Source organism: Streptosporangium canum (assembly GCF_900113865.1).
In the GTDB taxonomy this organism is placed as follows: Bacteria; Actinomycetota; Actinomycetes; order Streptosporangiales; family Streptosporangiaceae; genus Streptosporangium; species Streptosporangium canum.
Genome location: NZ_FOQY01000034.1, coordinates 55,640 through 98,119 on the forward strand (window position 1 = coordinate 55,640; position 42,480 = coordinate 98,119).

Genomic DNA, 42,480 nt, shown 5'->3' on the forward strand with positions numbered 1-42,480 from the left:
GGCTCGACGAGCGGGGGATAGGGCTGGAGGTCTCCGAAGACGCGCGCAGGTACATCGCCGAGCGGGGATACGACCCGGTGTACGGCGCGCGCCCGCTGCGCCGGTTCATCGCCAGGGAGGTCGAGACCCGCATCGGCCGTGCGCTGCTCACCGGTGACGTGCACGACGGAGCCGTGGTCCGGGTCGGACTGGCCGAGGGCGAGCTCGTCGTCACCTACGAGTGAGGAGAAGCCGGCATGTCATCAAATATCGTGCAATGTAAGAACTGCGGGCAGAAGAACAGGGTCCCCGCGGCCGCGTCGAGCGCTCCGCGCTGCGGCAGGTGCCACCGGCCGCTGCCGTGGCTCGCCGAGGCCGGCGACGACGACTTCGCCGAGGTGGCCGAGGGCTCGCCGGTCCCGGTGATCGTGGACTTCTGGGCGGCGTGGTGCGGGCCCTGCCGGATGGTCAGCCCGGCGCTCGACCGGGTCGCCGAGGACCTCGCGGGCACGGTGAAACTCGTCAAGGTCGACGTGGACCGCTCGCCCAAGCTCTCCGAGCGCTTCGCCGTCCGCAACATCCCCTACCTGATGGTGATGAGCGGCGGACGGGTCGTGGCCGAGCGGGCGGGCGCCGCTCCGGCCGCCGAGCTGCGCACCTGGGCGGACGGGGCGATCGCGACGGCGGGGCGGGAGGGCGGCTGAGATGGACGCCTTCGCCGAGACGCCCGACCACCACGGCGCCTTCCCCCGGCTGAGCGACGAGCAGATCGCGAGGCTGGCGCCCCACGGGGTCCGCCGGCCCACCCGGCCGGGCGACGTCCTGTTCCGGGAGGGCGAGGACTGCCCCGACCTCTTCGTCGTCCTGGCGGGCAAGGCGGCCGTCATCCAGGACGAACGGGTGGTGCGGGTCCACGGGCCGGGCCGCTTCCTCGGCGAGCTCGGGCTGCTCATCGGCCAGAAGGCGTTCACGACGTCGGTCGTCTGCGAGGCGGGTGAGATCCTGGCGGTCCCCACCCGGTGGCTGCTCCAGATCATCGCCCACGATCCGGAGCTGGGGGACCTGATCCTGCGGGCCTTCCTGATCCGCCGCTCGCTGCTCATCGGCAGCGGGGCGGGCCTGAGGATCATCGGCTCCCGCTACTCGCCGGACACCCGGCGGCTGCGGGAGTTCGCCGCCCGCAACCGGCTGCCGCACCGGTGGATCGACCTGGAGGAGGACGAGGAGGCCGAGGCGCTGGTGCGCAACCTCGGCATGGCGCCGGACGAGACGCCCGTGGTGATCCTGGGCGGGAAGCAGGTCCTGCGCAATCCCGGCAACGCCGAACTGGCCCGCGAGATCGGCCTGCCGGTGCCGTCGGTGCCGGAGGACGTCTTCGACCTCGTCGTCGTGGGAGCGGGTCCCGCGGGCCTGGCCGCCGCGGTGTACGGAGCGTCGGAGGGACTGCGCACGGTGGTGCTCGACGCGGTCGCCGCCGGCGGCCAGGCGGGTACCTCCTCGTGCATCGAGAACTATCTCGGCTTTCCCGCCGGGATCTCCGGCGGCGAACTCGCCGAACGGGCCGTCCTCCAGGCCAAGAAGTTCGGCGCGCACCTCGGCGTGCCCGCCGAGGCCACCTCGCTCGAGCGGCGGGACGGGCACTACACCGTGGGGCTGCGCGACGAGCCGCCGGTCGAGGGCCGCACGATCGTCATCGCCACCGGAGCGCGCTACCGCAAGCTCGGCGTGCCGCGGCTGGAGGACTTCGAGGGCAACGGCGTCCACTACGCCGCGACCCTGGCCGAGGTCGCGTTCTGCCGGGGGGAGCCGGTCGTGGTCGTGGGCGGAGGCAACTCGGCGGGGCAGGCGACGATCTTCCTGGCCGGACACGCCGGCTCGGTCCGCCTGCTCGTCCGCGCCGGCGACCTCGCCCAGGACATGTCGCGTTATCTCATCGACCGGATCGAGAACAATCCCAAGGTGGAGGTGATGCTCCGTACCGAGGTGCGCGAGCTGGCCGGTCCCCACACCCTGGAGGCCGTCGTCGCCGAGAACACCCGTACCGGGGAGCGGCTGCGCATCGACACCCGGGCCATGTTCGTGTTCATCGGGGCCGACCCCTGCACGACCTGGCTCGCCCCCGAGATCACCCTCGACGACAGGGGATTCGTCCTCACCGGCTTCGACGACGGCCTGCCCCTGGAGACCAGCATGCCGGGCGTCTTCGCGGTGGGCGACGTCAGAAGCCAGTCGGTCAAGCGGGTCGCCTCGGCGGTGGGCGAGGGCGCCATGGCGATCCGGCTGGTGCACGAGCACGTCACGCGGCGGCAGGCGTCTCAGTGATCCGGCCGGACGCCCTGCTGCGCGGCGAGCCGGGCCAGCTCGACGCGCGAGTGGATGCCCAGCTTGCGGAAGACCTGGCGCAGGTGGAAGGCCACGGTGTGCTCGCTGATGAACATCTGCTCGGCCGCCTGCCGGTTGGTCAGCCCCTGGGCGACGAGATCGCAGACGGCCCGCTCGGTACCGGTCAGGCTGGCCCACCCCGACACGGGATGATCGGTCCGGACCCAGTGGCGGCGGCGCTCGCCCAGCCCCCGCAGCCTGCCCCGGACCCGTGCCGCGTCGCGGATCGCCTCCACCGATCCGTAGCAGACCAGCGCGCTGTTGAGACTGTCGACGGCCAGGTCGCGGGCGTCGAAGTCCGCGCTGAGCAGCACGCCGAGATCCTCCGCCGCCGAGGCCCTGGCCCATGGATCGGTGTGCTCGGTCATGGCGCGGACCAGCGCCTCCGGGTCGCGGTCACGCACGCCGCGCGCGTGGGCGGCGGCCACGGAGGGGTTGAGCAGGCAGGGATTGCGCCAGGCGATGCCCTCGGCCGCGTCCACCACGGCATCGGCCCGGCGCTCGTCCCGTACCGCCATCGCCACCCGCACCAGCCACGCGGCGGCGGTGGGCTCGCTGGTCAGCGCCCCGGTGTGCCGGGGCAGCGCGTCGTAGATCCGGCTGAGCGAGCTCATCCCGATCGCCGCCCCGCCGCGCGCCTCGTTGATCCGCCCGGCCGCCAGCTCCGAGCGCAGCCGCACGTACGGCGGCGCGCCCCGGGGCCCCCGGGCCAGGTCGTCCTTCAGGTACCTGATCGCCCGGGGAAGGTCGCCCGCCCGCAGTGACGCGGTGCCGAGCACCGACAGGGCCGAGGTGGCGAGGGCCGGGACGCCCAGGGTGTCGGCGGCGTTCAGTCCCGCCTCCGCGTGCTCGATCGCGCTGCCGAGCCGGCCGGCGGTGAGATCGAGGCGGGCGCGGAGAACGGGGATCTCCGCGCTCCACTCCGGCTGCCCCACCGCCTCCTCGGCGGCGCCCGCCAGCGCCGTCTCCGCCTCGTCGAGCAGCCAGAGGTCGGTCAGCATCGTCGTCAGGACGGCGCGCGGCTGCGGATGGCGCCCGCTGCAGGGCAGCTCCGCGGCCTCGCGGGCCAGGTCCAGCCCGCGCGAGAGCCGGCCCTCGTCCCAGGCGAGCAGCGACAGCAGCACGAGTGTCTCGGCGGACGAGCCGTCCGCGCGCTGGTGGCGGGGGGTCTGCCGGGCCGGCGGGTTGCGCTCGATCTGATGATGCAGCGCCTGCCGTACCGGCGCGGGCACCGTCTCGACGATCGACCGCCACACCAGCTCGTGCCGGAACGTCAGCTCGTCGGAGGTCGCGGCGAGCACGCCCGCCGCGATCGCCTCCTCCAGGGCGGGGAGCAGCGCGGCCGGCGTCTCGCCGAGCATCTCGGCCGCGTACGCGGGGGAGAAGGAGCGCCCGAGCACCGCTGTCGCCTCCAGCAGGTGCCGGGTCTTGGTGCTCACCTCGCCGAGGCGCCGCCGGACGGCGCTGTGGACGCGCTGGGGCAGCGCCGTCCCGGTCAGCCGGGCGACGCCCGAGCTCACCCGGACGGCGTCCTCCTCGCGCAGTCCGGTGAGAAGCTCGAGGAGGAGGAACGGGTTGCCGCCCGCCTGGGCGGACAGCGCCGCCAGCTCCTCCCCGGGAGCCGCGTTCAGGGTGTCGGCGACCACCTCGGCCACGGCGCCGTCGTCGAGGGGGAGCATGCGGATCCGCGTGGCGCCCTCCTCCTCCAGGAGGTCGAACAGCCGGCCGGAGTCATCGTGCTCGGAGGTGGCACGCCGGGCCAGCAGCCATGCCAGCGGGCGGTCGGCCAGCCGCGAGGGCAGCGTCCGCAGGGCCATGAGCGTGGCGGGGTCGGCCCAGTGCAGATCGTCCAGGGTCACCAGCAGCGGCCCCGACTCCGTCCGCCTCTCCAGCGTGGTCCGCACCTGCTCGGCCAGCCACATCAGCAGCCCCGGCCCGTCGGGGGAGTCGCCCCTGCTGAGGGCCACGGGGGCTGGCCACTCCGCCAGGGCGGACAGCAACGGCCCCAGCGGCGTCAGCCGTCCCAGCTCGTCCGCCCGGCCGGTCGCGACCGCCGTCCCGCGCGCGGCGGCCACGGTCGCCGCCTCCGCGAGCAGGAGGCTCTTGCCCATCCCCGGCTCGCCCTCCACGAGCACCACGTTCCCGGCCGCGTCCGCGGCGGTCCCCAGCAGTCTGAGGATCGCCGCCCACTCAGGCCCCCGGCCACGCATCATCTTTTCCTGGATCTGCGGTCATACGGCTAGCTTCCTCCCGGTTGTTCCCCTGTCGTGCTCCGGGGGGACAAAACCTCATTTGAAGAAGTACCCAGGTCATAACCCTTTTCATGGGGTCTGACCCAGAAGAGGCCGATCGACGTGATCGCAAGCCGGCGGGCGCGTGACCGAGGGAGGCGCTCAGCGCTCGATGAGCGTGACCTCCAGGGAGTAGTGCGAGGCCCGGTAGACGTGGGAGCCGTGCTCCACGGCCCGGCCCTGGTCGTCGTAGGTGGTGCGGAGCATGGTGAGCAGGGGCGCGCCGCGCCGCTCGCCGAGCAGCCTGGCCTCGGTGGCGGTGGCGGCCCGCGCCCCCATGCGCTGGTTGGCCACGCGCATCCGCACCCCGGCGGAGCGGAGCAGCTCATACAGCCCGCGCTCCTGGAGGCCCTCGGCGGTCAGCGGGGCCAGGCCGACGGGCAGCCAGTTGTGCAGCAGGGCCAGCGGCTCCCCGGCGGCGTAGCGGATCCGCTCCAGGCGCAGCACCTCGGCGCCGGCGGGGACGCCGAGGATGGCGGCGACCCTCTCGTCCGCGGGCCCGGTCTCCAGGACCAGCACCCGGGTGGCCGGTTCCTGGCCCGCCCTGCGCAGGTCGTCGTAGAGGCTGGTGAGCTCGACCGAGCGCTTGACCTGGCCGTGCACGACCTGGGTGCCGACGCCGCGCTTGCGGACCAGCAGGCCCTTGTCCACGAGGTACTGGATCGCCTGGCGGACGGTCGGTCTGGAGAGGCCGAGCCGGTCGGCGAGCAGGATCTCGTTGTCCAGCCGGGATCCGGGAGGCAGGTCGCCCCGCTGGATGGCCTCGGAGATCTGTTCGGCCACCTGGAAGTACAGTGGCACCGGACTGGACCGGTCCAGATCTATGGAGAGTTTCGCCGTCATCTGCCCTCCCGTGGATACGCTCCGTGATCAGGCTAGCGGACATCAGAATGTCATGACAAATATGGCCCAACGTTCCGGAGTCGCCGCTGTTCCAGCGGGCGGGTGGCGGGCGTAGTAACCTGCCCGTGTACCCGGGGAGCCGTCACCGGCGCCATGGACACCAATATTACCTATTGATCCTGTAGGAAATGGGGGTAAAGTGGTGGTCTGGTCACATGAAGGAGCCGCCATGAGCCCGGAACCGGGGGCCGGGAGCCCTCTGCTCACCGCCGTCAGGGCGGCGCGCTGGATCCGCTCCGCGGCCGTGGACGACGGGCGGGGGCGGCACTGGCGGGCCAACCCCGACGCGCGGGGCCGGTCCGCCCTGCCCGGCCGGCCGCTGTCGCTGTACTCCGGGGCGGCCGGCATCGTCCTGTTCTTCCTCGAACTCGCCGCCGCCACCGGAGACGAGAGCTACCTCGACGACGCCGTGGCCGGAGCCCGCTACCTCGCGGCCACCTGGCGGGAGCAGGCCGACCTCTCCCTCCACCACGGCCTGGCGGGAGCGATGTTCGTGCTCGCCGAGGCGGGGTGGGCCACCGGCGAGAGCGCCTTCGAGGTCGAGGCCGGGGCGGTCGCCGACCACATCGTGCGCAGCGCCCGTCCCGTCGACGGGGGCCTCGGCTGGACCGGAGACCCCGCGCAGCGCGGCGACGGCGGCATCATCCTCGGGCTCCTGCACGCCGCGGGCATCCTGGGTGTCCCCGCCTACCAGGAGATCGCCGTCGAGGCGGGCGCGCGCATCGCCGAGCTCGCCGTTCCCGGCCACCGGTTCGGCGACGGGGCCTGCGCCGACCTGCCGCCGGACGCGGTCACGCCCGGCTTCCTGTCCGGTACGGCGGGCACCGCCTTCCTGCTCGCCCGCCTGTACGGCCTGACCGGGCACAGCGGCTTCCTGAGGGCCGCCAGGAGAGGAGCCGACTTCGTCCGCGCGGTCAGCGTCGTGACCGGGCGGTGCGCGATGGTCCCCCACCATCTCCCGCAGGGCCGTGACCTGCACTATCTGGGATTCTGCTCGGGCTCCGCCGGGGTCGCGCGCATGTTCTACGAGCTGTACCGGGTGACGGGCGACGCCGGAGACCTCGACTGGGTGGAGCGGCTGGCGCGGGGGATCGTCCGCAGCGGCACCCCCGGCCGTCAGACGGACGGCCACTGGAACGTGGCGTGCCAGTGCTGCGGCACGGCCGGCCTGGTGGAGCTGTTCGTCGGCCTCTGGGCGGCGACCGGCCGCCAGACCCACCTGGAGTTCGCCCACGAGCTGGGGGTGAACCTGGCCGGCCGGGCCACCCGGCACGACGAGCAGGGCTCCCGGTGGTACCAGGCGTATCGCCGGCTGCGGCCCTGGGAGGTCACCGCCGACACCGGATACATGATCGGCGCGGCGGGGATCGGGGCGGCGCTGCTCCACCTGGACGCCACCACGCGCCCGCGGGAGGTCCGGCGGCTCATGCTGCCGCCCGACAACCCGTTCCCGGCCATCCCGCTGCCCGCGGCGACGCTCCGCCACTCCTGAACGTGACGGTGGCGTCGTGGTGACAGGTCGCCGACGGCGGCCGCCGGTGGCCCCGGCGCGGACGTCCTGAAAACCATACGAGCCATGTGACCGCCAAAAGGCGATCAAACTCGTTACCACGATTGGTGTTTCTCCGTGAGTACCACGCAAATCCCGCCTACTGTCGGTGCCGTGCCGACCATCGAAGACCTGCTTCCCGATCCTGACCGTTCCGTCGTGGCGATCGAGCCCGCGGCGCCGGGCGCGGGCCACTGGGCGGGCGCCCCGAGTGCGGTGGCGAGTGACGGGGCGATCTACCTGGCCTACCGGCTGCGCCGCCCGGTCGGCGAAGGGCGCGGTTACGCGGTCGTCGTCGCCCGGTCGGCGGACGGTGAGCGGTTCGAGACCCTGCTCACGATCGGCAGCCGGGAGATGGACACCGAGTCGCTGGAGCGACCCACCCTGGTGCGCACCCCCGAGGGCCGCTGGCGGCTCTATCTGAGCTGCGCCACTCACGGCAGCAAGCACTGGCGGGTGGAGGTGCTGGAGGCCGGCGACCCGGCCGGGTTCGACGCCCGGCACCGCCGGGTCGTGCTGCCCGGCGACCCCAAGACCGGCGTCAAGGACCCTGTGATCGTACGGCGGGACGGGGTCTGGCACCTGTGGGCCTCCTGCCATCCGCTGGCCGAGGCGGAGGAGGCCGACCAGATGGTGAGCGACTACGCCACCAGCGCGGACGGCCTTGAGTGGACCTGGCAGGGCACGGCGCTCAGCGGCAGGCCCGGCATGTGGGACGCCCGCGGCGCCCGGATCGCCGCGGTCCGTTTCCTGGACGACAGGATCGTCGCCCTCTACGACGGCCGGGCCACCGCGGCGGAGAACTACGAGGAGAAGACCGGCGTGGCCGTCGGCGCCGACCCGGCCGAGCTGACCCCGGTCGGCGCCGTACCCGCCGCGGTCTCGCCGCACGCGGGCGGTGGCCTGCGCTACATGGACATCGTCGACCTGCCGGAGGGCGGGCGGCGGCTCTACTACGAGTACACCCGCCCGGACGGGGCGCACGAGCTCCGCACCGAGCTGCGCTGACACGCCGGGCGGCCCGGACCGGGTGGCGTGGGCCCGGACCGGGCGGATCACCTGGATCGAAGGCGGGGCCGGTGCCGCGTCGCGGTAGCGGCCCCGTGCCTGTCCCGCCGTCGCCTCTACGCCTGCGGGCGCCCGTTGCGGGCCTGGCGCTGGCCGGCGGGGCGGGTACCCACCAGGCCGCCGGACCGCTCGCGGGGACGCAGCCAGTCACTGAAGTCCTCGCCGGTCACCTTCTGCAGCAGCGCCACGTCCTGGGCGAAGTAGCCGATCAGCTGTTCCCGCTGCTCCCAGGTCAGGGGCCGGCGGGAGCGGGCCCGCTGCTGCAGCCGCCGCTCCAGCGGGTCGGTCAGCGCCCCGCTCAGCCGCTCCGGCAGGAACCGGCCGACCGCCGCCCCGGTCCGCAGCGCCCGGGAGAGCAGCCGGTGGCCCCGCGTCGGCTCGGGATGGGCGGTCACGTTCTCGCGGGGGACCTCGGTGACGACGCCGGTCTCGACGCCGAGGAAGCGGCAGATCCGGTCCAGGGCGTCGGCGGGCCGGTCGACCAGGTCGCGGTAGCGGAAGACCAGCACCTGCTCGCGGGGGAACAGGGTGAACAGGTGCGCGAGCTGCTCGCCGTACCGGCCGAGCCCGCGGTAGTGCCAGAACGGCGCCCAGCCCGCCCTGATCCGCTGCTCCTCCTCCCCGCAGGCCCGGACTATGTCGCCGACCGGCTCCAGCCCGGCCGACCACAGGTGGGTCCAGTTGGAGTGGGCCCGCTCCACCGGATCGCGCAGCACCACGATCAGCCTGGCCTCGGGGACCGCGGCACGCAGGCGCCGCTGCGCGGCCCGGTCGTACAGGTAGAACGGGGTGGACTCACCGGTCAGGGCGCCCGGTGGCGCCGCGCCGAACAGGGCCTCGTAGTCCTCTCGCCGCCAGATGTGCTCGCGGTAGGTCTGGGCGTCGCCGGGCCCGCCCCTGGTCGGCGGTGGTCCGTCGGTGAGGAAGAACTTCGGCTCCTTCACCGGTGACAGGAAGAGCCCCGGGTGGCGGGCCAGCGCCGCGTGCAGCGCGGTCGTCCCGGCCTTCGGGGCGCCGATCGTGAGGAAATCCGGAAGGGGCATCGTCATTACCCTTAATTCCTACTATTTTTATAGTAAATATAGCTCCCGCTGTGGTGAAAGCAAGCGCCCGGCGAGGTGATCGCCGGGCGTCGAGGGGAACCGGGACGGGGCTGATCGTGGGAGTCCGGTGGTCTTGTCCCGGTCCACGAGTGCGACGCCGGCCGCTCCGTCCCGTGCGGCGGATGTGCCGGCCTCACCGCGGGCCGTCGGTCCTGCCTCTGGGATTTTCCCGCGGTCCCCCCTTTGGGATTTTCCCGACAAAAGGCGCATCGAACCCATCCGGGCCGGCCGGGCGCCCTCGGAGACGGCCGGGTGGCGAGGTCCGGTGATGTCCCGGTGACCTCACCGGACGCCAAGCGGGCGGCCCCCCGGCGGTGTCCCGCGGCTCAGGACACCTGGGACGGCGTGGCGGTCCAGGTGTCGCAGGCGGCGGGGGAGACCGCGCGGTAGCCGCGGTCGAACCAGCGGAGCCGGCTGACGCCGGTGCCGTGGGTGCGGTGGTCGCCGTCGTCGCCGCTGGCGCGGAGCGCGTCGGACAGCGCCTGCCAGTCCTGCTCGGTGCGCGCCAGGGAGCCTCGCACGCTGCCCAGGAACACCCCTGACAGGCAGTCCGCCTGGAGTTCGTAGCGGCGGCCGAGCTCGGCCTGACGGGCGTGGGAGCGGCCGGAGCGGACGCGGGCCTCGTAGTCGTCCCTGACGCCGGTGAGGCTCTGCAGGTGGTGGCCGTATTCGTGGGCCGCCACCTTGAGGGGGTACAGGTCGGTCCGGCCCTCGATCCAGCCGCCGGTGAGCGGGAACACCAGCGTGGCCCGTTCCGTGCAGTAGAAGGCCGCCGCGTTGGCGGGCCAGCGCACCCCGCATACGCGCTGCGCGGGTTCTTCGTAGAAGCGGACCGCGGGCTTGCGGAACCCTAGCCCGGCGCGGGTGAAGCGGGCGGACCACAGCCGGTCCAGGCACCTCATGGCCGCCGTCAGGTATTCGCGCGTCCGGGGCATGCCGCCGTCGATGAGCGGCGGTTCCGGGCACGACGCGGCCGCGAGCCTGCCGACCTTCAGCAGCGGGCTCGGGGGCGGAGCGGCCTGTGCGACTCCGGACGGCAGGACGGCAAGGCACACGGTCACCAGGAGTGCCCGTCGGGTGAAGGCGGCCGGGCGGCGGAGAGGCCGCCGGGGACCGGCGCCGGGCGGGAGGAAGCGCATGATCGGACAGCTTAGGACCCCCGGCGCGTCGAGTGGGGGCGCCGGCGGGCCCGGAACGCGTGACGGCGGCCGGCCGTACGCGAGTTCCTACGTCCTAATGTCACGACAAATCATTGACAGCCTGGTGATGCGGTGGTTACAAACCAGGGGCGGGGGGTTCAGGCGAGACGCACGGAGGTTACCGATGAAGTGGACAGCAGGGCTGGTCATCGTGGCCGCGCTGGGGTTCTCCGCCCTGACCGGCTGTTCGGGCGGCCCGGCCGGACAGGGCGGCGGGGAGTCGGCGCCCGCCCCGCCCCCCGCGGCCAAGGCGGCCACCTTCGCCGTCATCACCCACGCGGGTTCGGGAGACGCCTTCTGGGATGTGGTCAAGAACGGCGCCGAGGCCGCGGCCAAGCGGTACGGCGTCACGGTGAACTACCAGGGCGACGGCGACCCGGCGCGGCAGTCGCAGCTCATCGACCAGGCCGTGAGCCAGAAGGTCGACGGCGTCGTGGTCTCCATGGCCAACCCGGACGCGCTGAAGGAGGCTGTCGGCAAGGCCGTGGCCGCCGGGATCCCGGTGATCACCATCAACTCCGGCGGGGACAGGTCCCGGGAGTTCGGCGCGATCACCCACATCGGCCAGTCCGAGGACGTGGCCGGGCGGGGCGCGGGGGAGAAACTCAAGGCGGAGGGCGTCACCAAGCTGCTCTGCGTGATCCACGAGGCCGGGAACGTAGGCCTCGACCAGCGCTGCAAGGGCGCCACCGACGGCCTGGGCGGCACGGTCGAGCGGCTCCAGGTGGACGTGGGCAACCTCGCCGACGCCACCTCCAAGATCAAGGCCAGGCTCCAGTCGGACACCTCCGTCAACGGCGTGCTCACCCTGAACCCCGCCGTGGCCGTCGCCGCCCGTGACGCGATCGCCGACGGCGGCTCCAAGGCCCGGCTCGCCACCTTCGACCTGTCGGCCGACGTGGTCGCCGCCGTCAGGGACGGCGAGATCCTGTTCGCGGTCGACCAGCAGCAGTACCTCCAGGGCTGGCTGCCGATCACCTTCCTGACCCTCTACCGCGACAATCTCAACACCGTCGGCGGCGGCCTGCCGGTCAACACCGGCCCCGGGTTCGTCACCAAGGACAACGCCGCGCAGGTGGCCGAACTCGCCCAGAGCGGCACCCGGTGACGGTGGCGGACGAGCGGCTCGCGCGGACGGGGGCGGCCCGGCGGCTCCTGGTCCGGCCGGAGCTCGGCGCGGTGGTCGGCGCGGTCGCGGTCTTCGCGTTCTTCGCGAGCCAGTCGGCCACGTTCCGCTCGATCGAGGGAGTGGCCAACTGGCTCGACCCGGCCTCCACCCTCGGCATCATGGCGGTGGCGATCGCGCTGCTGATGATCGGCGGTGAGTTCGACCTGTCGGCCGGGGTGCTCACCGGCACCACCGGCCTGATCATGGTCATCCTCGCGACCAGGTACGGCCTCTCGGTCTGGACGGCGATGCTCGTCTCCCTCGCGGCGGCCCTGCTGGTCGGCTTCCTGAACGGGCTGATCGTGGTCCGCACCGGGCTGCCGAGCTTCATCGTCACGCTCGGCACGTTCCTGATGCTGCAGGGCGTCAACCTGGGCGTCACCAAGGCCCTGACCGGGACCGTCCAGGTCGGCGGGCTGCGCGGGGCCGAGGGGTACGAGGGCGCGCGGGCCCTGCTGGCCGGGACCGTCCAGGTCGGTGGGACCGACTTCCGGGTGGCCGTTCTCTGGTGGCTGGGCGTCACCGCGCTGGCGACCTGGGTGCTCATGCGGACCAGGGCCGGAAACCGGATCTTCGCGGTGGGCGGCGACGCCCGGGCCGCCCGCGCCGCCGGAGTGCCCGCCGAACGGACGAAGATCGCACTGTTCATGACGGCGGCGGTGGCCGCCTGGCTGGTCGGCTCCATCCTGGCGCTCCGCTTCACCTCGGTGCAGGCCAACTCGGGCATCGGGCAGGAGTTCGTCTACATCATCGCGGCGGTGATCGGCGGCTGCCTGCTGACCGGCGGGTACGGCTCCGCGATCGGCGCCGCGATCGGCGCCGTGATCTTCGGCATGGCGGACAAGGGCATCGTGTTCGCCGGCTGGGACGCCGACTGGTTCACGTTCTTCCTCGGCGCCATGCTGCTGCTGGCGACCCTCGCCAACCGGCTGGTCCGCCGCTACGCGGAGGAGGTGAGGCGTTGACCGGAACCGACGGCGTCCCCGCGGACGCCGCCCGGGGAGGGCCCCCGCCCGGCGGGCCGGGCCCGGAGATCGTGGCGGCGGACCCCGGCACGGGACGGGCGGCGCAGGCCGCTCCCCCGCTGCTGGAGGTCCGTGCCGTGGGCAAGACGTTCGGGGGTGTGATCGCCCTGCGGGACGTCTCCACGCGGGTGTGCCAGGGGGAGGTGACCTGCGTCCTCGGCGACAACGGCGCCGGCAAGTCCACGCTGATCAAGATCCTGTCGGGCATGCACGCGCCCGACTCGGGGGAGTATCTGCTCGACGGCGCGCCGGCCGCCTTCACCAGCCCCCGCGACGCCATGGACCAGGGCATCGCGACGGTCTACCAGGATCTGGCGATGATCCCGCTGATGTCGGTCTGGCGGAACTTCTTCCTCGGTTCCGAGCCCGTGCTCGGCCGGGGGCCGTTGCGCCGCTTCGACGTGGCAGGGGCCAGACGCGTGGTCCGCGAGGAGCTGCGCTCCATGGGCATCGACATCCGTGACGTCGACCAGCCGATGGGCACCCTGTCCGGCGGCGAGCGCCAGTCGGTGGCCATCGCCCGTGCCGTCCACTTCGGCGCCCGCGTGCTCATCCTGGACGAGCCGACCTCCGCCCTGGGCGTCAAACAGGCCGGGGTGGTGCTCCGCTACATCGCCCAGGCCCGCGACCGGGGGCTGGGGGTCGTCTTCATCACCCACAACCCCCATCACGCCTACCCGATCGGCGACCGGTTCCTGCTGCTCAACCGGGGCACCAGCCTCGGAGAGTACGGCAAGGCCGGCATCACCCGCGAGGAGCTGACCTCCCTGATGGCGGGCGGGACCGAGCTGGAGCGGCTCGCCCACGAGCTGGACCGGGGTGAGCCGCCCGGTCCGGCATACCCATAACGTGAGCGGACAACGATTCTGCGAGGGAGACGCGAAAAGTGGCACGCGAAGCCGTCTGGGCGGTCATCACCGCGATGTACGACGCATACCGGCGTGGTGACCGGGCCGGGATCGACCGGCTGCTGCACCCCGAGGCGACGATCTGGGACTCGGTGGACCCCGTGCTGATCACCAGTACGGCGCAGCTGGACAAGGTCCGCGACGCCCGGCCCGCCGACGGCCCGCGGGAGACCGGGGTGGCCGCCCGCGACGAGGTCGTCGACGTCTGGGGAGAGACGGCCCTCGCCCGCTACCTGCTCCGGGTGGACTTCGCCGAAGGAGAGCCGGAGATCGTCCGGACCACCGCGGTGCTGCGGCTGGTCGAAGGGGAGTGGCTCATCGTGCACATCCATGAGAACACGATCTGACCTGCGGACATCCTGAGAGGACAGGGTCGGTGCGGAGGCGGGAACGGGCTCGGCCGGTTCCCGCCGCGCCGGCAGGTCCGAAAACTTTATCTGTCTTGACAAGAAAACTCGCCACTGAGATGGTGAGGCACGTCGGACGTGGCGGTGATCGAGGCCTCATCAGGTCCGGTCCGGTCCGGTGCGGTCGCCGCGCCGGCGGCCAGGCGTCACGACGGGACGGCCGGAGGCGGGCGCGACCACCGCGTGACCGTCGCGGTCCGTCCCGCCGCCGCGATCGAGACGGGCACGAGTACGGCGAAGGAGTTCTGCAGGTGCCGCGCGAATTCGAGATACACCGGGTGGCCGAGCTCGACACGACCCCGGAGCAGGTGTGGGAGGCGATCGCCACCGGTCCGGGGATCGACTCCTGGTTCGTGGGGCGCAGCCATGTCGAGCCCGCCGAGGGCGGCGCGGTCCGCACGGACATGGGGAACGGCTATGTCCAGGACTCCGTCGTGACCGCGTGGAACCCGCTGAAACAGTTCGCCTACCGCAGCGCCGGCGAGAAGGGGAGATTCGTCGCGTTCGACTACCTCATCGAGGGACGCGGCGGGGGCAGCACCGTGCTGCGGACCGTGGCCAGCGGTTTCCTGCCCGGCGACGACTGGGAGGCGGAGTACGACGCCATGACCAAGGGCGGGGAGATGTACTTCCGTACGCTGGTCGAGCGCCTCACCCACTTCCCCGGCCGGGCCGCGTCGTCCTTCACCGTGTTCGGACCGCCGGTGGCCGGCTGGGAGCGGACGCGGGCGGTGCTCGTCGGCGCGCTCGGGCTGAGCGACCCGGTCACCGAAGGCGACCGGGTGCGCTTCACCCCGGACGGGCTCGCGCCGGTCGAGGGCGTCGTGTACGCCGTCAACCCCGACACCCTGGGCGTGCGCACGGGCGACGCGATCTACCGGTTCCTGCGTGCCTTCCAGGGTGGGCTGATGATCGGCCACCACGTCTTCTCCGACGGGACGGGCCTGGCGGAGACCGAGCGGGCCTGGCGGGCCTGGCTCACCCGGCTGCCCGTCTGACGGCGGACGCTCGCCGGTAGCCTGTCCGGATGGCTGCGCCGTACCTCACGCTGGAAGACGTCATCGAGCACGAGATCGAGATCAAGCGGTCACGGTTCGTCTGCGCGATCGCCCCGGCGATCTCGGAGGAGGCGGCCAGGCGGTTCGTGGCCGAGCGCAGGCGGCTGTACGGCGACGCCACGCACAACTGCTCCGCCTACGTGATCGGCGGCGACCGGCTGGTCCAGAAGGCCGACGACGACGGGGAGCCCGGCGGCACCGCCGGCACCCCGATGCTGGAGACGCTGCTGCGCCGCGGGCTCGGCGACGTGGTGGCGGTGGTCACGCGCTACTTCGGCGGGGTGAAGCTGGGCGCGGGCGGTCTCGTCCGGGCCTACGGCTCGTCGGTCGGCAAGACGCTGGACCTCGCCTCCCTGATCGAGATGGTGCCCGCCAGAATCATGTCGGTGACCGTGGACCACGTCCTGGCGGGGCGGCTGGAGAACGACCTGCGCATCTCGCCGTACGAGGTCAGGGAGGTCGTCTATGGCGCCGAGGTCGGCTTCCGGATCGCGGTGCGGGAGGCCGACCTGGCCGCCTTCCCCGGCTGGGTCGCCACGTTGACGGCCGGCCGGGCGGAGGTCGGGACCGGGGAGACGGTCTACCTCAGGAGTGCCTGACCGGTATGCGCCGGCGCCTTCGCGCCCGGCGGTGAAAACTGTGGGATGGATCACAGGCGGTTGCGGAACTTCGCCGCTGACCAGCGGCCGGGGCCCGTCCGTCCCGCCCCGGGAGCCGATCCCCGCACCTACCCCGCCGCCCGCACCTCGGCGGCCGATGGGGGCCTGACGTGCGGAAATCCCCGGATTAGCCGATCACCCGCGCGGTCGGCCCGGCCGTCGCGGGCGCGCGAGGGGGACCTGAGGTTTTCCCCACCCCGCGCACTGGGGTGCGTGTGAGGCGAGCTCGATGGTCTCCCTCATTTCTGGCATATTCAAATTTCTCTAGCCTTGTTGCCATGAGTGCAACCAACGTTGACGGAATCGCCGGGTGGGCGATCAATCTTATGGAGACCCTGGGCGCGCCCGGGGCCGGGGTGGCCATCGCGCTCGAGAATCTGTTCCCGCCGCTGCCGAGCGAGGTGATCCTGCCGCTGGCCGGGTTCACCGCGAGCAAGGGGAACATGACCCTGTTCGACGCCATCCTCTGGACCACCCTCGGCTCCGTGATCGGCGCGCTGGCACTCTACGGGATCGGGGCGCTGCTGGGCCGTGAGCGGGTGGTCGCCATCGCGGCGAAGCTGCCGCTGATCAGCGTCTCCGACATCGAGAAGACCGAGGCATGGTTCGCCAGGCACGGTAAGAAGACGGTCTTCTTCGGCCGGATGATCCCCATCTTCCGCAGTCTCATCTCGATCCCGGCCGGGGTCGAGCGCATGCCGATCTCGATCTTCACCCTTCTCACCACGCTGGGCAGCCTCATCTGGAACACGGCCTTCGTGATGGCCGGTTACCTGCTCGGCGAGAACTGGTCGCTGGTCGAGGACTACGCCGGGATCCTGTCCAAGGCCGTGCTGGGCATCGTGGTCCTCGCCGTGGTGATCTTCATCGTGGTCCGGCTGACGGACCGGCGCAAGGGCAGGCACCACGCGTAGCGATGACCACGCTGACAAGGCCCCTGCGGTCGCTGGCCGGACTCGCGCTGGGCGTCCCCACGGCCCTCGCCGAGCTGGCCTTCCTCCTGGCCACGGCCCCGCTCCTGGCCTTCCCCAGGGCGCGGCGGCACGTGCTCGCCGCGGCCACGACGCTGGCCGACGTCGAGGTCCGGCGGCTGGGCCTGCTCGGCGGGGCCGAGGTCTCCGGCTACGACGGGCGGCGGGCGCTGCGCTACGTGGCCTGGCGCTGGCCGGTGGGGGTGCTGGGCGCCCTGGTGCTCGCGCTGCTGGTCGCCGGGATCGGCGCCGGGGTGCGGATCGCCTGGGACTGGGGGCGGGGCGAGCCGTTCGACGGCATGAAGCCGACCATGCTGCTCGTGCTCTACTTCGCGGTCCTCGGACTGGTCCTGCTCTTCCTGGAGATCATGGGGCTCGTCGGGCTGGTCGCCCTTGAGCGCCGGGTGGCCCGGTGGGCGCTCGGGCCGAGCGCCACCGAGCTGCTCGAACGCCGCATCACCGAGCTGGCCGAGTCCCGCTCGGGCATCGTGGCGGCCGTCGACCAGGAGCGCAGGCGCATCGAGCGCGACCTCCACGACGGCGTGCAGCAGCGCCTGGTCGCGCTGGCCATGCTGATCGGCCGGGCCCGCCGGGGCCGCGCGCCGGAACTGCTCGACGAGCTGCTCCACCAGGCCCACGAGGAGGCCCAGGGAGCACTGGGCGACCTGCGGGAGGTGGCCTGGCGGGTCTACCCGACCGGCCTGGACTCCCTCGGCCTCAGAGACGCCCTCGCCACCGTCGCCGAGCGTGCCGGGCTGCCGGTCACGGTCCACTACGATCTTGCCGAGCGCCCCGTCGGGCAGGTGGAGACGGCGGCGTACTTCGTGGTCTGCGAGGCCGTCACCAACGCGGCCAAGCACGCGGCGGCCGGTGCGGTCACCGTCGAGATCTTCAAGAAAGGGACGGTGGTCGTCGTGCGGGCACAGGACGACGGGCGCGGCGGCGCCGACCCCTCCGGCGGAGGGCTCTCCGGCCTCGCCCGCCGGGTGGCCGCCCTGGACGGGCGCTTCCACGTCGACAGTCCGTACGGCGGGCCCACCACGATCACCGCGGAGCTCCCATGCGGGTGATCCTGGCCGAGGACTCCACGCTGCTGCGCGAAGGGCTGGTCCGGCTGCTGGTGGAGGAGGGGCACGAGGTCCTGGCCGCGGTCGGCGACGGTACGGCGCTCATCGAGGCGGTGGACGAGCACGGGCCCGACATCGTGGTGGCCGACGTGCGGATGCCGCCGACCCACACCGACGAGGGACTGCGGGCGGTGCTGGAGATCCGCCGCCGCCGGCCCGGCACGCGTGTGCTGGTCCTGTCGCAGTATGTCGAGAAGCGCTACGCCACCGAGCTGATGAGCGGCGACGTGGACGGGGTGGGCTACCTGCTCAAGGACCGGGTCGCCCAGATCGGCGACTTCCTCGACGCGCTCGACCGGGTCGGCGCCGGGGGAGCCGCCTTCGATCCCGAGGTGGTGCGGCAGCTCCTCGCCCGCACCACCCACGTCGACCCGCTGAGCCGACTGACGCCCCGCGAACGCGACGTGCTGGACCACATGGCGCAGGGCTGCACCAACGCCTCCATCGCCGAGCGGCTCGTCGTCTCCCAGAGCGCGGTGGAGAAGCACGTCAACGCCATCTTCGACAAGCTCGGGCTCCTGCACGTCACCGGCTACAGCCGCCGGGTGCTGGCCGTGCTGCGTTATCTGGGGTCGTAGGGTCGACGCTCAGCCCTCCAGGGCGTACTGCATCACGCGGAGCTTGGCCTGGGCCTCGGCGAGCTCGGCGGCCGGCGCGGAGTCGCCCATGATGCCGCAGCCGGCGAACAGACGGGCGCCGCGTCCCTCGATCTGGGCGCAGCGCAGCGCGATGCCCCACTCGCCGTCGCCCCGGGCGTCGATCCAGCCGACCGGCCCGGCGTAACCGGCGCGGTCCATGCCCTCCAGCTCGCGGATGACGTCGAGCGCCGTCTCGGTGGGCGTCCCGCCGACGGCGGCCGTCGGGTGCATGGCGGCGACGACGTCCAGGACCGAGGCCCCGGCGGACAGGCGCCCGGTCACCGGGCTGGCCAGGTGCTGGACGTTGGACAGGACCAGGAGCTCGGGCTCCTCGGGCACCTTCAGCTCCGAGCAGAGCGGGGCCAGCGCCTCCCGGACCGACTCCACCGCGCAGGTGTGCTCGTAGCGGTCCTTCTCCGAGGCGAACAGGGCGGCGCCGCGCGCCATGTCGTCGGCCTCGTCCGTGCCCCTGGAGACCGTGCCGGCCAGGACCAGGGACTCGATCGTCTCGCCGGTGTGCCGGACCAGCAGCTCCGGGGTGGCGCCGACCAGGCCGTCGCAGGAGAAGGTGTAGCACCCGGGGTAGCGGCGGGCCAGACGCGACAGCAGCAGGCGGACGTCGATCTCCCGCTCCGCCGTGGCGGTCAGGTCGCGGGCGAGCACGGCCTTCTCCAGGCGCCCCGACCTGATCTGCCGGACGGCCCGCGCCACGGCGTGCTCCCATTCGGGGGCGGTCAGGCTGCCGTCGCCGTACCGGATCCGGCCGGGGTCGCGGAGCGGGGTGACCAGGTCGAGCCGCTCCTCGCCGAGGGTGGTCAGCCAGGCGCGGCCGTCGCGGCGGGCCAGGACGACCCGAGGGACGACGAGGACCGAGCCCTGGGCGTCGGGGTCGAAGGTGAAGGAACCGAAGGCGACCGGGCCGGAGCCGGGGGCGCCCACGTCGTCGTCGACGTGGGCCTCGCCGAAGGTGTCCGACAGCCAGTCACGAGCCCACTCGAAACGCCTGGGGCCGGGTGGCACAGCCACACGTGCGGCCTCTCCCCAGGCCACCAGACCCTCGCCGTGCCTGATCCAGGCATAGGGGGCGGCCTCGGGAAGTCGCGCGAGCAGGTCGCCGGGGTCGCCGACGAGCGTGGTTCTGACCACGAGGGGACGGTTCAATCCGAGCGCGACACTCACCCGGAACACTCTATGCGGGAAACTGAACGTGTTCGGCGGGCATCCCCCAGTCTGCACAGCCGCCACGGTCTGTCAAGAAAACCAAGGCACTCGGTCAACGGAGAGCGCCACGCTGTCCTGCGGTGATACATCCGAGGCAGACGTGATCTCTCAGCCGGAGGTGCCATGGCCTGCAAGACTGTGACCGCATTCACAGGGATCGTGACGCTCGCGGCCACCTGGGCGGTCCCCGCGGCGGCGTCGGCCGACGAGCCGTGGCGGCCGGTGGTGATGGCCGCGGTCGGAGACTCGATCAGTGCCGGGTTCAACGCCTGCGGCTGGTACGTCCCCTGCGCCTCGCGCTCCTGGTCCTCGGGTGACAGCCGGACCGTCCAGAGCCACTACATGAGGTTGCGCGACCTGGACGACGGCATCGCCGGGCACAACATCACCCTCGCCGTCCCCGGCGCGACCAGCGCCGACCTCGCCGGGCAGATGGCCGGGGCCGTCGCCCGGCGCGCCGACTACGTGACGGTCCTGGTCGGCGCCCAGGACGCCTGCATGTCCGAGGAGCGGCGGATGACCCCGGTGGCGCTCTACCAGAGCCGGGTGACCGAGGCGTTGAGGCTGTTGCGGGCCGGGCGTCCCGGCGCCAGGGTGTTCGTGGCGAGCGTCCCCGACCTCAAGCGGCTGTGGCGGGTCGGCAAGGACAACGTGGTGGCGCGCGGGTTCTGGGCGATCGGCCGGATCTGCCCGACCATGCTGGCCAAGCCCACCTCGACCGCCGCGGCCGACCGGGCCCGCCGCGACCGGGTGCGCGGCAGGGTCGTCGCCTACAACGCCGTCCTGGCCAGGGTCTGCGCCGCGTACGGTCCGGCCTGCAGGTTCGACGGCAACGCCCTGTTCAACACCCCCTTCACACTGAGCCATGTCAGCAAATGGGACTTCTTCCACCCCAACGCCGCGGGCCAGCAGCTGATCGCCCAGAAGACCTTCCAGGCGATCCGCGACTGGGCCGACGAGCCCGTCTGGGAGCTGCAGACCCAGTCCTGACCGCCGGGCGACCGGATCGATCACCACGCGGCCCGTCATACCGGCACCGGCGGGCGGAGCCGGCGTACGGCGCCGCCTGCTCGGGCGGGCCGTAGCCCGGCGGGCCCGTTGTAGCCCGAGCCCACGAAGTCGACGAGGTGGCCGGTGTCGGCCAGCGACCTCCACAGGGCGCCGCGGTACCCGCCGGGGAGTGCGAAGGACGGACGGCCGCCCGCGCCGTTCCCCTCCTGACAGGGAACGCGGCGGACGGCCGTCCTGGGTCTGGAACCGGGGGCGGAGCGCCGCTCACCCACGTCCGGGCGGAAGCGCTCGCGCCGCCCCCGGACGGGTCAGCACGCGCCGATCTGGTCCACGGCGTCGATCCTCTTGCCGAAGTTGGTGTCGTAGGCCTTGGCGTAGTCGCCGGGAGTCGCCCTGCGCCGCTCCCTGGGGTCCCAGTCGATGAAGCAGGCCGAGGCGTTGGCGTAGAAGGAGTAGACGTGGTCGTGCAGGTTCGAAGGCATGTCGCGGTAGCCGCTCGCGGGCGTCCATCGCCAGGGGGTGCCGCTGAAGTTCCGGGAGTACCAGAAGCAGACCTGGCCGCTTCCGCACTGCTCGGCCGCACGCCTGAGCGCCGCGGCATGCTCGGCGGAGGAGCCCGCCTGCGCGTGCGCGGGCACGGCGAGCCCCGCGCACAGGAGGCCGGCGGCAAGGGCCGTGGCGGCGAGGCGGGTATTACGGATGCTTGATTTCACGTGGATCCTCTGGTCGGGGAGCGCTGTCGTCCGACCGATGGTGCCCTGCCCGCCTCCGTCACCACAAGTGATTATGTCGTTACCGAAAGTGAGGCAAGTCGATCTCGGTGCCCCCGGGGCCGGTGGGAGGGGGCGGGCGCCGTGAACCCGCCGCGGGCCGCGGAGGGCGGCCGGGCCGCCTCCCCGCGATCCCGGTCTCCCCGCCGGATCCGGGTCTCCCGCCGGAACTCAGCCCGCCAGCGCGGCGAGCGCGGCCGCGGTCTCCACGGGCTTGGAGAACATCGGCCAGTGACCGGTGGGCACCGTCTCGAAGCTCCACTCCGGTCCGGCGAGCGCCGCGAAGAACGGGTGTCCGGCCGTGATCATCGCCTGGACCTGCTCCAGCGGCATCGAGCACGCGATGAGCGTCTTGGGCAGCTTGTCCACCTCGCCCTTCAGCGTCAGCGGCTGGGTCATGGTGCCGTACGGCTGAGGCGTCGCGCGGGAGGCGAACCAGTCGAGTTCGGCCTCGCCCAGACCCTCCAGGCTGGCCCCGGCCTGCTCCTGCTCCGGCCAGGAGGGCAGCGGGTAGGCCGTCCCGCCCCCCTGCTCGGCGACCCGCGTCTCGATGAACGTCCTCCAGTCGGGCTCGTTGAGGTCCATGAACGTCATGCCGTCGGCCGTCGGGCCGCTGTCGAGATAGACAAGGCGGGCGACGCGCTCGGGGATCCGGTCGGCCGCGGCCGTGACGGCCGCGCTGGCGCCGCTGTGCCCGACGAGGATCACGTCGTGCAGGTCCGCGAAGACGACGGCGTTGACGACGTCCTGGATGTGCGTCTCAAGGTCGACCCCGGCGCCCGCCAGGTGGGAGCGGTCGCCGAGTCCGGTGAGGGTGACCGGGTGGACGTCGTGACCGGCCTCGCGCAGCGGCGGGACGACCTTCTCCCAGGCCCAGGCGCCGAGCCAGAAACCGGGGACCAGAACGTAGGTGCTCATATCGGTGTCTCCTTCTTTGTGTGGTTTGATCGTAGAACGGAATCCGGACAGAACCGGTCCTGATTTTTTGGGGAGTTTCGATGACCGTCACCCGGGTCCTCGCGCTGCTGGAGATCCTGCAGGCCGCCCCCGGTCTGACCGGGCCCGAACTCGCCGCCCGGCTGGAGGTGGACGAGCGCACGGTGCGCCGCTACGCGGTGAGGCTCTCCGAGCTCGGGGTGCCGGTGGAGGCCGAGCGCGGGCGCCACGGCGGCTACCGGCTCCTGCCCGGCTACAAGCTGCCGCCGCTGATGCTCACCGACGACGAGGCCACGGCCGTCGTGCTGGGGCTGCTGGCCGGGCGGCGGACCGGCCTCGCGGTGGGGGAGACGGCGACCGAGAGCGCGCTGGCCAAGATCCAGCGGGTGCTCCCGCAGGCGCTGCGCGAGCGTGTCGCCGCGGTGTCGGCGACGCTGGAACACACCAGGGCGCCGGTGCCGGCGAGCGCCCCGAAGGCAGGGCCGCTGCTCGCGCTCGCCGACGCCGCCCGCCACCGGCAGACGGTACGGCTGGCCTACCGGTCCTGGCGGGGCGAGTCCTCGGAACGCGACCTGGACCCCTACGGCATCGTCTTCCACTCCGGGCGCTGGTACGCCGCCGGGCTCGACCACAGCAGCGGGGAGGTGAGGACCTTCCGGGTGGACCGGGTGGCGGGCGCCGTACGGACCGGGCGGTCCTTCGACGATCCGGGCGACTTCGACGCGGTCGCGCACGTGGTCGGGTCACTGTCGGCGGTGCCGTACCGGCACGAGGTGAAGGTGCTGCTGGCCGCCACCGTGGAGGAGGCGCGCAGGAGGATCCCGGCGGAGACGGCGACGCTGACCGAGACCGCCGGCGGGATCCTGCTGGAGACCAGGGCCGAGCAGCTGGGCGGGATGGCGCAGATGCTGGCCGGGCTCGGCTGGCCGTTCACCGTGATCACCCCCGACGAGCTGCGCGGGGAGGTCAGGGCGCTGGCCGGACGGCTCATGGAGGCCGCCGGCGCCGCGCCCTGATCCGCCCGCTCAGCGAGGCGGCAGGCGCGGGACCGTGAGCCGGGGCCGGTCGGCCGGATCGGGCGTGTGCGGGGGGTGGAGGAGCAGGCGTTCCAGGGCGACCTCGATCGCCTTGTCGAGCTGGGTGTCCACGCCGCGGGCGTAGTCCTGCGGGGTGATGTCCACCTCGATGTCGGGGTCGGTGCCGTAGTTCTCCACCCGCCAGCCCACGTCGTCGAAGGCGAAGGAGAACTCCGGCTGGGTGGTGACCGTGCCGTCGGCGAGCTGGTGCCGGGGCCAGATGCCGATCACCCCGCCCCAGGTGCGCTTGCCGATCAGCGGGCCCAGGCCGAGCAGCTTGAAGGTGTGGCTGAAGATGTCGCCGTCGGAGCCGGCCCACTCGTTGGTGATCGCGACCATCGGCCCCCGGGGGGACTCGTCGGGATAGGGCTCGGGCACGCTCCACCGCGGGAAGTTGTAGCCGAGGCGGCGGCGGGAGAGCTTCTCCAGCAGCAGGGCCGACACGTGGCCGCCGCCGTTGAACCGCACGTCCACGATCAGGCCCTCACGGTCGTATTCGGTGAGGAAGCCGCGGTGGAACTCGGAGTAGCCGTCCGGCCCCATGTCGGGGATGTGCAGGTAGCCGATCCGGCCGCCGCTGCGTTCGTGGCAGTGGGTCCGGTTGGCCTCCACCCAGTCGCGGTAGCGGCCCGGCTGCTCGTCGCCGATGGCCCGCACGTTGAAGGTCCGCTTGTCCTGCCCGCGCCTGACGGTGAGCTGGACCTCCTGGTCGGCCTGGTTGACCAGCCGTTCGTCCGGGCAGGCCGACGCCCCGACGGGCTGGCCGTTGACGGCCAGCACCGTGTCGCCGGGCCGTACGTCCACCCCGAGGCGGTTGAGCGGCGAGGTGGCCTCGGGATCCCAGCGGTCGCCGTTGACGATCCGGGCGACCCGGTAGAGGCCGTCCTCGAAGGACCAGTCGACGCCGAGCTTGCCCTGCCGGTAGTGCGGCCGGGACGGGTAGGCGCCGCCGCTCTCGTAGGCGTGGGAGGTGCCGAGCTCGCCGAGCAGCTCCCACAGCAGGTCGGAGAACTCTCCCCGGGTGGTGATCCGGTCCACCAGCGGAAGGTAGCGCCGGTAGACGCCCTCCCAGTCGATCCCGGCCATGTCCTGGGTCCAGAAGTTCTCCCGCTGCAGCCGCCAGGCCTCGCGGAACATCTGCCGCCACTCGGCCTCCGGGCGGATGGACACCTTGACCCGCGACAGGTCGACCCATCCGCTGCCGCGGCCCGGCGTGTCGTCGTCCTCGGGCGTCTCGCCCGCCTTGATCACCCGCAGCCGTTTGCCGGCCTGGTAGAGCAGGGTGGTGCCGTCGCGGCCCAGCTGGAACTCCGAGACGTCCCCGACCAGGGTCTCCTGCTTCTGGTGGGCGAAGTCGTAGACCTGCAGCGTGCCGTCGGAGGAGTCGGCGTAGTCGTCGCCGAGGCTGCCCTCGACGGGGAAGGTCAGGTAGAGGGCCTTGCCCTTGATCCCGGCGATGCGCTCGTAGCGTCCCTCGGGGACGGGGAAGGCGACGACGCGGTCCTGGATGCCCTCCAGGTCGATGACCACCTCGATCTCCTGCTCGTCGTCATCGTCACTGTCGTCATCGTCGTCGTCCTTGAGCGGCCGGGGTTCCGGGACGAAGGGGGAGCGGACGTCGGCGCGGAGCCCGATGGCGTAGGGGCGGGAGCCGAGGGGGAATCCCAGGTCGAACTGGAGCTCGTCGTAGACCGGGTTGAAGACGCGCTGGCCGATGAAGTAGAGGTAGTCGCCGCCGGGGTCGAAGGCGGGGCAGGTGTCCCACAGCACCGGGCGGGTGGCGGCGAACGTCTCGCCGGTCTCGACCCGGCACAGCTTGACGGCCATGGTCTGCGCGGTGTCACGGCATGCGTAGGCCAGCCAGCGGCCGTCGGGGGACCAGGCGAGATCTTCGATCGCGCCGAACCTGCTGGCGTCGATCACCGTGCTCCGGGCGTCGGTCACCGCGCCGCCGGTGAGGTCGACCACGAGCAGCTCGTTGCGGTGGTTGGCGATCGCGACCCTGTCGTCCTTGGGGGAGACCTCCAGCGCGGTGACGCGCCCGGTGTCGAGGTGGTCGAGCTGGACCGGTTCGGCGCTGCCGTCGGCGGTGAGCACGGACAGCACCTCGCGGTCGCCGTCGTCGCTGGCCGCCGCGATCAGCCGTTCGTCGTCGTTCAGCCAGGTCAGCAGGCGGTAGCGGACGCCGTACGGCGCGCCGTGCTGACGGACCGGGCCCTCCCAGCCGGCGAAGGAGAACGCCTTGCCCCGGGTGGTGATGGCCAGGCCGCTGCCGTCGGGACTGAGCGTGGCGCTGTCGAGGAAGTCCTCGGCCGGGGCGAAGCGGCGGTTGCGCTGGGTGCGGGAGCTGCGCAGGCACACCTCGACCCGGTGGGACTCCCCGTCCTCGACCAGGTAGAGCTCGGCTCCGGCGTGGTAGACCAGCCGGTGGCCGTCACCGGACAGGTTGCGGGCGTAGTAGTCGGCGTGGTCGGAGTGCCTGCGCAGGTCCCCGCCGTCCGCGGTGCAGGAGTAGACGTTGCCGACGCCCTCGTGGTCGGAGATGAAGTAGACCCGGTCTCCGGCCCAGCAGGGCGAGGCCAGGTTGCCCGGCAGGGCGATGAGCCGTCGGAACTCCCGGGTGCCGACCCACAGGTCGCCCACGGTGCCGCCCCGGTAGCGCTTCCAGCGGGCCGGGTCGGCGGTGTTGCGTCCCAGCACGATCTGCGGGCCGTAGGAGATGGAGTTGGCCGGGCCGTACGGCAGGCGCTCCGGAATCCCGTCCGGGTGGACCCGGTGCAGCCACTTCTGCCCCTCGAAGGGCTGGGACTCGTCGCTGGCGTACAGGACGGCGCCGTCGGGATCCCACCCGGCGACGGTGGAGCGGGCCCCGTGGTAGGTGATCCGCCGGGCCGCCCCGCCGTCGGCGGGCATCACATAGACCTCCTCCGGGCCCTCCTCACGGCCGGCGAAGGCGAGCTGGTCGCCGCACGGGGAGAATCGGGGGTAGCCCGCCTCGGCCACCCCGGCGGTCAGCCGGAGGGCCCGTCCGCCGGTGGCGGGCACCATCCACAGGTCGTCCTCGGCGGCGAAGACGACCCTGTCGCCGAAGATCGTTGGGAATCGCAGGTAGGCGGACATCGTGTCACTCCATGATCGGATGACCGGTGGGGGTCCGCTCCGGTCGCCCGATCATGATTTCATGGCCGTGGCACCCCGGGTCTGTTCCGGGCACCTTGGCCGCTTTGCTCATTTTTAGGGCTTTTACCCTTTTTCGGGCCGATTCGGCCACGCTTATGAGCCCGATCGAGGTCTTCTTCCGCCTATCCGGGGCGCCGGTGGATTTCCGCTCCGCGCCCGCTCCGGCCTCCATCGCGTTAAGTGTGGGAATATGCATTTTTCGGACATGATTCTGCTTAATATCCTTTAAGGGCATCAATCCCCGTTATTCCGTGGCTCACGGTGTGGCGGGCGCGGGTCGCCCCGCGAGGGCGGTCAGGCGATGATCGCCCGGCCGGCCCCCGCGCCGCGGGCCGCTGTGCCCGCCCTGCCCGCACCCCCGGCGTCCCACGTCCGGCCCCATACATCCGCCGGTGGCGGCAGTGATGACGGGCGCGAAAAGAAGCGGTAAATCGCAGGCCTCGGAATGGATAACGATCTTCATGATTGGGCAGGACATCCGCACACGCCTTGCGTTCCGGGGAGGTGCGGCATGGCCTGGTCGCAAGACGAGGAGCGACTACTGCTGCAGATAGAGCGGCACCTCATCGATGAGGATCCGCGGCTGGTGGCGCGGCTCGAGTCGTTCAACGAGCGCGTCCAGCGCAGGGAGCACGGCCGTCGCAGGCGCGACGCGAAGAAGGGGAAGCGGCCGTCACGCCGCCCCCGCCGGTCGACGATCGTCATCATGGTCAGCTGGGTGCTGATCGCGACCCTGATCGCCACGCTGCTCATCCTGGTTCTGCGCCACGAGGCCGCCGCGCTCCCGCTGTAGCGCCGCAGGTGCCGTCAGCCCAGGCCGCGCAGGAACCGCGCGGCCACCGGGGCGGCGACCGCGCCGCCGCCCGAGCCCTCCTCCACGATGACCGCGAAGGCCAGGTCGCCCCGGAATCCGATGAACCAGGCGTGGGTCTTCAGCGCGTCCTGCGGGCCGTACTCGGCGGTGCCGGTCTTGCCCCGGGTGCCGGACGGCAGGCCCGCGTCCTTGGCGGTGCCCTTGGTGACCACCGCGGACATCATCTGGTGCATCTGCGACGTGACGCCCTCGGGGAGCTCCTGCGGCTCGGACTTCTGCTTGACGGAGGGGACCAGCGTCGGCGGTCGCCAGGCGCCGTCGGCCAGGGCGGCGGCGACCGAGGCCATCAGCAGCGGGCTGGCGGTGATCCGGCCCTGACCGAAGGACTCCGCGGCCAGGTCCGCGTCGCCCTCCGCCTTGGGGAAGCTGCCCTTGGCAGCCGGGACGCCGATGCTGAGCGGCCTGTTGAAGCCGAACAGCTCCGCGGCGCGCAGCAGCTTGTCCGCGCCCAGCCGCTTCTGGGTCAGCGGGGCGAAGGTGGTGTTGCAGGAGTAGGCGAAGGAGTCGGAGAAGGTCACCGACCCGTATCCGGCGTGGTGGGAGTTGCGGATCGGCAGGCCGCCGATGTTGACGTCCTTGGGGCAGGTGACCTGCTCGCCGGGGGTCATCCCGGCGGCCAGCAGCCCGACGGCGGTGATCGCCTTGAAGGTCGAACCGGGAGGATAATTGCCGTCCAGCGCCCGGTTGAAGCCGCCCTTGTTGTTGACCACGGCGAGGATGTCGCCGGAGGAGGGCTTGATCGCGACCAGCGAGGCGGTCTGCTTCAGGTCGCGGACCGCGTCGGCCGCGGCCCGCTGGATCCGCAGGTCCAGGCTGGTCTCCAGCGCCTCGCCCTGCTCGCCCTCGATCTTGTGGATGGGCTTGACGGTCTTCTTGTCGGGGGCGACGAGCTGGATCTCGGTGGCGGGCGTGCCCGCCAGGCGTCGCTGGAAGGTCTGCTGCAGCCCGCCGCGGCCGATCGCGTCGCCCACCTTGTAGGAGGAGCCGAGATCCTTGAGGTCTTTCTCGGTGGCCTTGTCCAGATACCCGACGAGCTGCTGCACCGAGCCTCCCACGTCGCCGCCGTCGATGCGGTCGCCGCCGGTGGCGGTGATCGCCGCCCGCTCCGGCCACTTGGCCTTCAGCGCGAACGCGGCGCCGGCGGTCAGGTCGGGGTGCACGGCCGTGGGAGACCACTTGACCCGCCAGTTGCGGTCGACGACCGCCAGGTCCAGGACGCCGGCGTAGCTCCACTCGCCGACGTTCTTCAGCTTCAGCGTGGCGGTGTAGGCGGCCTGGCCGGCGCCGTCGCCGGTCTCGCGCACCGAGTCCAGCCGCACCGCGGTGCCCTCGACCGCGAGGTTCTTGCGCATGTCCTCGTAGATCTTGTCGAACGCGGGATCGGCCGCGGCGAGCTCGGCGCGCATGGCGGTCAGATCGCCGCGCTGCCATGCCTGGGTGAAGCGCTGGGCGGTCTCCTGGGGAGTGCCCCGGGTGTGCAGGAACCACCAGGCTCCGCCCCCGGCGCCCCCCGCCACCAGCACGACGGCCACCGAGGCGATCGCGATCTTCTTGCCACGCTGCACCTGACTACCCCCAGTTCGCCGGCCCCGAAGTCCGAGCCTAGCGCGGTCAAGGCACCGCGTTCCGGCAAATGATCATTCGCTCCGGGTGCGGCTGGGCGCGTAGCTCGACACGTACTCCTGCCCGGACAGCTCGTGGATCGCCGCCATGATCTCGTCGGTCACCCGGCGCCGGTCGCGCGCGCTGGTCTCCGATCCGGTGAACGTCAGCGGTTTGCCGATCCGCACCCCGACCCGGCCCAGCTTGGGCACCGAGGCGCCGATCGGGAGCACCGCGTCGGTGCCGCTCATCCCCACCGGGATCACCGGCGCGCCGGTGGCCAGGGCCAGCCAGGCGACTCCGACCTTGCCCCGGTAGAGGCGGCCGTCGGGGGAGCGGGTGCCCTCGGGGTAGATGCCGAACAGCTCGCCGTCCTTGAGCACCTGCGCGGCCGCGTCCAGCATGTCCTGGGCGGCGGTGGGGCTCTGCCGGTCGATGCTGATCTGGCCGGTGGCCCGCATCCACGTCGCGGTGACGGGGTTGCCGGTGAAGTATTCGGACTTGGCGACGAAGCGGACCTGGCGCGGAAGCACCAGCGGCAGGAAGGTCGAGTCGAGGACGGAGAGATGGTTGGAGGCCAGGATGGCCGGACCCGTCCCGGGCACGTGCTCAACCCCGGTGACCTCGGTGGGCCACAGCAGGTGGAGGAAGGGGGCGCTGACGATTTTGGTCAGGCGATAGAGCACGGGCTCTCCTCATGGGACGGGTTCACCACACTAAGTGGTCGCCTGACGGCCGATGGTTGTGCGCACTCGCACAAGCACGGCCTCCACGTTTGTAGCCCTCCTCCAAACCCCCTCCCCTTTCCAAGGGGGAGTCCGGAAAAACGAAACGCCCCATGAGCGCCGGGGCGCTCATGGGGCGGAAACGTTTAGTGCCGATGTGGCGGTCGCCTCCTCGGCGAGAGGCACAACACGGCTCCAGCCGAACGGTATTCCGTGAAGGCGGTAATTTGCGGCCCGGGGGACACAAACCACATCGGCACGATTACTGTAACCGACGTCCGCCGGTAGTTATTCCACATCGGGTCACCGGCGTGTCCAGTGCGGCTGGGCGACTCCCGCCACCCGCAGGTCACGCCCCTTCAGGGCCACTTCGGCGAACTGCCACAGGATCGCCCCGGTAGGGGCGTGGATCACGATCGAGGGCCCCAGCGGCATCTGCAGCAGGCTCCGCCCCTCCTCATCCGTCCGCCAGCCTGCCCCCGGGCAGTGCCCACTGCCCGGGGTTGCGGCCGTGGGCGCCCCGTTTGATCACGATCGTGTACGGCCCGCGCTCGTCGTCCTCCAGCACGCACACGGTCACCGCGGCGTGCCGCAGGCCTTCGGCGAGGGGGAGGGCCCCCTGCCTCCGGAACCCGGCCAGGTTCGCGGTGACGCGGGAGCGGAGCTCGTCCATCGGAGGAAGCGGGGCCATGGCCGTCACGATCGCACATGCCTCCCGCCGCCGTGGAAGCCGGGCGCCGGCCGGTTCCGTATGCTCCCGTGGTGGATGTCCGGCGCGCGGCCGCCGCCGGAGCCGCCGATCCCGGGGAGGGACCTGCATGGAGACCGAACGTCTGATCATGCGCAGATGGCGGGAGGCCGACCGGCGGCCGTTCGCGGAGCTGAACGCCGACCTCGAGGTGATGGAGCACTTTCCGGCGCCGCTCACCCGTGAGCAGTCCGACGCCATGGTGGACCGGATCGAGTCGGCGTTCGACGAGCACGGCTACGGACTCTGGGCACTGGAGGTGCGGGCCACAGGGGAGTTCGTCGGCTTCACCGGCCTGGCGTGGCAGACGTTCGAGGCGCGCTTCACCCCGGCGCTGGAGGTCGGCTGGCGGCTCGCCCGCTCCGCCTGGGGGCGGGGCTACGCGAGCGAGGCGGCCCGGGCGGCGATCGGGTACGGCTTCGGCCCGGCGGGGCAGGACGAGCTCGTCTCCATGACGGCGGTGGCCAACCTGCGCTCCCGGGCGGTGATGGAACGCCTCGGCATGACCAGGGATCCGGCCGACGACTTCGACCACCCGCGGGTCCCCGCCGGCAGCCCGGTCCGGCCGCACGTGCTCTACCGCCTCAGCCGCGACGCCTGGCGATGAGCATCTCGACGCCGTCGAGCACCCGTTCCAGGCCGAACTCGAAGAGCTGCTCGGGCGGGACGTAGGCGGCCTGGTAGGTCTCGCCCACGGCCCCGCCGACCTTGACGGCCGTCGGATAGACGGTCGGGTTGAAGATCCTCTCGAAGATCGGCCGGTGGGCCTGCCACCACTGCTCGTCGGTGACGCCGGTCTCCCGCTCGACCCGGGAGGCCGCCACCGCGCTGCGCATGGTGCTGTGCACGTGCCCCAGGACCAGGCTGAGCACCGACTCCATCTCGATCTCGGTCAGGCCGGTGCCGGCGATCGTCCTCAGCTCGTAGTCGTACTTCGCCATGAGGTGGGGGCCCAGGGGCGGGCGCCCGGTGTCGACCTGGAGTATCCACGGATGGCGGCGGCACAGCTCCCAGTTCTCCCGGGCGACGAGCGTGAGCCGGGCCCGCCAGCCCCCGGCGACCTCCTGGGGGCGGGCCGTCTCGCCGTAGACGGTGTCGAGCATGACGTCGAGCAGCTCGGCCTTGCCCGGCACGTAGGTGTAGAGGGACATGGTGCCGACCCCGAGCCGCTCGGCGACCCGCCGCATCGACAGCGCGGCCAGCCCCTCGGTGTCGGCGATCTCGATCCCGGTCCGCACGATCCGGTCCACGCTCAGGTCGGGCTTGCCCTTCCGGCTGGCCCGCTCGCTGGTCCGCCAGAGCAGCGCCAGGCTGCGCGCCGGATCCCCCTTGCCGCTGTGTTCCATCGGAGTGAGCCTATCGGTCACAGCGGCTTGGGGGCGGGCAGGGTGATCCTGTCGACCGCCTCGCGGCGGCGCCGCTCGGGGCGCCGGTCGTAGCGGGCCGTGGTGGCCGGCGAGGAGTGGCCGACGAGCGCCTGGGCGGTGGCCAGGTCCACGCCGGCGTCGAGCAGCTCGCCGATGAAGGTGCGCCGGAAGTCGTGCGGGGTGCGCGGCATGGCTCCCGCCTCGGCCAGCCGCTTGGCCAGGATGTCGGCGATCGCCTGTCCCGTCATGGCCGCGGGCCCGCCGTCCCTGACCCGGAGCCGCCCGGAGCCGCCGATGGGGGAGAACAGCGCCCCCGCCGGACGCCCCCGTACGGCCAGCCAGCGCTCCAGCCGGCCGACCGCCTCGGTGGTGAGATAGACCATCCGCTCCTTGTCACGCTTGCCGCGCACCCGCAGCGAGCGCGATCCGGGGTCGTAGTCGCCCAGCGTCATCCCGGCGATCTCGGCGCGGCGGCAGCCGGTGGAGTAGAGCACCGCCAGCAGGGCGGCGTCGCGGGCCCCGGCGGGGGAGTCGTCGCGGTCGCACGCGGCCAGCGCGGCGCCCACGACCTCGGGCGGGACGTGCTGCCCGGTGGGCAGGCGGGTGTGCTCGACGGTCGGCAGGTCGGCGGCGCGCTGGTACTCCTCGGCGGTCATCCGGCCGAGCCGCCAGGCCTCGCGCAGCACCCTGCGCAGCGCGACCAGGTGCTTGTTGACGTAGGCGGGCGACCATCCGCGCTCGGTCATCAGGGCGCGCAGGCGCACGGTGTGCTCGTAGCGCAGGAGGTGCCAGGGCTGGCCCGCCCCGGAGGAGACCTCGTCGCCGGAGACGAGGGCGGCCAGGCGGTCCAGGCAGCCGCGCATGGCGCGGCGGGACTCGGCACTGGACAGGGAGTCGAGGTAGACCCGGTAGGGGTCTCGCGCGGGTTCGACGGGGGTCCGGGGTGACTCGGGTACGACAGGCACGCTCACGTCGCCGACCCTATCCGCTCCTGTTAATCTACATTGTAAAGGCGTCGGGCCGGCCGAAAACGATCATGAACATGCGCGCCACGCGAGAACGGGGCAGAATCATCTCGTGACGGACGCACGGGTGACGGCGGTGAGCCGCAGCGCCACGCACACCTTCGGCAAGACCGGCCGGCCGGATATCCGGCTGCTGGCCGGGCTCGGCGTCGAAGGCGACGCGCACCTCGGGGTGACGGTGAGGCACCGGTCCCGGGTGGCCCGGGATCCGACCCAGCCCAACCTGCGGCAGGTCCACCTGATCCCCGCCGAGCTCCACGACGAGCTGGAGGGCGCGGGATTCTCCGTGGCGGCCGGTCAGCTGGGGGAGAACATCACCACCCGGGGCGTCGACCTGCTCGGCCTCCCGGTGGGGGCGCTGCTGCGGCTGGGCGGCGAGGCGAGGGTCGAGATCACCGGACTGCGCAACCCCTGCCTGCAGATCGACGCCTTCCGGCCGGGCCTGCTCAGGCAGGTGGTGAGCCGGGACGAGGCCGGTCGGCTGATCCGCAGGGCCGGGGTGATGGGCGTGGTGGTCGCCGGCGGCGAGGTGCGGCCCGGCGACGCGATCGAAGTGGAGCTGCCGCCGCCGCCGCACCGGCCCCTGGACCGGGTCTAGGCCGGCCGCTCGATGTCCGCCGGGGCCGCTCTGTGATTGGGTGGGCGCAATGGACATCTCATCGCCGGCTCCGGCCTACCTACGCGCCTATGACGAGCAGCTACGGGCCAGGCCCGTGCCCGGCCGTACGACCGAGAGAGTGGGGCCGGTGCTCCGGGTCGTCTCCGACGGGTACGGGCAGGGGTTCCTGACCTACCGGGACCTGGGCGGGCTGGACGGCGCGGAGCTGGACGCGTTCATCGCGGGTCAGCGTGACTTCTTCACCGGGATCGGCCGGCCGGTGGAGTGGAAGTACCACGGCTACGACCTGCCGGTGGACCTGCCCGGGCGGCTGACGGCGGCCGGGTTCGAGGCCGAGGAGCAGGAGACCGTCATGGTCGGCGAGGCGGCCGCGCTGGCCGCGTCCCCCGCGCTCCCGGAGGGGGTCCGGTTGCGGGAGGTGAGCGGCCGGCCCGACCTGGAGCGGATCCGGGAGATGGAGGAGCTGGTCTGGGAGGCGGACCGGAGCTGGCTGCCCGATCTCCTGGAGCGGGACATCGCCGGACCCGGCGACCGGTGCGCGGTGGTGGTGGCCGAGGCGGGCGAGCGGGTGGTGTGCGCGGCGTGGATGCGCTTCCACGAGGGCACGGACTTCGTCTCGCTGTGGGGTGGCTCGACGCTGAAGGAGTGGCGGGGGAGGGGCGTCTACCGGGCGATGGTGGCCTATCGCGCGGGGCTGGCGGTGGCACGCGGGTTCCGGCTGGTGCAGGTGGACGCCTCCGATGACAGCCGTCCGATCCTGGCCAGGCTGGGCCTGGAGGCGATCGCGACGACGACGCCTTACGTATGGGTGCCGCCGACCGTCTGACCGGATGGGACGACGCGTTGAGCCGTATGGTCGGGATGGCTGGAATCCCCCGGATTCATCCGTGGGGAGCGCTTCAAGAGAGGACACACATGCCCGAGGTGCTCAGCAGGCGCGCGCTCAACCGGGCCACCCTGGACCGGCAACTGCTGCTGACCCGGGCGGAGCTGCCGGCGTTCGACGCGATCCGGCATCTGTACGGCATGCAGGCCCAGGCGCCGAACCCGCCCTACATCGGGCTGTGGAGCCGCCTGGCCGGATTCGGTCATGAGGACCTGGCCCGGCTGCTGCACGAGCGCAGGGTGGTGCGGCTGGTCCTGATGCGTTCCACCATCCACCTGGTCGCCGCGGACGACTGCCTGGCCCTGCGCCCGCTGCTCCAGCCGATGCTGGCGCGGAGCCTGCGGGGGAGCGCGCACGGCAAGGGGCTGGCCGGGCTCGACCTGGACGAGCTGGCCACCGCGGGCCGGGCCCTGGTGGACGAGGCCCCGCTCACCTTCCGCGAGCTCGGGGAGCGGCTGCGGGAGCGGTGGCCGGAGCGCCCCGCGGCCGATCTGGTCAACGGCGTGCGCAACACGGTGGCGCTGGTGCAGGTCCCCCCCAGGGGCATCTGGGGGGTGGGCGGGCAGCCCGCGCACACCAGCGCCGAGGCCTGGCTGGGCCGTCCCCTGGACGGGCGGGCCTCCCTGGAGGAGATGGTCCGCCGCTACCTGGCCGCCTACGGTCCCGCCACGGTGATGGACATCCAGCAGTGGTCGGGCCTGACCCGGCTGGGCGAGGTCGTCGGGCGGATGAGGCTGTCGCGCTTCGTGACCGAGGAGGGCGCGGAGCTGGTGGATCTGCCGGAGGCCTCCCGGCCCGGCCCGGACACCCCCGCTCCGGTCCGTTACCTGTCGGAGTTCGACAACATGCTGCTGTCGTTCGGCGAGCGGACCCGGACCCGGATCATGGCGGACGAGTATCGCGCGAGGGTCTTCACGGTCAACGGCATCATCAGGGCGACGGTGCTGGTGGACGGGTTCGTGCGGGGCCTGTGGAAGGTGGTCCGGAAGCGGGACGAGGCGGTGCTCGAAGTGGAGCTGTTCCAGCCGGTGTCGGCGCCGGAGCGGGCGGAGCTGGAGCGGGAGGGGATGCGCATGCTGGACTTCGCCGCCGCGCCCGCGAAGATCCGGGACATCCGTTTCAGCTGACCGCCCCTCGGAGAGCCCGGCCGGGCGGTGCGGAGCCGTCCGCGGGTGTCACCGATAGGAGTCGATGAGCCGGGCGAGGTGCCGCCCGGCGATCTCCAGTGGTGCCTCGCTCTGTGAAACCTGCGCGGACATCTCCGCGCCCTCCAGTGTGTTGATCACCGTGTGGGCGAGATCGTGCGCGATGTCCTCGTCGAAGCCGGATCGGCGGAGTTTGTCGCGGACCAGGCCGCGCCAGTTCTCGAAGGCCTCCTCGGCGGCCCGCTGGATGTCGGGCAGGCGCCCCGCGCTCTCCAGTGCCGTGGTGGTGACGGGGCAGCCGTCGAGCCAGCGGGAGTCGCGCAGCCCCGTGGACAGGTCGCGGGCGCAGACGATGATCGCCGCAGCCGGATCGTCGACGCGGTCGAACACCGTGCGCAGGAGCTCGGTGAACTCCCGGTCCCCGTGGCGGACGGCTTCGACCGCCAGCTCCCGCTTCCCGCCGGGGAAGAAGTGATAGACCGAGCCGAGCGTGGCCTCGGCCTCCCGGGAGATCTCCTTGAGGCCGGTCGCCTCGTATCCCTGCCGCTGCATCAGTCGGGAGGTCGCCCGGATGATCCGCTCCCGGGTGCCGAGCTCGTGCTTGGTCGCCATCTCCTCAGCTTAGTGAATAGAGCGCTCATTCTATCTCATGCTAGTGTCCTCGTTCTAAGTAGAGCGTTCGTTTTAGTGCGTGGAGGAGAGATCGATGAACACGAAGTCCGTGACCGTGATCGGCCTGGGTCCCATGGGGCAGGCGATGGCCGACGCCTACCTGGACAGCGGCTACGAGGTGACCGTGTGGAACCGTACGGCAGGCCGGGCCGACCGGCTGGTGGCCCGCGGCGCCCGGCGCGCGCGGACCGTCGAGGCCGCGCTGACCGCCAACGACCTGGTGGTGCTGAGCCTGACCGACTATGACGCCGTGTACGCCATCCTGGAGCAGGCCCCCTCCGCGGCCCTGGCCGGCCGTACCGTGGCCAACCTCACCTCCGACACCCCCGAGAAGGCGCGTCAGGCGGCGGCGTGGCTGGCCGAGCGCGGCGCCGTGCAGATCACCGGCGGCGTCCAGGTGCCGCCCCCGGGGATCGGCAAGCCGGGGGCCACGACCTACTACAGCGGCCCCGAGAGCGCGATCGAGGCCCACCGGTCCGCCCTGGAGGTGCTGACGGACATCGACCACCTCGGCGAGGACCCGGGGCTGGCGGCGCTGTTCTACCAGATCGGGATGGACATGTTCTGGACGGGCATCCTGAGCTACGTGCACGCCCAGGCGGTAGCCGAAGCCAACGGCATCTCGGCGGAGCGGTTCCTCCCCAACGCGGTGAAGACCATGGACTTCCGCTACTTCCTGGAGTTCTACGCCCCGCGCATCGCCGCGGGCAACCACGAGGGGGACGTGGACCGGCTGGCCATGGGCGTGGCCAGCATGGAACACGTTCTGCACACCGTGGAGGCGTCCGGCGTGGACGGCTCCCTGCCGGCGGCCGTCCTGGACGTCTTCCGCCGCGGCGTCGCCGCAGGACACGGGCAGGACAGCCTCACCAGCCTGATCGAGGTACTGAGGCGGTGACCGGGACAGCCGGCCGGCGATCCCGGCCCCGGCCGGCTCCGCCGTACGCCGTCCTCAGGGGTTCTCGCGCGGGCGGGGTTGCCCAGTCGATTCAAGGCCATTTTGTGTAATTGGCTGTTCTGTCGCCGGTGCGAGCACGGGAGGATCCCCTCATGGTCTCTGTCACCGCTGTCATCGGCCTCGGGGCGATAGCCCTCGGGATGGTCCTCACTCCGGGCCCCAACATGATCTATCTGATCTCCAGGTCGGTGACGCAGGGGCGTCGCGCCGGCCTGATCTCGCTGGCGGGTGTCGGCGCGGGGTTCCTGGTGTATCTGACCGCGACGGCGGCGGGCATCGCGGCCCTCTTCGCCGTGGTGCCCGCCCTCTACACCGCGATCAAGGTCGCCGGGGCGGCGTACCTGCTCTGGCTCGCCTGGAAGACGGTACGGCCGGGTGGGCAGTCGGCCTTCGCACCGAAGGAGCTGCCGGTGGACCCGCCGCGGCGGCTTTTCTCCATGGGGCTGCTCACCAGCCTCCTCAATCCCAAGATCGCCATTCTGTACGTGTCGCTGCTTCCCCAGTTCATCGACCCGGCGCGTGGCGATGTCGCCGTGCAGGGCCTCGTCCTCGGGCTGACCCAGATCGTCATCGCCCTGTCGGTCAACGGCATGATCGTGCTGTCGGCGGGGGCGATCGCCGGGTTCCTGGGCCGGCGGCCGCTCTGGATGCGTGTGCAGCGCTATCTGATGGGTGCCGCGCTGGCGGTGTTCGCACTGCGCATCGTCACCGACCGCTCGCGCGTGATGATCGCGGCCTGAGATCGGCCGGCGGCGCCATCGGCAGCCGGCGTGTGGTGATCGCGGATGAGAGCGGCGGCGTCAGCGCCGTGCATCCCGAACAGCACCGATCGGGTGCCGCCCCCCTTGCCGGGGCGTGTTTCACCGGGAATCTACACTTCTGGAGTGCTCGCCTCCCTCCTCGCCTTCACGGTCGTCGCACTGATTCTCACCGTCTCTCCCGGCCCCGACACCGTGATCGTGCTGCGCACCACGGTCTCCTCGGGCCGCAGGGCCGGGTTCCTCGCGGGTCTGGGGGTCAACCTCGGCTGTTACGCCTGGGGAGTCGCCACCGCGCTCGGCCTGACCGCCCTGCTGGCCGCCTCCGACGTCGCCTACACCGCCGTGCGGATCGCCGGTGTCGCCTACCTCGTCTGGCTCGGCGTCCGTGCGCTCTGGAACGCCCGCCGCGCCGTCCCGGCCGAGGCCGCCGAAGCCACCGAGGCCGCGAACGGCACGGGCGGCGGCCCTCCCGCCCGAGCGCTGGCGATCATGCGCACCGGATTCGTCACCAATCTGGTCAATCCCAAGGTGGGGGTCATCTACATGACCCTGCTGCCGCAGTTCGTCCCCGCGGACGTCCCCGTGCTGCCCGCGACCCTGCTCCTGGTCACCATCCACAACCTGCTGGGTGCTGCGTGGTTCGCGATCGTGGTCCTCGCCGCGAGCCTCATGCGGCGCGGCCTGAGCCGGCCGGTCGTCCGCCGTCGCATGGAACAGCTGACCGGGCTCGTCTTCATCGGCTTCGGCATCCGCCTGGCCGCCGAGTCCGGCTGAGCCCCTCGGGCGGCTTCGCCCTGGGCGCGGCTCCGCCGAGGCCGGACCGGCCTCGGCGCGTTCACCGGCACCTCCTGACCGCTCCCGGCCGTCCGGCGGCGCCGCGTCACCGGCGCGCCCGGCACGCGGGTGGGGGCCCTCACAAGGCCGGGATTTTGCGGGAATTGTGGATTATCGGTAACCGGAGGTGATCAGAGGCACGGTGAGGACGCGGTCGTGACGCGCACCCGGGAGCCGATCGCGGAGCCCGCGTCAGGCAAGGAGCCGACGTCATGAACGACTCCATCGACCTGGCCGCTCTGGTGAAGATCATGGCGACCGGCCTCGTCGGCGGTGCCGGACTGGTCGCGCTGTACGCGCTCGGCCTCGCCGGCCTGTCGGCCGCGGCCGGCGGCGCCCGGCCCGGTCGCCGGCGGCTGTTCGGATGGTTCCTCTCGGGGACGTGTTTCCTGATCGTCGTCATGGGGGTCGGCCTGGGACTGTACGCGCTGCTCGAGAGATGAGCCGTGGCCGCGCCGCCCGTCCCGGATCGCCGCGGCCCCGATCGGCGGCGGCCGAGGTGGGAGGACCGCCGGTCAGGACGGACGCCGGTCAGGACGGACGGCGCGGCCGTCGTCGAGCCGGCTATGAGGGACCGGGCCCGGCAAGCCCGATCCGGCTCAGTCGCGGATGAGCTCCTCGGCGACCAGGCCGGCGCCTATCCCCAGCAGCCAGACGTCCTTGGCGACGGCGAGGCCCTCCTGGGTGGGACGCAGGCTGCCTTCCTGCCGCATGCCCGGCGTCCTCAGGTAGAGGCCGACCAGCCCTCCGGCGAAGGCGGTGAGCGCGGCGCCCGCCAGCAGCGACGGCACCAGCGGGATCAGCAGCGCCGTACCGACGGCGATCTGCCCCCTGGCGAGCCACCGAGTGAACTCCTCGGGGTCCATGTCCTTCAGGAAGGGGTAGGCCGTCGACGCCATCGCGTGGACGTGGGCGGCGCCCTCAGCGGAGGAGTCCGCCAGGGTCAGTCCCGAATTCAGGATGAAGGCACCCGTGGCGAGCCGGGCCGGAAACTGATGGGGGCGAGCCAGGATCCTCATGAGTCCTCCCAATGGTCGGCAGAGCCGTAAAAGCATGCTCCTTCCCCGGTTTTCGCAGGTCATCCGCTTATTGATCGCTTCTTGAACATAGCCGGACAGGGGGCCCGCCCCGTCGGGAAACTCGGGGCCCGGCTCCGCGTCACCGTGTGCGCCCGCCGTACGGGGTCTTCCGTACGGCGGCGCGGAGGCGGAAGGAGGGGCCGGTCAGCTCAGGGCAGGATCTCCAGCCGGACGCCGGCGATGTCGTCGTACAGATGCGGCGTGGAGGTGACGATCCGCCAGCCTCCGCGCGCTTCGGCCAGGACGACGGCATGGGCGGCGGCCAGGACCGCCACGATCTCGGCCTCCGCCGCGACGCCCGGCGCGCGCCGCTCCAGGTTCGCCGTCATCTTCCGGCCGATCTGGGCCGCGCTCAGGACGTCGGCGGCCGGCAGCCCCCCGATCGTCACCACCGGCACCGCGAGCAGCGCCTCGGCCTGCTGGGGCCGGAGGCCGGCCAGACACTGCGCGGCCACCGCAGGAAGGAGAAGGGTGGTGTTGCGCAGAACCGACTGCCGGACGATCTCACGGCCGTAGTCGCTCTTGGCGTCGAGCACGTGGTGGACCGCGTCGAGATCGAGGACGTGGCCGGTGAGCCCTTCGGGCTCGGCTGTCACGCGACGTCCCGGGCGGAGTCGAAGAGCCGGTTGGCGCGCTCCCGGTCGGCGTCGGTGATGCCGTCCTGCCAGCCCGGACCCCACAGCCGCTCCAGGGCGGCCATGCCGTCCCTGATGCGGCGCTGCTCACGCAGCGCGTCGGCGATGTACCCCGAGGCGTTGCCGGACTCCTGGGCCTCGTCCGCGAGATCATCCGGGAGGGAGATCGTGATCCGCTTAGTCATACTGGGGAGGGTAGTTGAGTCATACTCCCGCCGTCCACGGGACGGCGACGCGCGGGCCGGCCGACGGCGGCGATCATCCTGGCGGGGCGGCGGGGCGGCGGGGCGGCGGGGCGGCGGGGCGGCGGGGCGGCGGGCCTTTTGGCGTTCCCGGGGGCTTGGCGGCTGGAGCAACGCGCCGGCATGGATCAAAAGTTGTTATCGCTATCATCGATTTACCGGAAGAGGATTGATCAATCCTCCTGTTTCTCGCAGATAGAGTGGCTGTGGTGGCGGCACGTCCTGCCGCGACGCGAATCCGATCTGTTAGCGCAAACAGTCAGATACCCTAGGAGCAACCTTCGATGAGGCGGGCAGGTTGACCCAGCAGGTATCTGGAGGGGCGTTCCCCGAACGCCCGAGGGCCACCGTTATGGAAGACGTCGCGGAGCGGGCGGGCGTCTCGGCGATGACCGTCTCCCGCGTGCTCAACACCCCCGAGAAGGTGCGCCCGGACACCCGGGCCCGCGTTCTCGACGCGGTGCGCGAGCTGAGCTACCGGCCCAACTCCGCCGCCCGCTCGCTGGTGACCGGCCGTTCCGGGGTGCTCGGCGTGGTCAGCTTCGACACCACCCTGTACGGCCCCGCCTCGACGCTCCACGGCATCGAACAGGCCGCCCGGTCGGAGGACTACCTGGTCACGATAGTGAGCGTGAGCGCACTGAGCCGGCGCTCCATCGGCGAGGCCGTGGACCGGCTCCGCTTCCAGTCCGTCGACGGCGTCGTCATCGTGGCCCCCCACGAGTCGGCCGCCGACGGATTGCGCCACCTGCCGCCCGACCTTCCCGTGGTGGTGGTCGGCGCGAGCGACGACCTGCCCGTCCCCGTCGCCGCGGTGGATCAGGTCACCGGCGCCGTACGGGCCACCAAGCACCTGCTCAGCCTGGGGCACCGGACCGTCTGGCACGTATCGGGGCCGCAGGACTGGATCGACGCCAGCGGGCGCATCGCGGGCTGGCGCTCGGTGCTGGAGGCGGAGGGGCGTGAGATCCCCGAGCCGCTGCTCGGCGACTGGAGCGCCCGTTCGGGCTTCGAGCACGGCAAGCGCCTGGCCCGTGACCCCGAGGTCACCGCGGTCTTCGTGGCCAACGACCATATGGCCACCGGGGTGTTGCGGGCGCTCCGCGAGGCGGGCCGCCAGGTGCCCCAGGACGTCAGCGTCGTCGGCTTCGACGACGTCCCCGAGGCCGCCTATCTCTGGCCGCCGCTGAGCACGGTCAGGCAGAACTTCGCGGAGGTCGGCCGCCTGTCCTTCCAACTGCTTCTCGACCGGATCGACGGCAGGGCCGGCGCGCCGCACCGGATGATCGAGCCCGAGCTCGTCGTGCGGGAGAGCACGGCCGCCCGCCTGTCCGGCTGACCCGCCAGGTCCGCCCGGCGGCGGTGCGGTCACCGGCACGGCCGGACGGCTCCTCCGGCCGTGCCCGTGTTCGGCTCCACAGGTCTCCACGAGCGGCGCGAGGGCGCCGCGCCGTTTCAGCGTGATCTGGCGTGGAACCCCGGGCGTTTACGCCCGGGAGGAAACGACAGCGCGGGAGGGCCTCCAGGCCCGAGCGGTGCCGTGACAGTTGGTTCACGTGAGCTGCTCAGCCCGGCCGTTTCTGGTTCTCGAGGTACTCCTCGATGATCGACGGCGGGGCGCCGCCGCATGAAGCGGCGAAGCAGGGCGAAGGAGGGCGGGGACCAAAAGTGCCCGCCCC

At 72.2% G+C, this 42,480-nt stretch carries 46 protein-coding genes (1 of these 46 running past the window's edge); 26 read left to right on the forward strand and 20 right to left on the reverse strand.

Going from position 1 to position 42,480, the window contains the following annotated elements; translation table 11 throughout:
- The 3 genes in view from clpB to BM085_RS34485 are tightly spaced (at most 12 nt apart) and all read left to right on the forward strand, a layout consistent with a single transcriptional unit that may run on beyond the window.
- Positions 1–224, forward strand: partial view of an ATP-dependent chaperone ClpB gene (gene clpB, locus BM085_RS34475; RefSeq protein ID WP_093890984.1) — the end only. The gene continues 2,383 nt to the left of window position 1, outside the view; the window shows 224 of its 2,607 coding nt (coding positions 2,384–2,607); the start codon falls outside the window, past its left edge; its stop codon occupies positions 222–224.
- A 12-nt stretch (positions 225–236) separates the two neighbouring features.
- Entirely contained in the window at positions 237–683 is a 447-nt protein-coding gene (gene trxA, locus BM085_RS34480; RefSeq protein ID WP_093890985.1) for a thioredoxin, read from the forward strand.
- Position 684: 1 nt separating this feature from the next.
- Positions 685–2,301, forward strand: a complete 1,617-nt coding sequence (locus tag BM085_RS34485) for an FAD-dependent oxidoreductase (protein ID WP_093890986.1) — start codon at positions 685–687, stop codon at positions 2,299–2,301.
- On the opposite strand, the gene BM085_RS34490 is transcribed toward BM085_RS34485, so the two are convergent.
- Entirely contained in the window at positions 2,295–4,571 is a 2,277-nt protein-coding gene (locus tag BM085_RS34490; protein WP_218158916.1) for a helix-turn-helix transcriptional regulator, read from the reverse strand. The two genes, BM085_RS34485 and BM085_RS34490, sit on opposite strands and share 7 nt — an antisense overlap.
- Positions 4,572–4,754: 183 nt before the next feature.
- Positions 4,755–5,495: a GntR family transcriptional regulator gene (locus BM085_RS34495; protein WP_093890988.1), complete on the reverse strand. Its 741-nt coding sequence runs from the start codon at positions 5,493–5,495 to the stop codon at positions 4,755–4,757.
- A gap of 229 nt (positions 5,496–5,724) precedes the next feature.
- Between BM085_RS34495 and BM085_RS34500 the strand changes: the two genes are divergently transcribed.
- Both BM085_RS34500 and BM085_RS34505 read left to right on the forward strand, forming a co-directional pair.
- Positions 5,725–7,047: a lanthionine synthetase LanC family protein gene (locus BM085_RS34500; RefSeq protein WP_093890989.1), complete on the forward strand. Its 1,323-nt coding sequence runs from the start codon at positions 5,725–5,727 to the stop codon at positions 7,045–7,047.
- A 171-nt stretch (positions 7,048–7,218) separates the two neighbouring features.
- Entirely contained in the window at positions 7,219–8,112 is an 894-nt protein-coding gene (locus BM085_RS34505; protein WP_093890990.1) for a glycoside hydrolase family protein, read from the forward strand.
- Positions 8,113–8,228: 116 nt separating this feature from the next.
- Here the strand turns inward: BM085_RS34505 and BM085_RS34510 are convergent, their stop codons facing one another.
- Both BM085_RS34510 and BM085_RS34515 read right to left on the reverse strand, forming a co-directional pair.
- A complete protein-coding gene (locus BM085_RS34510) occupies positions 8,229–9,215 on the reverse strand; it encodes a sulfotransferase family protein (protein ID WP_093891023.1) in 987 nt (328 codons plus the stop codon).
- Positions 9,216–9,601: 386 nt separating this feature from the next.
- Positions 9,602–10,414 (reverse strand): neutral zinc metallopeptidase, encoded by an 813-nt coding sequence (locus BM085_RS34515; protein WP_093890991.1) that lies wholly within the window; start codon positions 10,412–10,414, stop codon positions 9,602–9,604.
- Between the two features lie 184 nt (positions 10,415–10,598).
- Here BM085_RS34515 and BM085_RS34520 point away from each other — a divergent pair, with 184 nt between their 5' ends.
- From BM085_RS34520 to BM085_RS34560, 9 genes are all read left to right on the forward strand, one after another.
- A complete protein-coding gene (locus BM085_RS34520) occupies positions 10,599–11,582 on the forward strand; it encodes a sugar ABC transporter substrate-binding protein (protein ID WP_093890992.1) in 984 nt (327 codons plus the stop codon).
- Positions 11,579–12,607 (forward strand): ABC transporter permease, encoded by a 1,029-nt coding sequence (locus BM085_RS34525; protein WP_093890993.1) that lies wholly within the window; start codon positions 11,579–11,581, stop codon positions 12,605–12,607. Before BM085_RS34520 ends, BM085_RS34525 begins: the two co-directional genes overlap by 4 nt.
- Positions 12,604–13,515 carry an ATP-binding cassette domain-containing protein gene (locus BM085_RS34530; protein ID WP_399508912.1) on the forward strand — a complete coding sequence of 304 codons (912 nt, stop codon included), beginning with the start codon at positions 12,604–12,606 and terminating at the stop codon, positions 13,513–13,515. The genes BM085_RS34525 and BM085_RS34530 overlap by 4 nt, the downstream gene beginning before the upstream one ends.
- Before the next feature lie 38 nt (positions 13,516–13,553).
- Positions 13,554–13,922: a nuclear transport factor 2 family protein gene (locus tag BM085_RS34535; protein ID WP_031164524.1), complete on the forward strand. Its 369-nt coding sequence runs from the start codon at positions 13,554–13,556 to the stop codon at positions 13,920–13,922.
- 311 nt (positions 13,923–14,233) lie between these two features.
- Positions 14,234–14,980, forward strand: a complete 747-nt coding sequence (locus tag BM085_RS34540) for an SRPBCC family protein (protein ID WP_093890994.1) — start codon at positions 14,234–14,236, stop codon at positions 14,978–14,980.
- A gap of 29 nt (positions 14,981–15,009) precedes the next feature.
- Entirely contained in the window at positions 15,010–15,639 is a 630-nt protein-coding gene (locus BM085_RS34545; RefSeq protein WP_093890995.1) for a YigZ family protein, read from the forward strand.
- A 338-nt stretch (positions 15,640–15,977) separates the two neighbouring features.
- Positions 15,978–16,613 (forward strand): DedA family protein, encoded by a 636-nt coding sequence (locus BM085_RS34550; RefSeq protein ID WP_093890996.1) that lies wholly within the window; start codon positions 15,978–15,980, stop codon positions 16,611–16,613.
- Positions 16,614–16,615: 2 nt separating this feature from the next.
- Positions 16,616–17,740 carry a sensor histidine kinase gene (locus BM085_RS34555; protein WP_093890997.1) on the forward strand — a complete coding sequence of 375 codons (1,125 nt, stop codon included), beginning with the start codon at positions 16,616–16,618 and terminating at the stop codon, positions 17,738–17,740.
- Entirely contained in the window at positions 17,731–18,375 is a 645-nt protein-coding gene (locus BM085_RS34560; RefSeq protein WP_093890998.1) for a response regulator, read from the forward strand. Before BM085_RS34555 ends, BM085_RS34560 begins: the two co-directional genes overlap by 10 nt.
- 9 nt (positions 18,376–18,384) lie before the next feature.
- On the opposite strand, the gene BM085_RS34565 is transcribed toward BM085_RS34560, so the two are convergent.
- Positions 18,385–19,614 carry an isochorismate synthase gene (locus BM085_RS34565; RefSeq protein WP_399508910.1) on the reverse strand — a complete coding sequence of 410 codons (1,230 nt, stop codon included), beginning with the start codon at positions 19,612–19,614 and terminating at the stop codon, positions 18,385–18,387.
- 180 nt (positions 19,615–19,794) lie between these two features.
- Here BM085_RS34565 and BM085_RS34570 point away from each other — a divergent pair, with 180 nt between their 5' ends.
- The gene (locus tag BM085_RS34570; protein WP_245789869.1) at positions 19,795–20,646 is read left to right on the forward strand and encodes a GDSL-type esterase/lipase family protein; all 852 of its coding nucleotides are present in this window, start codon (positions 19,795–19,797) and stop codon (positions 20,644–20,646) included.
- A 35-nt stretch (positions 20,647–20,681) separates the two neighbouring features.
- Here the strand turns inward: BM085_RS34570 and BM085_RS45495 are convergent, their stop codons facing one another.
- From BM085_RS45495 to BM085_RS34585, 3 genes are all read right to left on the reverse strand, one after another.
- The gene (locus BM085_RS45495) at positions 20,682–20,939 is read right to left on the reverse strand and encodes a hypothetical protein (RefSeq protein WP_093891000.1); all 258 of its coding nucleotides are present in this window, start codon (positions 20,937–20,939) and stop codon (positions 20,682–20,684) included.
- 36 nt (positions 20,940–20,975) lie between these two features.
- Positions 20,976–21,380: a peptidase inhibitor family I36 protein gene (locus tag BM085_RS34580; protein WP_093891001.1), complete on the reverse strand. Its 405-nt coding sequence runs from the start codon at positions 21,378–21,380 to the stop codon at positions 20,976–20,978.
- 228 nt (positions 21,381–21,608) lie between these two features.
- Positions 21,609–22,355, reverse strand: coding sequence for an alpha/beta fold hydrolase (locus tag BM085_RS34585; protein WP_093891002.1), 747 nt, complete (start codon positions 22,353–22,355; stop codon positions 21,609–21,611).
- Positions 22,356–22,435: 80 nt separating this feature from the next.
- On the opposite strand from BM085_RS34585, the gene BM085_RS34590 reads away from it, so the two are divergent.
- Positions 22,436–23,389, forward strand: a complete 954-nt coding sequence (locus BM085_RS34590; protein ID WP_093891003.1) for a helix-turn-helix transcriptional regulator — start codon at positions 22,436–22,438, stop codon at positions 23,387–23,389.
- 9 nt (positions 23,390–23,398) lie between these two features.
- On the opposite strand, the gene BM085_RS34595 is transcribed toward BM085_RS34590, so the two are convergent.
- Together BM085_RS34595 and BM085_RS43725 are read right to left on the reverse strand one after the other, a co-directional pair.
- Positions 23,399–26,569 (reverse strand): S41 family peptidase, encoded by a 3,171-nt coding sequence (locus tag BM085_RS34595; RefSeq protein WP_093891004.1) that lies wholly within the window; start codon positions 26,567–26,569, stop codon positions 23,399–23,401.
- A gap of 4 nt (positions 26,570–26,573) precedes the next feature.
- Positions 26,574–26,801 (reverse strand): hypothetical protein, encoded by a 228-nt coding sequence (locus BM085_RS43725; protein ID WP_143121188.1) that lies wholly within the window; start codon positions 26,799–26,801, stop codon positions 26,574–26,576.
- 339 nt (positions 26,802–27,140) lie between these two features.
- Here BM085_RS43725 and BM085_RS34600 point away from each other — a divergent pair, with 339 nt between their 5' ends.
- Positions 27,141–27,422 (forward strand): DUF3040 domain-containing protein, encoded by a 282-nt coding sequence (locus BM085_RS34600; protein ID WP_093891005.1) that lies wholly within the window; start codon positions 27,141–27,143, stop codon positions 27,420–27,422.
- Positions 27,423–27,436: 14 nt separating this feature from the next.
- Here the strand turns inward: BM085_RS34600 and BM085_RS34605 are convergent, their stop codons facing one another.
- From BM085_RS34605 to BM085_RS46430, 4 genes are all read right to left on the reverse strand, one after another.
- Complete coding sequence (locus BM085_RS34605; protein WP_093891006.1) at positions 27,437–29,068, reverse strand: penicillin-binding transpeptidase domain-containing protein; 1,632 nt, start codon at positions 29,066–29,068, stop codon at positions 27,437–27,439.
- Between the two features lie 72 nt (positions 29,069–29,140).
- On the reverse strand, positions 29,141–29,791 hold the full coding sequence (locus BM085_RS34610) for a lysophospholipid acyltransferase family protein (RefSeq protein ID WP_093891007.1): 651 nt from the start codon (positions 29,789–29,791) through the stop codon (positions 29,141–29,143).
- Between the two features lie 342 nt (positions 29,792–30,133).
- Positions 30,134–30,265 (reverse strand): hypothetical protein, encoded by a 132-nt coding sequence (locus BM085_RS47045; protein WP_281249897.1) that lies wholly within the window; start codon positions 30,263–30,265, stop codon positions 30,134–30,136.
- Positions 30,266–30,287: 22 nt separating this feature from the next.
- Entirely contained in the window at positions 30,288–30,521 is a 234-nt protein-coding gene (locus BM085_RS46430; protein ID WP_245789870.1) for an NUDIX hydrolase, read from the reverse strand.
- Positions 30,522–30,648: 127 nt separating this feature from the next.
- Between BM085_RS46430 and BM085_RS34620 the strand changes: the two genes are divergently transcribed.
- Entirely contained in the window at positions 30,649–31,185 is a 537-nt protein-coding gene (locus tag BM085_RS34620; RefSeq protein WP_093891008.1) for a GNAT family N-acetyltransferase, read from the forward strand.
- On the opposite strand, the gene BM085_RS34625 is transcribed toward BM085_RS34620, so the two are convergent.
- Together BM085_RS34625 and BM085_RS34630 are read right to left on the reverse strand one after the other, a co-directional pair.
- Positions 31,163–31,924 carry a TetR/AcrR family transcriptional regulator gene (locus BM085_RS34625; RefSeq protein WP_093891026.1) on the reverse strand — a complete coding sequence of 254 codons (762 nt, stop codon included), beginning with the start codon at positions 31,922–31,924 and terminating at the stop codon, positions 31,163–31,165. The genes BM085_RS34620 and BM085_RS34625 overlap by 23 nt on opposite strands.
- Positions 31,925–31,941: 17 nt before the next feature.
- A complete protein-coding gene (locus BM085_RS34630) occupies positions 31,942–32,916 on the reverse strand; it encodes a tyrosine-type recombinase/integrase (RefSeq protein WP_093891009.1) in 975 nt (324 codons plus the stop codon).
- A gap of 106 nt (positions 32,917–33,022) precedes the next feature.
- Between BM085_RS34630 and BM085_RS34635 the strand changes: the two genes are divergently transcribed.
- The 3 genes from BM085_RS34635 to BM085_RS34645 all read left to right on the forward strand — a co-directional run bounded on the left by BM085_RS34635 (position 33,023) and on the right by BM085_RS34645 (position 35,602).
- The gene (locus BM085_RS34635; RefSeq protein WP_218158917.1) at positions 33,023–33,568 is read left to right on the forward strand and encodes an MOSC domain-containing protein; all 546 of its coding nucleotides are present in this window, start codon (positions 33,023–33,025) and stop codon (positions 33,566–33,568) included.
- Positions 33,569–33,617: 49 nt separating this feature from the next.
- Positions 33,618–34,415: a GNAT family N-acetyltransferase gene (locus BM085_RS34640; protein ID WP_093891011.1), complete on the forward strand. Its 798-nt coding sequence runs from the start codon at positions 33,618–33,620 to the stop codon at positions 34,413–34,415.
- An 89-nt stretch (positions 34,416–34,504) separates the two neighbouring features.
- Positions 34,505–35,602, forward strand: coding sequence for a winged helix DNA-binding domain-containing protein (locus BM085_RS34645; RefSeq protein ID WP_093891012.1), 1,098 nt, complete (start codon positions 34,505–34,507; stop codon positions 35,600–35,602).
- Positions 35,603–35,650: 48 nt separating this feature from the next.
- Here BM085_RS34645 and BM085_RS34650 read toward each other — a convergent pair whose 3' ends face one another.
- Positions 35,651–36,232: a TetR/AcrR family transcriptional regulator gene (locus BM085_RS34650; protein ID WP_093891013.1), complete on the reverse strand. Its 582-nt coding sequence runs from the start codon at positions 36,230–36,232 to the stop codon at positions 35,651–35,653.
- Between the two features lie 94 nt (positions 36,233–36,326).
- Here BM085_RS34650 and BM085_RS34655 point away from each other — a divergent pair, with 94 nt between their 5' ends.
- The 4 genes from BM085_RS34655 to BM085_RS34670 all read left to right on the forward strand — a co-directional run bounded on the left by BM085_RS34655 (position 36,327) and on the right by BM085_RS34670 (position 39,288).
- The gene (locus BM085_RS34655; protein WP_093891014.1) at positions 36,327–37,190 is read left to right on the forward strand and encodes an NAD(P)-dependent oxidoreductase; all 864 of its coding nucleotides are present in this window, start codon (positions 36,327–36,329) and stop codon (positions 37,188–37,190) included.
- 152 nt (positions 37,191–37,342) lie between these two features.
- Positions 37,343–37,990 (forward strand): LysE family translocator, encoded by a 648-nt coding sequence (locus tag BM085_RS34660; RefSeq protein ID WP_093891015.1) that lies wholly within the window; start codon positions 37,343–37,345, stop codon positions 37,988–37,990.
- A gap of 144 nt (positions 37,991–38,134) precedes the next feature.
- Positions 38,135–38,785, forward strand: coding sequence for a LysE family translocator (locus BM085_RS34665; RefSeq protein WP_093891016.1), 651 nt, complete (start codon positions 38,135–38,137; stop codon positions 38,783–38,785).
- 272 nt (positions 38,786–39,057) lie between these two features.
- Positions 39,058–39,288, forward strand: coding sequence for a hypothetical protein (locus BM085_RS34670; RefSeq protein WP_093891017.1), 231 nt, complete (start codon positions 39,058–39,060; stop codon positions 39,286–39,288).
- A 156-nt stretch (positions 39,289–39,444) separates the two neighbouring features.
- On the opposite strand, the gene BM085_RS34675 is transcribed toward BM085_RS34670, so the two are convergent.
- The 3 genes from BM085_RS34675 to BM085_RS34685 all read right to left on the reverse strand — a co-directional run bounded on the left by BM085_RS34675 (position 39,445) and on the right by BM085_RS34685 (position 40,744).
- Entirely contained in the window at positions 39,445–39,864 is a 420-nt protein-coding gene (locus tag BM085_RS34675) for a hypothetical protein (protein WP_093891018.1), read from the reverse strand.
- 209 nt (positions 39,865–40,073) lie between these two features.
- Positions 40,074–40,520, reverse strand: a complete 447-nt coding sequence (locus BM085_RS34680) for a hypothetical protein (protein ID WP_086577212.1) — start codon at positions 40,518–40,520, stop codon at positions 40,074–40,076.
- The gene (locus BM085_RS34685; protein WP_031164421.1) at positions 40,517–40,744 is read right to left on the reverse strand and encodes a ribbon-helix-helix domain-containing protein; all 228 of its coding nucleotides are present in this window, start codon (positions 40,742–40,744) and stop codon (positions 40,517–40,519) included. Before BM085_RS34685 ends, BM085_RS34680 begins: the two co-directional genes overlap by 4 nt.
- Positions 40,745–41,153: 409 nt before the next feature.
- On the opposite strand from BM085_RS34685, the gene BM085_RS34690 reads away from it, so the two are divergent.
- A complete protein-coding gene (locus BM085_RS34690) occupies positions 41,154–42,140 on the forward strand; it encodes a LacI family DNA-binding transcriptional regulator (RefSeq protein ID WP_037934804.1) in 987 nt (328 codons plus the stop codon).
- Positions 42,141–42,480: the final 340 nt, after the last annotated feature.

What these genes read in the sequence shown, in the direction of transcription:
- BM085_RS34675 (WP_093891018.1), bottom strand. Translation starts at nt 39,864, where the DNA reads ATGAGGATCCTGGCTCGCCCCCATCAGTTTCCGGCCCGGCTCGCCACG.
- BM085_RS34520 (WP_093890992.1), top strand. Translation starts at nt 10,599, where the DNA reads ATGAAGTGGACAGCAGGGCTGGTCATCGTGGCCGCGCTGGGGTTCTCC.
- BM085_RS34510 (WP_093891023.1), bottom strand. Translation starts at nt 9,215, where the DNA reads ATGCCCCTTCCGGATTTCCTCACGATCGGCGCCCCGAAGGCCGGGACG.
- BM085_RS34495 (WP_093890988.1), bottom strand. Translation starts at nt 5,495, where the DNA reads ATGACGGCGAAACTCTCCATAGATCTGGACCGGTCCAGTCCGGTGCCA.
- BM085_RS34590 (WP_093891003.1), top strand. Translation starts at nt 22,436, where the DNA reads ATGACCGTCACCCGGGTCCTCGCGCTGCTGGAGATCCTGCAGGCCGCC.
- BM085_RS34500 (WP_093890989.1), top strand. Translation starts at nt 5,725, where the DNA reads ATGAGCCCGGAACCGGGGGCCGGGAGCCCTCTGCTCACCGCCGTCAGG.
- BM085_RS34555 (WP_093890997.1), top strand. Translation starts at nt 16,616, where the DNA reads ATGACCACGCTGACAAGGCCCCTGCGGTCGCTGGCCGGACTCGCGCTG.
- BM085_RS34545 (WP_093890995.1), top strand. Translation starts at nt 15,010, where the DNA reads ATGGCTGCGCCGTACCTCACGCTGGAAGACGTCATCGAGCACGAGATC.
- BM085_RS34620 (WP_093891008.1), top strand. Translation starts at nt 30,649, where the DNA reads ATGGAGACCGAACGTCTGATCATGCGCAGATGGCGGGAGGCCGACCGG.
- BM085_RS34600 (WP_093891005.1), top strand. Translation starts at nt 27,141, where the DNA reads ATGGCCTGGTCGCAAGACGAGGAGCGACTACTGCTGCAGATAGAGCGG.
- BM085_RS43725 (WP_143121188.1), bottom strand. Translation starts at nt 26,801, where the DNA reads ATGGAGGCCGGAGCGGGCGCGGAGCGGAAATCCACCGGCGCCCCGGAT.
- BM085_RS46430 (WP_245789870.1), bottom strand. Translation starts at nt 30,521, where the DNA reads ATGGCCCCGCTTCCTCCGATGGACGAGCTCCGCTCCCGCGTCACCGCG.
- BM085_RS34550 (WP_093890996.1), top strand. Translation starts at nt 15,978, where the DNA reads ATGAGTGCAACCAACGTTGACGGAATCGCCGGGTGGGCGATCAATCTT.
- BM085_RS34645 (WP_093891012.1), top strand. Translation starts at nt 34,505, where the DNA reads ATGCCCGAGGTGCTCAGCAGGCGCGCGCTCAACCGGGCCACCCTGGAC.
- BM085_RS34490 (WP_218158916.1), bottom strand. Translation starts at nt 4,571, where the DNA reads ATGCGTGGCCGGGGGCCTGAGTGGGCGGCGATCCTCAGACTGCTGGGG.
- BM085_RS34655 (WP_093891014.1), top strand. Translation starts at nt 36,327, where the DNA reads ATGAACACGAAGTCCGTGACCGTGATCGGCCTGGGTCCCATGGGGCAG.
- BM085_RS34585 (WP_093891002.1), bottom strand. Translation starts at nt 22,355, where the DNA reads ATGAGCACCTACGTTCTGGTCCCCGGTTTCTGGCTCGGCGCCTGGGCC.
- BM085_RS34560 (WP_093890998.1), top strand. Translation starts at nt 17,731, where the DNA reads ATGCGGGTGATCCTGGCCGAGGACTCCACGCTGCTGCGCGAAGGGCTG.
- BM085_RS34650 (WP_093891013.1), bottom strand. Translation starts at nt 36,232, where the DNA reads ATGGCGACCAAGCACGAGCTCGGCACCCGGGAGCGGATCATCCGGGCG.
- BM085_RS34485 (WP_093890986.1), top strand. Translation starts at nt 685, where the DNA reads ATGGACGCCTTCGCCGAGACGCCCGACCACCACGGCGCCTTCCCCCGG.
- BM085_RS34595 (WP_093891004.1), bottom strand. Translation starts at nt 26,569, where the DNA reads ATGTCCGCCTACCTGCGATTCCCAACGATCTTCGGCGACAGGGTCGTC.
- BM085_RS34660 (WP_093891015.1), top strand. Translation starts at nt 37,343, where the DNA reads ATGGTCTCTGTCACCGCTGTCATCGGCCTCGGGGCGATAGCCCTCGGG.
- BM085_RS34640 (WP_093891011.1), top strand. Translation starts at nt 33,618, where the DNA reads ATGGACATCTCATCGCCGGCTCCGGCCTACCTACGCGCCTATGACGAG.
- BM085_RS34670 (WP_093891017.1), top strand. Translation starts at nt 39,058, where the DNA reads ATGAACGACTCCATCGACCTGGCCGCTCTGGTGAAGATCATGGCGACC.
- BM085_RS34690 (WP_037934804.1), top strand. Translation starts at nt 41,154, where the DNA reads ATGGAAGACGTCGCGGAGCGGGCGGGCGTCTCGGCGATGACCGTCTCC.
- BM085_RS34685 (WP_031164421.1), bottom strand. Translation starts at nt 40,744, where the DNA reads ATGACTAAGCGGATCACGATCTCCCTCCCGGATGATCTCGCGGACGAG.
- BM085_RS47045 (WP_281249897.1), bottom strand. Translation starts at nt 30,265, where the DNA reads ATGCCGCTGGGGCCCTCGATCGTGATCCACGCCCCTACCGGGGCGATC.
- BM085_RS34625 (WP_093891026.1), bottom strand. Translation starts at nt 31,924, where the DNA reads ATGGAACACAGCGGCAAGGGGGATCCGGCGCGCAGCCTGGCGCTGCTC.
- trxA (WP_093890985.1), top strand. Translation starts at nt 237, where the DNA reads ATGTCATCAAATATCGTGCAATGTAAGAACTGCGGGCAGAAGAACAGG.
- BM085_RS34515 (WP_093890991.1), bottom strand. Translation starts at nt 10,414, where the DNA reads ATGCGCTTCCTCCCGCCCGGCGCCGGTCCCCGGCGGCCTCTCCGCCGC.